Here is a 41,991-nt window from a genome sequence, read left to right on the forward strand (position 1 = left end):
CACAGTCGCAATAGCAGAGCCAACAATCGGAGTGTTGACAGAAGTGTTGGGGTTTCGATATGCCGGGTCCTATCCGTCACTGGAAGGGGATTATCCTGAGCTAATGGTTTATACAACTGGTGAAGGGGGCAGCGGTGCAGAAGTTCATATAGAAACAAGATCTGACTTGCCGAGGGTTCGCTTAGGGCGTGGAGGCGTTCACCATGTGGCTTTCCGTGTTCCGAATGAAAAAGAATACGACCAATGGGCAGAGCGTTTGAAAGAATATAGGTTACCGAATTCAGGCAAAGTAGAACGGTATTACTTCAAAGCATTATATTTTAGGGAACCGAATGGGATTTTATTTGAATTATCAACGGACACACCAGGATTTGCGGTAGATGAACCTATGGAAACAATGGGGCAAAAACTGGCTCTTCCCTCATTTTTGGAACCGAAACGGAGAGAGATTGAAGATAAATTAAGGCCTTTACAATTACCTTAAATCTGGCTTGACCGGAGGAATCTGTTAAAGGGCCTGTGAAGGGTTCAAGTGGAATTATTTTTCGATTGACTAAAATGCTCGTTTAATATATTGTTAATCCGAGATAGTTAAATTCAAGGCATCTAAAGGAGATTTATAACATAATGAATATTCTAGTAGTAAAAGCAAATAACCGTCCTGCTTCAGAAGCAGTATCAACTAAAATGTATGAAACTTTCATGCAGAACCTTGAAGGTGTAAACGTAACAACATATGATGTGTTCGCGGAGGATATGCCATACTTTGGCCAAGATTTATTCAATGCTTTCGGTAAAGCAGAATCTGGCGAAGAAATGACGGATGTAGAACAACGTATTTTAGCTGCCAAACAAAAAGCGATGGATGCATTAAAAGCAGCAGATGTCGTTGTATTCACGTTCCCGTTATGGAACTTAACAATTCCAGCTAAATTACAAACTTTCATCGACTATGTCTATCAAGCTGGCTTCACATTCAAATATGACGAAAATGGACAATTAGTACAATTAATGACTGACAAAAAAGCCGTTATTCTAAGCGCGCGTGGTGGAGTTTACTCAACACCTGAAGCTGCACCAATGGAAATGGCTGCTAACTATATTAAAAATGTTTGTGGCGGCGTATTCGGTATGGAGATCATTCAAGAAGTGATTATTGAAGGTCATGCTGCAATGCCAGACCAGGCTGAAACTATCATTGCTGAAGGTTTGGCAAAAGTAGAAGCTGTAGCAAAAAGTTTATCAGCAGTAACGGTTTAATTATTAAATGCGGTCTAAATCAAAATGGAGTAAAATCTAAATTTAGATTTTACTCCATTTTTTTTGACGGCTGGTATCCCGTCAGTTTTTTCCGTTTTAAATCGCTTTTAGTCTTATTTTGTAGAGTTTTTAGAAATAAGAAATATCATTACATAAAGAAGAGGTCTTTATTCCTATCGTCAAATAGGAGTAAATGACCTTTTTTAATTTTCTGAATAATGTAGGATAAAATAGTAGTACTATTATAATAGTTTAGGAGGAGACGTATGAAGAAGAAGCCATTTTTGAGTGCGGCCTTAGCGGCAGGACTAGCGCTCAGCTCTCTTGGAGCATCTGTTGTTTTTGCAAAACCGGTGGAATCACAGAAAGTAGAGTCATTCCATGTGTTTGACAAAAAGGTGCTTAACAACCTCAATGTCGATAACATTTATAACAACATAGAGTATCTCTCCCGTACTCCGAGGGTAGCCGGAACGGAGGCGGAACAAAACGCCATCCGCTATGTAAAGGAGCAGTTTGAATCGTACGGGTATAAAACGGAGCTTCAGGAATTTGAATTCTATGGGTATAAAGCACCAGATGTTGTTCAGTTATCGGTTAGCGGCTATTCAGGAGACCTCAATCCTTTATCATTTACATACGGGATGGATGGCAATGTCACTGCAGAGCTGGTTTACGCTGGGTTGGGACGAGTCCAGGATTTAGCCGATAAAGACTTAACCGGAAAAATTGCTCTCGTACAGCGGGGTGAAATCTCATTCGCCGATAAAGTTCTCAACGCTGCGGCTAAAGGGGCGGCAGGAGTGATTATTTTTAACAATGCCGCTGGTGTGATCAATGGAACACTTGGTGAACCAAATGATAACTATGTCCCTGTTGTGTCGATTTTACAGGACGCTGGCCAGGCATTGGTTTCTGCCCTTAATAACGGACCTCTCACAGCCACCATCAAAATTGAAGGGGCCGAGGGCGGGCTTCGCACATCTCATAATGTCATTGCCACAAAAGCTCCTACGAATAAAAACAAAGCAACAAACAAAATTGTCGCGCTTGGGGCCCACCATGATTCCGTTGACGGAGCGCCAGGAGCAAATGATGATGCTTCAGGTACAGCGATGACACTTGAACTCGCGCGTGTGATGAAGAATATTCCAACTGAAACTGAACTGAGATTTATCACGTTTGGAGCGGAAGAGCTTGGCCTGATTGGCTCACGCTATTATGCAAGCAAGCTTTCTGAAGACGAAAAGAACCGTTTCATCGGTTACTTTAATATGGACATGGTTGGCAGCCGCGATGCTGGTCATCTGGTCATCAATGTAGCTGATGGCAATCCGAACATTGTCTCTGATACAGCACAGGCTTCGAGTGCCCGTCTTAATGGTGCTCCAACGCCATTGGAGACTGGAGGAAGCAGTGACCACGTATCGTTCACCGAAGTTGGGGTTGCTTCTGCATCGTTCATTCACCGCCCACTGGAGCCTTGGTACCACACTCCGGAAGACACCATCGATAAAATCAGTAAAGAAAAGCTTCAGGACGTGGCCCAGATTGTCGGTACAGCGGTATATGACCTCGTCCGCCCAGAGAACCAAGGACCTAAAGTGGCAAAAGGCAAAGCGAAAAAATTGTCTCACTTGTACCATGAGGAGCAAGTTCAATGACCAAAATAAATCTTAATTGAATAACAATAGAAATGACGTGTGGATTGATCACACGTCATTTTTTCTTGCAAGCTTTAGTTAATGTTCCAACTTTGCATTACATGAATTTATTCTCATCTTTAGGATTGTTCAACATCGTTTTTTCAAGCTCAAGCCTCATTTTCTCTGTCTCAATTACATAGTTTTGGTGTTTGAGTTTTTCCAGTTCCAGTTGGTCTTTCACGATATTGGCTCTAATTGTTGACTGTTTTTGTAAATGGCTTGTAATAATAGCGGTAATTGGGATCCCAAATATCAAAATAGCAGCAATCGTCCCGGTCATGACAGCCCCTCCACTCATTTGGTTTCATGTACTGTTAAGTAAATGATAACAGACTCTTCCGTCAATTTATAATGCTTTTTCAATAATAATCTAGTAAGTCACTCGCCATACGGTGACAAATTCCTAACATAGCGCCTAGAAAAGCAGATGTTCTGCGATTTGCGCCAAAGCCTCAGTTAAAATCGGATTGAATGGCGCGCAATTCCACGATTCGCGCCAAAGCTTCAGTTAAAATCGGGTTGAATGGCGCGCAAGTCTATGATTCGCGCCAAAGCCTCAGTTAAAATCGGATTGAATGGCGCGCAAGTCCGCGATTCGCGCCAAAGCCTCAGTTAAAATTGGATTGAATGGCGCGCAAGTCTGCGATTTGCGCCAAAGCCCAGTTAAAATCGGATTGAATGGCGCGCAAGTCTGCGATTCGCGCCAAAGCCTCAGTTAAAATCGGGTTGAATGGCGCGCAAGTCTGCGATTCGCGCCAAAGCTTCAGTTAAAATCGGGTTGAATGGCGCGCAAGTCTATGATTCGCGCCAAAGCTTCAGTTAAAATCGGGTTGAATGGCGCGCAAGTCTGCGATTCGTGCCAAAGCCTCAGTTAAAATCGGATTGAATGGCGCGCAATTCCACGATTCGCGCCAAAGCCTCAGTTAAAATCGGATTGAATGGCGCGCAAGTCTATGATTCGCGCCAAAGCCTCAGTTAAAATCGGATTGAATGGTGCGCAAGTCTATGATTCGCGCCAAAGCCTCAGTTAAAATCGTGTTGGATGGCGCGCAAGTCTACGATTCGCGCCAAAGCCTCAGTTAAAATCGGGTTGAATGGCGCGCAAGTCTGCGATTCGCGCCAAAGCCTCAGTTAAAATCGGGTTGAATGGCGCGCAAGTCTGCGATTCGCGCCAAAGCCCAGTTAAAATCGGGTTGAATGGCGCGCAAGTCTACGATTCGTGCCAAAGCCTCAGTTAAAACAATAGTAAAATCTATGTAGGCGAGCTAATTTTGAAAGCTTAGTGAAACATGGACCCATTAAGCAACCGCTCTGTGGGGATAAAGTATAATAGGAAAGAGTAATGAAACTGGCTAATAGTGCTGGGCATGAGGGGTACTTAAATATTAACTAAAAATGGAAACGGAATTATAATTTTATTATATTGGAAGCTGCATAATCCAAGCGATTCAGATTTAATAAATGAGAAAGTTGATAAAAAGGGAAGGAAGAGACTTTTGAAAAAACTAACTATTTTTATTTCGCTGATGGTGGTATTGACAGCTTTAGCAGGATGCGTAAAAAATGATAGACAAAGGGGCAACGGTAAAAAGCCAGGAAAAGAAGTTGAATTGACTGTTTCCGCAGCAATCAGCCTGCAAGGTGCTTTAGACGAAATAGCGGCCAATTTTGAAAAAGAGAATAAAAATATAAAAATCAACTATAACTACGGAGCATCCGGTGCGCTGCAACAGCAAATCTCCCAGGGAGCGCCTGTGGACCTGTTCTTCTCGGCCGCTACTGACAAAATGGATGCCCTCGAGAAAGATGGGCTGATTGAAAAGGGGACAAGGGTTGAGCTTGTCGGAAATGAAATTGTCCTTGTTGTACCGAAAAATTCTAAGAAGAATATTAAGACATTCGAAGATTTGGCAAAAGCTGATCGAATTTCAATCGGGACTCCAGAAACGGTGCCAGCGGGTAAATATGCAAAGGAAACGCTAGAAACCTTGGGAATTTGGCAGGCTGTCAAAGAAGTGGTTTATGCCAAGGATGTTCGCCAGGTGCTGACTTATGTGGAGACAGCCAATGTGGATGCGGGGATTGTGTATAAGACGGATGCGATGGGTTCAAAGAAAGTGGGGATTGCCGATACGGCCGCCGAAAATACACACGGACCGATTGTGTATCCAATTGGAGTCATAAAGGATAGCCGTCATCTTAAAGAAGCAAGGGTTTTTTATGATTATTTGATCAGTGATGAGTCGGTTGATGTTTTAGAGAAGCATGGATTCAAAAGCCTTAAATAATAATGCATTGAGAATGAACTCCTTGTTCATTCTCTTTTTTGTCGGTTATTTTTATTTTACGGTATGCTATGGTTAAAGTGGTTTTTGAATGATGGAATGAAGGAACGGGCCTCTTGCTATTCCGAGGATAGGTGTCTGAATGAGGCACTAGAACCGTCCCCGTGCCTCACTGAATGGAGTGTGGATGATGCGAAGGATTCTTGTGGTGGATGATGATCGAAATATTTTGGATTTGGTTGGGATTCATGTGAGCCGGGCGGGGTATCAGGTGCTGAAGGCGGAGGATGGGTTTCGGGCGCTTGAGATTCTTGAGTCGGTGCTGCCGGATTTAGCGATTGTGGATGTGATGATGCCGGGGCTGAATGGGTTTGAGCTGACGGCGAGGATTCGGGACGATTATGATATTCCTGTATTGCTGCTGACTGCGAAGGGGGAGTTGGAGGATAAGGAGCAGGGATTCCAGGCGGGTTCAGATGATTACCTTGTGAAGCCTTTCGAACCGAAAGAACTGTTGTTCAGAATCGCGGCGATTTTACGCCGCTATGATAAGCCGGCAGATTCAATTTTGCAGGTGGGATCAATCACGATTAACCTGAAAAGCTTTGAAGTAACAGCTGGCAAAAGCACCTTGCTCATGCCTCTAAAGGAATTTGAACTGCTTACTTTATTGGCCTCGAAGCCGAATCAAGTATTTCAACGCGCAGCGATTATGGAGAAAATCTGGGGTTATGATTATGAAGGAGACGAGCAGACGCTGAATACGCATATTAAACGGATCCGGGAGCGGCTCGCTAAAATTGCGGACGATGTGGAAATTGCGACAGTGCGCGGAGTGGGCTACAAGCTTGAGGTGCATTCTTAATGAAATCCTTATATGGGAAATTCCTGCTCATGACGATGCTGATCATGGTGTTCAGCTCAGTTGCCGGGTTCCTTGTAGCGAACACGTATTACCACCGGGTCATGAAAGAGCGGAATGATACGAAGAATGTCCAAATTGCCGGAACGATTGTCGGCCATATTGAAAAATCGCCAAAGATGGATTTAACGAATTATCTTGAAACGGTCGGGGATATCGGCTACCAGTTGTATGTAGTGGATGAAGCTGGCGGAGAAACATTTTATGGGGGCCAATACCGCTTAAAAAACCTGGATTCTTCCGTTGTCCAGTCCGTGCTTGGCGGCGAAGTCTATCATGGCATGCGGGAATTCCCGCGGGAGACGTTCATGACCGGTTTTTTTGCCAATGAATTGTCAAATACAATTGGTGTCCCATTTACGTTTGAAAATAAAAAGTATGCCATGTTCATAAGACCGGATATCAAGCATTTATTCAGCGAGGTGCATACCATTTTAGCCTGGCTCATAGTCGTGACGGCTATTTTAAGCTTGTTTGCAATGCTGCTTGTGGCAAAAATGCTGATTGTCCCGATTACGCAATTGACCGCGGCAACGAGGCGAATCGCCAATGAGAATTATGATACCCAGCTGGGCATTGATCGAAGAGATGAAATTGGCCAGCTGGCGGCAAGCTTCAATAAAATGGTCGGACAGCTTCAGGAAAATGATAAAATGCGGAAGGAATTTATCAGCAATGTATCACATGACTTCCAATCCCCGTTACAGAATATTAAGGGCTATGCCGGCTTGCTGAAATCGGCGGACATTACAGTTCAAGAACGCGCCAATTATGCAGGGATCATTGAATCAGAAACGAACCGTTTGTCAAAACTGACCCGGCAGCTTTTGCTGCTCACTTCTTTGGACCAGTCGTCCAGGCTCGTAACGTTCAAGGAGTACCGCCTCGATGAACAGATTAAAGCAACTGCAAATAAATACCGTTGGTGGCTTGAGGAAGAAAATATCAATTTATCTATGATCGTGGAACCGATTATGTACATGGGCGATGAATCGTTAATGGAGAATGTTTGGGTTAATCTGTTATCCAATGCCATTAAATATAACAAACTAGATGGGGAAATTTCGATAGAGCTTGCCCAAACGGATAGCACTGTCGAGGTGGTCATCCGGGATACCGGAATTGGCCTCAATGAAGAAGGGGAGGGAAAGCTGTTCGAACGATTTTACCGGGCGGATGCCTCGAGGACGAAAGAAGGAACCGGCCTCGGTTTATCAATCGTGAAGCAAATCGTTGAGCTTCATAATGGAGAAATCACTGTTCATAGCACTCCGGGCCATGGAACTGCTTTTACAATTAGACTACCTAAATTGTAACTCCGAGTTCATATAGAGTTCATGTTGCCAGATTAACATTAACCCCGTAGACACAAAATCTATGGAGGTTGACATGATGGAAACAAAATGGAGTTTACGATTAATCAGGCTCGCGGCCATTTTTGGTCTGGTCGGAGCCGTATTAGGTTCACATATGGCGGGTTCGGGAGGATATCAGTTCCGCCCGGTTCATGCCCATATTCTTGTAGTAGGCTGGCTGTCCGTTTTTGCATGGGGGATTTTCTACCGTGTTTTTAAAATCAAATCTTCTAAATTAGTCTCAATTCATGGATGGACGACTGTAATTGGTTCAATTGGATTAACAGCGGGCATGTGGCTGAACGCGATGATGGATAGTACGTTCGTCCTCGTTTTTTATATTGCCGGCGGTTCAATCCTGTTGATAAGCTTTGGAATCTTTATTGTCACAACATTCATGATTGATACGAAAGAAGGCAGCTAACATGATGAAAATCCTCAGAGAGAAAAAAAGATGGATTATTATCTTGTTCTACTGGCTTCTTGCTGCAGGAGTGCTTTCGAGCATCGCGCCTGGCGCAAAAGAACAAACTTCGCCGGAAAAGAACTTCGGTTTACCCGAAACGGCCGAATCCATTAAAGCAGAAAAAACCCTCAAGGAATACTTCCCTTCGTCAGAAGGAGTTCCGCTATTCGTTGTCATTCATGGCAAGGACGGCCTGAATGATGAAGATGTTGAAAAAGCCATTAGTAATGTAGAGAAAGTCATGAACGAGACTGAGGAGGACTTGTCGGTTGTGCCGCTTTCGATGATGCCAAAGCCGGCGCGCGCCTCGTTCTTTTCGGAAGACAATACAACATTTTTTATACCCGTCCTGTTTCCTGTAGGGATGGAAAATAAAGCAGTAAAATTGCAGATGGACGAGCTGAAAAAAGAAGTGGCGAAAGATATGCCTTCCAATCTTGAGACCTACTTTACTGGTCCGGCAGGCATTATGGCGGATACGTATGAAATGTTTTCAAAAGCTGACGTTGTTTTAATTTTGGCAACAGTAGGGCTGATTTTTGTCGTTCTGATTTTAATTTACCGCTCGCCACTGCTTGCATTTATCCCGTTGATTGGGGCGGGGATATCGTATTCAGTCGTTGACCGGCTTCTTGGGTTGATGGGCAAATATGACTGGTTCAGAATCGAAAGCCAGTCACTGTCCATCATGATGATTCTTCTGTTCGCGGTCATTACAGACTATTCACTCCTGCTGTTTGCCCGTTTCCGTGAAGAGCTTGAAAAAGGCCTGCCTGTGAATGATGCGATGAAAAATGCGGCCAAATTTGTGACAGAGCCGATCATCTTTAGCGGCGGGACCGTTCTTATGGGTATGCTGACGCTGTTCTTTGCGGTTTATGAGGCTTACCGTAATTTTGCTCCTGTATTTGCCGTGGCAGTCGCAGTTATGCTGCTGACGGGTTTAACTTTGATGCCGGCGCTCTTTGCGATTGCGGGCGAGAAATCTTTTTGGCCGTCGAATCCCCGTAAACGCGCGGTTAAGCGGGCTGGAAAGGAGGGCTTCTGGCATAAGCTTGGACGGTTTGTAACTGAAAAGCCATGGATATCGCTGATTCCGGTTTTGGTCATCTTAGTATTCTTCACGTCTATGGTCAGACAGACGCATTACACCTTTAACCTGCTTGATTCGTTCCCGAAAGAGATGTCATCCATCCAGGGCTACAATAAGCTGAATGATGCCTTCTCGGCAGGGGAAATCGCGCCGACGACCGTTATTGTAAAGGCAAAAAATGATTTGGCGCCGGAACAGGTCGAGGCGCTTGCCAAGGAACTGTATAGCCTTGACGGGATTTCCAAAGCAGAAATCCAGGGTCATCCATTCGCTGAGAACCATCAGAATGTCGCGAAAATCAATTTGGTTTTCAAAAGCAATCCTTACACTGAAAAGGCTTTTGACGAACTGGAAAAGCTTCGCACTCAATCTCCGGAACTATTAAAAGCGAGTAAAATTGCTGATGCAAAACTGTTGTTTGCCGGTGAAACCTCCCAAAAAACCGATATCCGAAATGCCAGCCACGATGATGAGATTCGTATTATCGCCATTGTGACGGTGCTGATCCTGATAATGCTTGCCATCCAGACCCGTTCTTTAGTGGCCCCGCTCTATATGATGGGCACCATTCTTTTGTCCTACGGGGCCGCGCTTGGATTCAGTATATTCTTCTTCCAGGATCTACTCGGTTATCAGGGCATCAGCTACCGGATTCCGCTTTATACGTTCGTATTCCTTGTAGCTCTCGGAGTTGACTACTCCATCATGCTGATTTCCCGCATCCGGGAAGAGAAGAAACACCTTCCAATTAAAGATGCTGTGAGGGAAGGGGTTGGAAAAACAGGCGGGGTCATTTCATCTGCCGGTCTGATTTTAGCTGCAACGTTCGCGGTCCTGATTACTCAGCCGGTAGTAGAGCTTCGCATATTCGGCTTTACTGTGGCAATCGGGGTGCTCGTAGACACATTTATTGTCCGCCCGATTGCGATTCCGGCATTGATTTCCATTCTTGGAAAGTATAGCTTTTGGCCTAAAAAGGTTAATTAAGGGCACTACACACAAAAGGCATCGGAAAATCGATGCCTTTTTGCTATTCTGAAAGCTTCTTCTCAGGCAAAAGCCCGCGCCCGATAAAGTTTGCAGAGACCGGCTTCCTGCCCAGCTCTCTCGCCCAAACGGATAATTGACCTATATGGTGAATCTCGTGGGCTATTACATGGCGCATCACTTCACCCCATGTGTCTGTAAGAATTCGTCCATCAGGCGTTGTTTCCTGATAAAGATTATTCTCTTTACTAGAATCCCAATTTCTGACGAACGCTTCAACTTCTTCATGAAACCTTGCATCAAGCTCCCTGATTTTTTCGAGGGTGCTGTGTTTTTCAAAATCTTCCTGGAAATCCGGCTTTCCTTGAATGAGCCGAATCCAGCTCCATTCCACGTCGATAATATGGAAAAGGGTTTGAAGAATACTGCCTACTCCTCCGGTTCGTTTTGCCAATAGTTCTTCCTGGCTTACTTCCTCGCACCATTGAACCCATTCTTTCCGAACCATCCAGTTATAGCGAAACAATGCTTCCAACTTGCTCCCCTCCTATTAATGCAATCTTACTATGTTTTCTAGGATATCTGCGAATCATTTTGAAAAAAGTCAAACATTTGCTTAGACGAGGAGAGGAATTATAGTATAGTAATGTTATAGGGAAAATAATGGAAAATCATACATACCTACTTTACTTATTAAGGCCAAACGGAGGCAGCCCTAATGGCAAAACAATACAAGTCATTAACTTCATTGAAACGAGCAATCTATTTATGGGTTATTCCTTGTATACTCGTTTCTCTTTTGCTTAACAACTTTTTGCAAAACAATGCAAACGAAGATTTTTTTATCAGTTCAATACTTAATACGGTCCTGATGGCCTGGTTCAGCGTTAGTTGGTTTATGATCTTTATGAACAGTAAGATTCGCTTTATTGAAATTTCAAATTTATTCCTGGTCAGTCTCTATCATATTATTACATTTTATGATGCTGTCTATAGTGTTATTTTAAAGGGCCACGATTCACTTGGCGATTTTATCATTTGGATGCCGATTTTTATGGCCTACATCTTTATCACTTTAAAAAACAGGCAGGGCCTTCTGTTCTCCCTTATGTTAGTTGCGATCACTCTTATTCCAGGAATCCTGAACTTCGGGAAATTTTCAGCTGAACAGATTGATTCTTTTACGCAATTTTATTTGGCCAATATTGTTTATATTGTTGCGCTGTATTTTGCCCGCCATTTGCTGGAGGTCTATTCGGAACTGGCTGTTGCCAAAAGGGATGCTTATATTGATTCACTGACAGGGATTGCAAACCGCCACCAGATCGACAAGTGGCTCGGGCATTATATTGAGAAATCCGAGAGCGGCAAAGGGTCATTTTCAGTTGCTTTTTTCGACATTGATCATTTTAAGACAGTAAATGACCTGCACGGGCATCAAGTAGGAGATGCTGTTCTAAAGGAGCTTGTAAAGCTGATTAAATCTGAGCTCAATCGGGAAGAGTTATTCGGGCGCTGGGGAGGCGAGGAGTTTATTGTTATAATCAAAAAGCCTGAAGAAGCGGCAGTGGAGCTTGCCGAACGATTACGAAAACGGATGGAATCACATCATTTCCCTATTGCCGGCAAAGTAACTTCAAGCTTTGGGGTTGCAGGATTTCAAAAGGGGGATACCATTATTACTCTCCTGGATAGGGCTGACAAAGCGCTCTATCTTTCTAAGCATGCAGGGAGAAACAAGGTTGAAAGGACATAGGCACCGGCTTTTTGGCGGGCGCCTGAAATGAATCACTCAAGGATGGTTTGCGTGACAACAGAACTCTAAAACGCTGTCTGATTGTCACTCAAGAGTAGTTTGCGTGACAACCAAGCTCGGCAACGCTGCCTAGTTGTCACTCAAGGATGGTTTGCGTGACAACCAAACCCGAAAATGCTGTTTAGTTGTCACTTAAGAGCGGTTTGCGTGACAACCAAACCCGAAAATGCTGTTTAGTTGTCACTTAAGAGCGGTTTGCGTGACAACCAAACCCGAAAATGCTGTTTAGTTGTCACTTAAGACCGGTTTGCGTGACAACCAAACCCGAAAATGCTGTTTAGTTGTCACTTAAGAGTGGTTTGCGTGACAACAAAACTCAAAAACTCTGTTTGGTTGTCACTCAAGCGTGGTTTGCGTGACAACCAAACCCGAAACCGCTTTCTGGTTGTCACTCAAGTATGGTTTGCGGTGACAACCAAACCCGAAAATGCTGTTTAGTTGTCACTCAGGAGCGGTTTGAGTGACAACAAAACTCGAAAGCTCTGTTTGGTTGTCACTCAAGTATGGTTTGCGTGACAACCACACACTTTAGGCTCCTGTACGGGCAGGAAGCGGGGGAGCATCTTCGTTTTCCTCCTGCAAATGATGTGTAAAAGTTTTCTTCAGGACATGGTAGGTAACAAGAGTGAGGACACAAAAACCACAAACCGCCAAGATAAACCATACGGGCATTTTTTCAAATAATACCCCGAATAAAATTAATCCGATTGGAACCATACCGCTCGCACCAGCTTCAAGGAGGGCCATGACCCGTCCGCGCAGCTTGTCGGGCGTTTTCTTTTGCAAAAGGACAAAGATCGGCATATTGACGACCATGCCTAGGGAAGAGTTAATCAACACTAGTACAATCAGATAGACGAATATAAGTGAATTTGGGATGCCTGCAACTGCCGGAAGGCTTGGAAAACCGAGAAGAATAAGGATTACTGACATACCGGTCACGCCGCCAAGAATTGCACGTTCCTTATTTTTAATTTCCGGCCTGACCGAAAGAATGAGCGCGATTAGCAAGGTGCCGATCGAAAAGGCGCCTTCAATCACTCCGAGCTGGTAGGCGGGCATCTTCCTTACAATGAGGACAATATACGGCAGCGCAATTGGAGCAGCCGCATACCAGAAGTTCAGCCAGATCGCGAACAGGATAAGATGTTTAATGAAGGTTTCGTTTTTGACATAGACAAATCCCTGCTTCAGGTCCTCGAAGAAACCAGTGCTTTCCGAGTCATCCTTCTGACCTGCATATAAATTGTACCGGATGAATAAGCTGAACACACCGGAAATGGTGAAAGCTACAATATTGATGGCCATGAATGATGATATCGGCATAAACCCGAAAAGGGCGCCACCCAGCATTGGGCCGAGTATATTTGACAGCGATGCTGCTGACTGGTTTAAAGACATGGCCCTCTGTAAGTGATCGGGGCCAACCATGTTATAAACTGTGGAGGTTACCGCCGTGGAGTAGAACGTGTTGAATGTGGTCAAAACCGCCGTCGCTGCATATAAAAGCCAAATTTCCTGTGTAACGGTGGTGAAGAGAAAGAGGATGAATCCAAGCCAAATGGCACAGGCAAAATCCATGACAATAATGATTTTTTTTCGGTCAAACCGATCAGCCACTGTTCCTGCGAGCGGAGAGAGAACGATACGCGGAACACTCCCCATCAGAAGTGTAATTGCAAAATTGAGGCTTGAACCAGTTTGGTTAAGAATATAAAGACCGATGGCAAAACTGTAAATTGAGGAACCAAGGATGGCAATCAATTTGGCTGGGACAAACAGGAACAGGTTTCTTTTGACGGCTTGTTCCAAACGTTACACGTCCTCTCCGGAGGGATGTTTTTTAAACTCGAGTGAAAGCGTATAGGATGACCTGCCTTCTTTATGCGAGACAGTCCTTTTTAGCCATTTTTCCAAAAGGACATCATAATCATCTTCAAATTCTTTGAGCTCCTCTTCTGTAAACTCCAGGCTGATTCCCTTTGTCGTGATTCCTTTCCGCCTAGGGTCAGTTCCCTTTAAATGAAAATGGGTGGCTTTGGAACGGTAATACTTTTCGACAATCCCTTTGTTTTCCCTCGTTTCAGCAAGTTCAAGAATCCCTCCTTTATACAACAGTTGGATATGATAATGAATACTTCCGGCCGTTTTGCCAAGTTCATCCGCAACCTGCTTGGCAGTCATGATCCGCTCACTCAATAAATAAATGATCTTGTCTCTAAGAGGAGTTGAGATGAGTTTTTGTTGCTCAAGATTAATCTCCATTACTTTATAGTCCATTCTTAGCCCGCTTTCTAATTTATTATCTCGATTTAGGTTTATTGTACGTTCTAATAATTTAGAACGCAACAATAAATTTTTAATAATCCGAAAATGGTAGTTATCCGGTTGGATGTGTTGGTACATGTTTTAATTCTGAAACGGTTAATCTAAAAGAGGGACTAGCCGTCTTGGAAATCAACAATAAAGAATGGATTGGCTTCAGTGTGGCAAACGGATTCATTGACAGGAAGAATCCTCAATATTATCATTACTTACATAAAGTAACTAACTGTAGAAGGAGGGATGCCGCCTTGGAAATGAATTTTCATCGTTATCCAAATACATTCATAGGAACCGTCCATATTAAAGTTGAAAATCTTGAACGGTCGGTGGAGTTTTATCAATCGGTTATTGGGTTGCACATTTTAGATAAAGAGGAAAGATCGGCAGTAATGGGGGCAGGGACCCATCCGCTGCTTGTCATTGAAGAGCCGAAAAATGTTATCCCGAAGCAAGGGAGGACTACCGGTCTGTTCCATTTCGCAATTCTTTTGCCAACGAGAGCGGACTTGGGCAAAAAATTACGTCATTTGCTCGAGATTGACTACCCGATCGGCGCTTCAGATCATTTGGTCAGTGAAGCTCTTTATTTGGATGACCCCGATGGGAATGGAATTGAAATCTATGCTGACCGCCCTTCATCAGGCTGGAACTGGGCTAACCAAGAGGTTGAAATGGCAACGAAGCCACTTGATGCCCAAAGCTTGCTTGCCGAAGCTGGCAAGGAGAAGTGGATGGGAATCCCAGAGGGAACCATCATGGGGCATATTCACCTTCACGTTGCCAATTTAAAGGATGCGAAGAATTTTTATGGGGATGGGCTTGGATTTAATTTGGTCAGCCGCTATCCACAGGCTTTATTCATGTCAACCGGGGGCTATCACCATCACCTCGGATTGAATACGTGGAATGGCATCGGCGCTCCTCCGCCGAAGGATAACAGTGTGGGCTTAAAACAGTTCTCGTTAATTTTTGCTGGTGAGAAGGAACGCGGGGATGCAGCAAGCCGTTTAAAGGAAATAGGGGCCGAGGTAACAGAGGATTATAAGGTTAAGGATCCATCCGGAAACTTGATACAATTGAATGTCATATAAAAAAAACCTTTCTCCGCTGTCGGAGAAAGGTTTTCAATGTTTCTTAGTTAGTCTTCTGTATATTCCGATTCGGGTTCCGGTTCTTTGGCCTCCATTTTGGTAATATCTACATAAAGGATTTGGTGCCCATCGAGGTCGATAATCTTAAATGTATAGCCAAAATCAGTCAAAACGTCGCCGATTTTGACATCGTAAGTATGGGAAAGAATCCACCCTCCCAATGTGTCAATATCCTCATCCGATATCTCAATGCCCAGAATATCATTAACATCCTCGATAAGCACTTTGCCGCTCATGATATAATGTCCATCGTTGATTTTTCGTATATCTGCCACTTCATCCGCATCAAATTCATCCCGGATTTCACCGACAATTTCCTCCAGAATGTCTTCAACGGTAACAATTCCTGCTGTCCCTCCATACTCGTCCACAAGAATGGCCATGTGCGTCCGTTCCTTCTGCAGTTTTACAAGCAGTTCATGGATTGGAATAGTTTCTATGACATGTATAATCGGTTTTATGAAATGGCTAAGCGGCTTTTCCGTCAGGACATCAGGCGTTAATGTAGCCGTTAAGATTTCTTTAATGTTTACCATTCCGGCCACATTGTCCTTATCGCCGACGACGACAGGGTAACGGGTGTACTTTTCCCGCCTGATCGTTTCAAAAATCTCCTGCATGCTGTCATCAATGGAGAAGGTGACAATTTCAGTCCGGGGGACCATAATTTCCTTAGCGATCCTGTTATCGAACTCAAAAATGTTGTTCACATATGTTAATTCAGATTGATTGATTTCACCTTTCTCAAAGCTTTCGGAAAGAATAATCCGTAGTTCTTCCTCTGAATGGGCAAGTTCTCCCTCGGACGCCGGCTTTAATCCAAAAAGGCCTACCAGGAACCTGGCTGACCCGTTCAAAGCCCATATGAACGGATACATGACTTTATAGAACATAATAATCGGCTTGGAAAAAAACAAGGCAACTTCTTCAGCTTTTTGAATCGCAAAAGTTTTTGGGGCCAACTCTCCGACAACCACATGCAAAAAGGTGATGAATGAAAATGCAATGATGAAAGATAGGATTCCTGTAACAGATGGATTCAAATTAAAGTTTTTAAACACAGGGTCCAGTAATGCCTTGACTGTTGGTTCGCCGAGCCAACCGAGACCAAGTGCTGTAATGGTAATCCCGAGCTGGCAGGCTGATAAATACTCATCGAGATGGGTGATGACATGCTTAGCCGCCAAAGCCCCTTTTCTGTTTTCTTCTATCAGCTGATCAATCCTGGAACTTCTGACTTTAACGATTGCAAATTCAGTCGCCACAAAAAAGGCGGTTAAAGCAATTAAGACCATAACGAGCAGCAATTTCAGTATTGTCAATGGAACGCCCTGAAGGCCAGGGCTACACCTCCTGTTTTACACAGCATTTTTTGCATAACTGACTGCAGTCACTTGCAGGCAAGCGGACCTGCAAAGGAAAGATTGATTCGTTTTAATAACTTCTTACTATATTATTAACAAAACATTAAGGAGAATGGCAACTATTAGAGATGAGATGATACAAGAAGAATCGGAAGTTGCTTAGTATATGGCGAAAAATAGTGTGAAAAGCTTGTCCCTAACCCTCATATTCCGACAACATCTGCATTCCACTTATTCTATTATTTTAATAGTAAAGTTTTTATAGATGGACATGGTCCGTCTTGAGGCTGGGGCAGTCTTATAAAACTTGAGGAAAGACTATGGAAAAGTTGGGAAAATGACTTTAGGAATTTATTCCTGTAGTTATTTGCAAGGTTTTCCAGTATACTGAAGGAAGTAAAACCCATTGTAAACCTTCTCCAAATTGGGGAATTTATCGGGTAAGTTCGAATTTCACCTAAAAATTCTGCCAAAAATCTGCGGTATTTTGCAGTGAAATCGCTTGCGGGCCAGGAAGGATTTATTAAACCTTTCCGGCTTGTTTTGATAAGGGGGAATCAAGCATGGAGGTTTTTGAAATTACAAAACAAAACGGCCGGGATTGCCCATTCCATGGAACACAGCCAGATAAAATATATATTGAGATAAACTCGGAAAGCGATATTATGTCAGCGAGGCAAGAAGCGCGAGAAGTTTCGAAAACACTTGGTTTCAGCATGTTTAACCAGTCCCGGATTATTACTCTCATTTCGGAACTGGCTCGCAATATTTTTAAATATGCAGGAAAAGGTTATATCGTGATAGAGATAATAAAAAATCAAAATGGCTGCCTGGGCTTGAAAATCCAGGCGATTGATTGCGGCCCAGGCATCATGGATGTCAACCAGGCCCTTAGGCAGGGATATTCCACCTCGGGAAGCCTGGGTGCCGGATTGCCAGCCGTAAAAAGGATGGCTGATGAATTCTCGATCCAGACAGGTAAGGGGAAAGGAACCTGTGTCAATATTACAAAATGGCTTAACTAATCTGCTGATTAACGTTAATAGAACATAGTTTATATACCACATGTTTTTCATCCTTAAACCTTGAGGGTGATTTTTTTTGCAAAAAAACAGCCCCCAACCGATTGAATGGGGACTGTTTTGATTTCAGCAGGGATAGAATTTGCCCGTGAAGTAAGCTAGAGAACAACTGGTTCGCGTTGCTGCACCTCTGCTAAATAATCGGCTGCCTTCGTTTCGTCGAATTGTTTTTCCCATTTCGAGATGACAATGACCGCAAGTGAATTGCCAACGACATTTACCGCTGTCCGTGCCATGTCTAGGATCCGATCAATTCCGGCAATGAAAGCAAGCCCTTCAAGCGGAATGCCGACTGTGCCGAGAGTCGCAAGCAGTACAACGAATGAAACCCCTGGAACACCTGCGATTCCCTTAGATGTCACCATTAAAACGAGCATGAGGGAAAGCTGCTGGCTAAGAGATAGGTCGATTCCATACATCTGGGCAATGAAGATGGCGGCTAGTGCCTGATACAGGGTTGATCCATCCAAGTTGAACGAATATCCTGTCGGGATGACAAATGATGTAATTGCCTTCGAACAGCCGAACTTCTCCATTTTCTCCATCAGCTTTGGCAAAACTGTTTCCGAGCTTGCTGTTGAATAAGCTAAAATAAGTTCATCCTTCAGGATGGAGAATAAATGGAAAATGTTGATGCCAACGATGGCGGCGGTTGAGCCAAGTACAACGATGACAAAGAACAGCATCGTTCCATACGTTGTGAAAACAAGCTTGCTTAATGGAATGAGAGAACTGATTCCAAACTTTGACACAGTTACCCCGATTAACGCAAAAACCCCGAAAGGAGCGAATTTCATAATTTGATTGGTCACGAAAAACATTGCATCCGCTGTTCCTTGGAAAAAAGCCAAAACGGGCTTCCCCTTTTCACCAATTGCCGCCACCCCAAGGCCAAAGAAGACAGAGAAGAAAATAATGGCAAGCATATCTCCTTTTGCGAGTGAGTCAATAATATTCGCAGGGATGATATTGATAAAAGTATCAGCCAAACTGTGGGATTTGACCTCTTCAGTTGTGGAAAGGTAATTCCCTATATCGCCTTTTGTGAGTGCGCCCATATCAATTCCGCTGCCAGGATGGAACAGGTTTGCCGCCACAAGGCCGACAATGATCGCAACCGTAGTGATAATTTCAAAATAGAGAAGCGTCTTGCCGCCAAGCTTCCCGAGTTTTTTTATATCACCGACACCGGCAACTCCAACAATAATGCTTGATATAACAATTGGGACGACAATCATCTTGATCAGTCGGATAAAAATTGTGCCAACAGGCTGCAAGTAGTTCTGTACAGAGGCGTTGCCATAAAAAATAGCCCCAATGGCAATACCTAAAGAAAGGCCAATCAATATTTGCCAAGCTAAACTTATTTTTTTCATAAAACATCTAACTCCTTCAATAGAACACTATAAGATGATAGGACAGAATTGCAGGATTGAAAAAGAGCGGGGATAGTGTCGTTTTTGGAGAGACCAAAAAAGAAAAGACTATTCTACTTTAACAGGTTTTCTCTCTCTTTTTGTGACAAAAAATGCACATTTAGAGTAAAAAAGGTTGCCATTTTTGGCAACCTAACCCTTTTTTCGTTTTACAAGTACATAGGCGACTCCCAGTACAATCGCAAGCCCAAGAGCTGGAAGAACATACGGCTTGGCAACCTCTTTAATATTCGCCCAGTTATCACCAAGGACTACCCCAAGATAGAGGAAAAAAATCGTCCACGGAATAACTGCCGCAACTGTATAAAGTGTAAACTTAGTTGCCGACATTTTTGAAATGCCTGCCGGAATAGAAATCGCATGCCGGATAACCGGAATGAACCTTGCCGAAAAAATAACCCCGGCGCCATATTTTTTGAACCATTGCTCGGAAAGGTCAATATGATGCTGGCTGATAAATACATATTTCCCATACTTCTCTAAGAATGGACGGCCGCCATAGTACCCGGCCCAATAGAGGAACAACTGGGCGAATGTACCACCGATTGTTCCAGCCACGACTGCTAGCGGAAAGTTGATAATTCCCTGTGAAATCATATAGCCGCCATAGCCAAGGACAATCTCACTCGGAATGATTTCAATCATTAGCCCTATGGCAATGCCGAAATAACCTAGTTCAGACAATGTTGTTAAAATATTGAATATAAATTCTTTCATAGTCCACCTGCTCAAAATTAATATCACACTCTAGTTTATCTCAGAATGGTTAGAGAAACAATCGAGGACTTCCTTTCCCTATTCTTGCCAGCTTGAAAGTTTAAGAGTAGTGTAAGGGAAAAAGGAGTCAAGGAGGCGGGAACATGAAAGTTGGGCTCATTGGGCTGGGTGATATCGCACAGAAAGCATATCTCCCCTTAATTAGTAAAATGGAGAATATCGAATGCCATCTCTATACGAGAGATAGAAAGAAACTTGAAGCACTTGGGCAAAAGTACAGATTCCCTGTGTTAGCTTCAAGTCTTGAAGAAATGCTGTCGAGTGGGATTGAAGCGGCATTCGTGCATTCCTCGACCAGTTCGCATGCTGAAATCGTCCGGCAGCTGCTCGAAGCCGGTATCCATGTCTTTGTAGACAAGCCGTTCACAGACAATTTTGCGGAAGCCAGAGGACTGGTTGAACTGGCTGAAAAACAAAACAGGATATTAATGGCGGGGTTCAACCGGCGATATGCGCCTGCCGTCAATAAGCTAATAGAAGTTGTGAATCCGAATCTTGTCCTTGTGCAAAAGAACCGCCATTCACTGCCGGGCGATATTCGTACATTTATTTATGATGATTTTATCCATGTGATTGACACCCTCAGATACCTATTTCCCTATCCGATTGAGGAGCTAATTGTAAATGGGAGAAAGGATGGTCCTACACTTTATCATGTTGTCATCCAGTTTGTTTCGCCTGAAGGGACAGCGATAGGAATAATGAACAGAGACAATGGCGCGACGGAAGAGATTGCGACAATTATGGGACCCGAGGAAAAGAGAACAGCCTATAACCTTTCAAGGCTAATAATTTCGAAAGGCATGGAGGAAACTGAGGTTCGTAGCGGTGATTGGGAGGAGACATTAGTCAAACGCGGGTTTGTTTCAATGACAGAGGATTTTCTGAAAGCTGTTCGAACAGGATCGGCGGTTAAAACTTCAGCTCAGGACGCGCTGGAAACGCACAGAATTTGTGAAGAAGTTATTTCGCAATTAGAGAAATAATCAATCAAACGTTTGATTGAATTCCATGAATGTACAGCCAGGAACAGAGTCCTTCAGTCAAGACGAATTTCTTGACGTCTAACTTATCATTATTTCAAAAACACACTGCCGGATGCATCATGCAACCGGCAGTGTGTTTTGTTTATCTTTTATTAAACGGATTGTTCGGATCGTTTGGATCATGGTTATTCGGATCCGTATACGGATTATTAGGGTTTATGGTTCCCGGCTGGCCGCCATTGTTCATTGGCCTGCCATGCTGTCCTGCTTGATCTCTTAAAAAATCTCCCGTTTGTCCTGGGGGCAGTTTGACAACCGTTGTTTGTTCAATCTTTTGGTCTAGGCGCGCAAGATATTTAGAGGCAAACTCTTTGCCGCCAAGGCCGAAGGAAAGCCCGAATGCCAACGCGAGTCCGCCTAATGTCAGGATGAAAGCTGCATTTACAATTGAAGCCGCAACTCCAAGCTGATCGAGCGCCATAAAGACTGAGATGGCAATGACCGCATATTTTGCCACAGAGGAAAGGAGCCCGAAATGCGGTCCCTGCAGCATACTTGCCAGTAGTTTCTTAATGAAATTGCCAATCCAAAGGCCAACCATCAAGATAATCACCGCAGCCAAAACATTTGGCAGATACGCGATGACACCAGTTGCGAGTGTTACAAGGAAATCCAGGCCTACAAGATTCAGCGCTTCAACTGTAAACAGGAGAACAATGAGAACCTGGGCAATGGTGCCGACAATCTTGGACAGAGAGAGTGTGGCGGCAGTCCCTTTGCCGATTCCGATCCCTTTTAGGAATCCGTTAAAGCCGGCCCGGTCGAGCAGTTCTGTCACGAAACGATTTGCCCAGCGGCCGAGCCAAATACCGACCAAGACCATAACGATGGCGACGACGATGTTAGGAAGCATGGTCAGAACATCGTTAAGCATATTGATGGCGGGTCCGGAAATGCCCTTCAAGTCCAGCCTATCAAGTGCAGCAATCACTGCAGGTATTAGAATTAGGACAAATACGATTGTGCCAATGACGGAAGACAGGCTTGTTCCTTCAAACATTTTTCTGAGGCCGAAGCGTTCAACGAGCCGTTCAAGCCCTAACCCCTGCAAAAGATTCGTTACGATATCTCGAACTATTTTTGCAATGAACCAGCCGACGAGAATAATAAGGGCGGCAGAGAACAGTTTCGGAATGAAAGCGAGGAAACTGCCGAGCATGTCTGAAAACGGCCCTGAGATTCCCTGGATATTAAGGGCTGCCAGCACTCCAGGAAGAAACATGAGTAATACTAGGTAAAAAACAATTTTAGCAATCCGGTCCGCGAGAAGCCCAGGATCTTCACTATCTTTCGTAAGATTCAGCTTTTGCGATAGCTGATGAACCCTTAGTGTCCTGCCGCCTTTCTTAATTAGGTAGCTTAATCCTGTTGCGACAAGCCAGGCAACCGCGAAGATTAGGGCAGCCTTTAACAGGCTTGGGATTGCGGCAGTGATTGCTGTGAGCATGGCAATTAATGGCCCTGTAATCAGGTGAAGGTCAAGGATATTAAAGAATAGGATGAAAACGAAAACCAGCAAAATATAGTAAACGATTTTACTGATGACTTTTTCGGATGAAAATTTCCGATCCTTCACATGGGAGAAGAGACGGTTATCAAAGTTTGACTTTTGCAGTAATTTATAAACTCCCTTTTCGATGGCCTTAGCGATCAACCAGCCTATGAGCAATACAGCGAGTGCCAGTAAAAAATCGGGGATTTTATAAACGAGCCTGTCCCAGCCGCTCCAGAATTGATAATTATTATCCAATGAATGTTCCTCCTTCAACGTTTTCTTTAAACTATTGTTATTGGTGATATACCCATGATAAAAGTCCCTAAACAGCAATTTGCCAAGTGCGATGTTATCTATACAGAACAAGTTGGGTATAGATTGGGGAAAGAGAATTTTTTGAATTTGAGGAGTGACCGCGTAGTGGCCAGGTTTAAACATGCGATATTCATTTACAATGCAAATGCTGGACAAAAAGATATTTCTAGAACACTTAGGATTTGTGTTCCCATTCTAAGTTCGGCCATCGACGAATTGCTTTTGTTGAAAACCGACAGACCTGGCCATGCACAACTGCTTTGCAGTGAATATGGGGAACACACGGATCTGGTTGTGATTCTGGGCGGGGATGGAACTGTACACGAATGCGTAAATGGTCTTGCATCTTTAGCCAAAAGACCCGCCATCGCGATTTTGCCGGGAGGGACATGCAATGACATCAGCAGAACCCTCAATATGCCCCAAGATATTCGGCAGGCAGCAGAAACGGTCGTGTCGGGAAAACTTGTTCCATTGGACGCCATGGATATAAACGGACATTGTGCATTAAACTTTTGGGGGGTAGGACTTGTCACAGAAGTATCGAACAATATAAAGGATTCCGAGAAAGCGCTGTTGGGAAAGGTCAGCTATTACCTCAGTGCAATTCGGACAATGAGGGAAATGGAACCTTTTTCCTACACTGTCCAATGTGATGGGAAGTTGTACGAAGGAGAAGCGGTCATGGTCCTTGCAGCTAACGGACGGTATATAGGGACAAATGAGCTGCCATTCCGAAACATTCACGCCGACGATGGGAAAGCGAATGTTTTTATTATAAAAAATACAAATCTGGCACTTATGAAGGAAGTATTCACCTTGGATATTACATTGGAAGAGGATTCCGCAAGTGAGGTTCTTCATTGCAGTGGAAGTGAAATTGTGATTCAAACTGAAAGCAAAATGGAGGCAGACATGGACGGGGAAGTTTATTTAGAAACACCGGCTCATATTCGGGTCTTGAAGCATCATTTTTTTGCCATTGTGCCAAGTTCTGGGAGTTTAGGTTAGGGAAGAACGTTAAAAAGGGCGGTGGTCCGCCCTTTTTACTTAAGCTGATTTAAAAACAATGTAGCAATACCGAAGTAAGTGATTAATGAAAAAATATCGTTCAAGGTTGTGATGAGTGGTCCTGAAGCCACCGCCGGGTCAATATTAAAATGGTATAGAACGAGAGGAATGACTGTCCCTGCAAGTGTTCCAATGATGAGAGTGAGGAAAAGGGAAGAGCCGACAACAATTCCCAGAATCAAATCTCCCTGCCAAATAAAAGCAATCACCGAAATAAGCAGGGCGCAGGTCAGGCCAATGATCAAGCCGACCCCCAGTTCCCTTGAGACGAGCCGGAAGATTACTTTTTTATCGATATCAGTGGAAATGAGTCCCCTTACAACGACTGCCAGGGACTGTGTACCGGTGTTACCGGTCATCCCGGCAATCATCGGCATGAAAAATGCCAAGGCTACTACCTTTTCGAGCGTTTCTGAATAGGAACTGATAATCTTCCCTGAAACAAGTCCGATAAAGAGGAGAAGAATCAACCACGGGAGCCTCCGATATGCAGCTGTGAAGGCTCTTGTGTCAAAGTCAATCGACTTACCAGCAGCCGAAAGTTTTTCAATATCCTCGTTCGCTTCCTGAATGAAGACGTCAATAATATCATCGACTGTCACGATTCCCATAAGGACATTGTCTTCATTTACAACGGGTATGGCCATGAAGTCATATCGCTCAATCATTCTGGCGACCTCTTCCTGGTCCATCATGTCCGAGACCGCGATAACCCGTTCGAACATAATGTTCTTAATGATTTCATCTGCATCGGCAATCAGCAAATCACGATAGGAGACAACGCCGACAAGCCGTCTCTTTTCATCTATTACATATAAATAATTGATTGTTTCGGCAAAATCAGCAAATGACCTCAATTTTCCGACTGCATCGCGGACGGTATAATAATTCCGAATCCAGACGAATCGATTTGTCATCAGTCTTCCCGCTGTTTCGGGCGGGTAGTTCATAATATCCTGAACGATTTTTGACTCTTCCTTCTTCATTCCGGACAGAAGGGAGGTAATCCTCTCAGGAGAAAGTTCTTCCAAAAGGGAGGCGAGGTCGTCATTATCCATCAGGTCCAGGACTTTTCCTGTTTTTTCAACCCCGAGTTTATTTAGGACCTCCAATTGTTGGTCAGTATCAAGCTCTTCCAGCAAATCAGCGAGGAGATGTGCGTTAAGGAACAAGAGGAAACGGGTCTTGTGCTTGATCGGGAAACTCTCATACAGCTTCGCCACATCATACGGCTGCAACTCATCCACAATGGCTTCGAAATCTTTCTTTCTGTTTTCTATAATGGCTTTAAGTGCCTGTAGAGTAATTTCATCCTCTGTCATATTTTTAATCATGCACTCACGCTCCTTTCCAGCAGCATCACTGCCATGTACCATTATATGAGAAAATGCAGTAATTTGAAATGATAAAGTGAATCTTCCATCAGTGGGGCGCTTTTCCCCACTGATGGTTAGCCGCGCGGAGCCCGATTGGTTCAACTAAGCCGCTGAAGGACACAGCGGCAAGTTTCACTGTAATTCACCAATCGGACCTTAAGGCGCAGTTGCCTCCGGAGAAGGCTTACTGCGCCTTAAGGTGGGGCAAAGTGAATCTTCCATCAGTAGAATGCCTTTCCCTTGCTGATGGTTAGATAAACCATATAGGGACAGTGCCTCCGAGAAGGTATACCCTTAAGCGTTGGGAAAACGCTAAGCGATTGTTCCAATATAAAGATTTCCCTAATTTGAAGCAAATAGGCAAGAGATTCTTTTAGCCAAAGAGAAAGTATGGTTCATTTTAACTGATATATGTGTTCTCGGCGCCTGTTAAAATTGTTTGCTTGGAAGGTATGTTTACATGCGAAAATTTCCCCGGTTTTTGTTATGATGGGTAGGGAACTTTAATATGGAACGGAGGAGTTTGCCTTTGAAAAAGCATAATCGGGACGTACGGGACCTCATCTATGTCCATCTCAACCAGCCAGCTCAATATGTCATGTCCTGCGGTATCGAATTCCGTGAGTTTGCCGCTGCTTTTTCAGAGTTTGCAAATCATCTTCTATTATTGAAACATCAATTCGACGATGGGGATTTTAACCGGCATACTAGGTTTGAATATGTTCCGAGAGAACGGATTGGTAAACTGGCCCGTGAGGATATACATGCGTACGGGGATTTTTGCTGGGTTGATTTTGCGGAGGAAGAAGGCTTGAATGAGCTGAATGGCCAAGAGATTGCTGAACTGCTCTATCTCGGCCATTTGAAACATCATTTAAGGACGCCTTTCTATAATCAGCTTGATAACAGATTTGTTTATCTGGCCCATGATGACGGCTGGTTCAATAAAACATATTACCGCAGCTTCACGGACTTTTTTTCTATGCTTGGCTATGTCATTCCGTTAAAGCTTGGGGATCTAAAACTCGAAAAGACATTGTTCGGAATTAAGAAAAGGCGTTCGTATCCGATTGTAAACAAAGAGCTCCTTATTTCATTGGTTCCGTATATGAAAGAAGGAATCTGCATTTCAATTAAGGATGCGGAGCTGCAAAGGGGCAGGGTTGAAATACCTGTCTGGGTGATAGGTGACTTTGCCAATATGGACGATATGGTTGAGGCATACAGCCAATCTGTCAGAAAGCCTTGCCACGCAAAAATCGTTTTTGACAAAAAAACAAAAGAATGGAAGCTGTTTGTCATATAGGGAAAGACAGATCTCCCAAGCTAGGTTCATTTAAGGCCTAAAATCAATTTACGTAAGATCTGGTTTTGACAGGCGTTGGTTCACATAAAATAATAAATGGAAGACAATGATCGTTCCTTTCTGCTTTTTTGTGGTGGTAAAATAGGAGAGCGAAAGGAAAGGCAAAGCCTGTAACCAGGGAACTGGTTTAGGCTGAAGAAGGCCTGAATGATGGATTAATTAATTGGGAGGTTCAGAGAGATGAAAACAAAACTCGGTTTGTTATATGGTGGAAAATCTGCGGAGCATCAAGTTTCCCTACAGACAGCAATGGCCGTCATCAAGGCGCTTGATGTGAATAAATTTGATATTTATCCGATTTACATAACGGTGGAAGGACAATGGCTAAAAGGGCCGCAGCTTCAAGGGCCGGTGAACTCTGTCAAGGAATTGGCGTTTTCATCTGATCAGGAGGAAGGAGCTTTGGCGCCAGCCATTTTTTCGGGGAAGACCGGGAACGGTGGAATGGATGTTATTTTCCCCCTTTTGCATGGACCGAATGGTGAGGACGGAACCGTCCAAGGCTTGCTCGAATTATTAAATCTCCCTTATGTTGGCAATGGAGTGCTTGCATCTTCGGCTGGGATGGATAAGGTCATCATGAAAAACATTTTTGCCGAAGCGGGCCTGGCCCAGGTTGATTATACTTCCTTTATCCGCAGTGAATGGGAGGCGGATAAAGAGGGAGCCTATGAAAAAGTTGAAAAGCAACTTGGCTACCCGTGCTTTGTGAAGCCGGCGAACTTGGGGTCGAGTGTCGGGATCAGCAAGTGCCGTAACCGTGAAGAGCTTGAGCAGGCATTCAAGGAAGCGTTCCTTTTTGACAGGAAAGTCATTATTGAAGTCGGCGTAAAAGCCAGGGAAATTGAAGTTGGTGTCCTCGGCAATGATGCCCCTGAAGTATCGGTTGCCGGTGAAATTGTCCCGAAAAAAGACTTTTATGATTACAAGGCAAAATATGAAGATGGCAATACGGCCTTGATCATCCCAGCGGATATTGATAAAGAAACTTACACCCGTATCCACGATATGGCAATCAAGGCTTTTAAGGCATTGGATTGCGCTGGTCTAGTCCGTGCGGATTTCTTCTTGACGGAAAACGGAACGGTATTAATTAATGAAATCAATACGATGCCTGGATTTACACCGTTCAGTATGTTCCCGCTCCTTTGGAAGCATACTGGAGTGGAATACCCAGAATTAATTGAAAAACTTGTAAATCTGGCACTTGAAAGGCATACAGAAAAGCAGAGCATTAAACATACTTTTTAGAAAAAGCTGGAAGGACACTGCTAGTGAAGTGTCCTTTTTTGCCATAGGAGGGAATCTGGGTGATTCGGAAAACGGTTAAAGACATTACGGACATGATTGAGGTGCTGAATGACACGGTGTCCATTGCGGACATCTTAATCAGCGGTGTTTCAATTGATTCGCGGAAAATAGAAAAAGGCCAATTGTTCGTGCCTTTTAAAGGTGAGAAAGTGGATGGACATAAGTTCGTCGAAGGAGCGATTAAAAATGGAGCGGCCGCAGCCTTTTGGCAAAAGGATGTCCCAAACCCGCCGGAGGGCCTGCCGTTATTGATTGTCGATGACTGCCTTGTGGCTCTTCAGGAATTGGCTAGGAGCTATCGCAAACAGCTCGGCGTTAAGGTAGTCGGCATCACTGGCAGCAATGGCAAAACAACGACCAAAGATATGGCGGCGAGCTTATTGTCCTTGAAATATAAAGTGCAGAAAACCGAAGGGAACTATAACAACCACATCGGCTTGCCGCTCACTGTGTTGAACCTTGATGAGGATACGGAAGTGGCAGTTCTGGAGATGGGCATGAGCGGCCGGGGAGAGATTTCTTTTCTAACGAAGCTCGCCAGCCCGGATGCGGTCATTATTACAAATATTGGCGAGTCCCATCTTCTTGACCTTGGCTCCAGGGAGGGAATTGCTGAGGCGAAGCTTGAAATTCTTGAAGGTTTGAAGGATGGCGGACTGGCTGTCTTGAACGGAGACGAGCCGTTGCTTATGGAAAGGCTGTCCGGCTTGAGCGAGTCTGTTAGCGTGCACACATTCGGGCGGACTGAATCCAATGACATGTATCCAGTCGGCATTGCACAGTCCGGAAGAGGAAATGAATTCGGCATCAATCTCTCAGAGCAGAGATTCTTTTTGCCGGTACTTGGCACCCATAATATTATGAACGCGTTGGCCGCGATGCTAGTTGCGAGGCATTTCTCCGTTCCATTCGAAGAAATGGCGGAAGGCCTCAAATCAGTCAAGCTCACACAGATGAGGATGGAGCTATCCGAAGGCCGAAATGGCGAAAAAATCATTAACGATGCGTATAATGCCAGCCCTACTTCAGTTAGCGCCGCCATAGAGCTCGTATCCAATCTCGATGGATTTGAGAATAAAATCCTCGTGCTCGGCGATATGCTGGAGCTTGGTCCATTGGAAGATGAATACCATCTCAAGATAGGTGAAAATCTGGAATCTGGCAAAATTAACCTGGTATTCACATACGGCAAGCTAGGTGCCAAAATCGCTGAAGGGGCTAAAAAGACACTTGGCGCTGAACGGGTTTACTCTTTCACTGACAAGGAAATGCTAAGTGAAGAATTAAAAAAACACACAAATGCACAAACATTAGTTTTAGTTAAGGCTTCGAGGGGAATGAAATTGGAAGAAGTAGTTGCATCCCTGGAGAAAGAAAGTAATAAGGGATAACTGTCCGGCTTGGAAGGTGATAGGGAAATGATAGGCTGTTTATGCATCCATGGCTTTACTGGTGCACCTTATGAAGTGCAGCCTCTTGCCGATTATCTGAAAGACAGGCACCCTGATTGGGTTTTCCGTGTGCCAACGCTCCCCGGCCACGGAGAAAGCCTATCCCTTCGGGGAATAAAATATAAACAATGGCTCGCCCATGCAGAACAAGAATATCTTGAACTGTCGAAGCAGTGCGATCAAATTTACGTCATCGGCTTTTCAATGGGCGGTCTGATCGCCAGCCACCTGGCAACTACTTATAAAGTCGATAAGCTTGTATTGCTGAGCGCTGCTGCCTATTATTTAAATCCTCGGCAGATGGCATCTGAATTGAAGGAAATGGCAAAGGATTTAGTTCAGGGAAATTTAGAGGAAAATGAATTATTCCTGCGTTATAAACGGAAAATAACACAAACACCTATTTCCGCCGCTATGCAGTTCCGGAAGCTCGTTGGATTCGTCCGGCCCCAGCTATGCCGGATTCAGACGCCGACTTTGATCGCACAGGGAGAAAGCGATAGCCTTGTCCCCCCGAAAAGTGCGGAGTTCCTTTATGAAACAATTCCGGCAAAACAGAAGCATTTGACCTATATAAAAGAATCGGCCCACCATATTTGCCATTGCCGGGAAAGAATTGCCCTTTTTTCCCAGGTTGACGCCTTTCTTGATGGTATGCACGAAATGCAGGAATCCTGCTAGAAGGCGTATGCTTAATTGCATTATATCGGCAAAAATGGTATGATAAGCACCAACGTGTCTAAAAGGTCGTGATTACAGGGCATACTCCTTGGGGAGAATGTCTTTTTTTTGCTAAAATAGAGGAATGAAAACGGAACAATGCTCTTATGTGAATTCGGGACGTTTTTCTGCACGTATAAAACTATATTTACAGCAACACATGAAGGAGAATGAAAACATTGATTAAGTTTGAAGAGTTAGGCATTAGCCAACCAACCTTGAAAGCCGTTCTCAAAATGGGTTTTGAAGAGGCAACGCCAATCCAGGCGGAAACAATTCCGCTTAGCATGCAAAATAAGGATTTGATTGGACAGGCCCAAACGGGTACAGGAAAAACAGCTGCGTTCGGCATCCCGCTCGTTGAAAAAATTGACCCTTCCATCCACGCCATCCAGGGGATTATCATTGCCCCTACACGTGAACTTGCCATCCAGGTTTCCGAGGAACTTTACAAAATTGGATCCGGCAAGCGCATTCAAGTATTGCCAATCTATGGAGGCCAAGATATCAGCCGCCAAATTCGTTCATTGAAAAAAGGCCCCCAAATTATTGTCGGGACTCCGGGAAGGCTCATTGACCATATCAACAGGAAAACAATGCGCCTAGACTCCGTGCACACCGCCATCCTTGATGAAGCGGATGAAATGCTGAATATGGGCTTCATTGAGGATATTGAAGCGATCCTCGCTCAAATTCCAACTGAGCGCCAGACGTTGTTGTTCTCTGCGACAATGCCCGCACCGATTCAGCGAATGGCTGAAAAGTTCATGAAGAATCCTCAGGTTATCCGTGTGAAGGCTAAGGAAATGACTGTTCCTTCCATCGAGCAGTACTATGTCGAGGTTCAGGAAAAGAATAAATTTGACGTTTTGACAAGGCTCCTAGATATTCAGTCCCCTGAACTGGCAATTATATTTGGGCGGACAAAGCGCCGGGTTGATGAGCTTGCAGAAGCTCTTACTTTACGCGGTTATACTGCCGAAGGAATTCATGGCGACCTGACCCAGGCAAAACGCATTTCCGTTTTGCGCAAGTTTAAAGAAGGTTCCATCGATGTCCTAGTAGCAACAGACGTAGCGGCGCGCGGACTTGATATTTCCGGCGTTACCCATGTCTATAACTTTGATATCCCACAGGATCCAGAATCCTATGTCCACAGAATCGGCCGTACAGGACGCGCCGGAAAAACTGGTGTCGCTTTGACATTTGTAACTCCGCGTGAAAGGTCTTACCTAGGCGTGGTCGAGCGGACTACGAAACGTAAAATGGAAAGAATGACGCCGCCAACCCTTGACGAAGCGTTGGAAGGCCAGCAAAAAGCAGTGGTTGAAAGGATCGAACAAACAATCGAAACCAACAACCTCCAATATTATAAAGCAGCCGCAACTGAGCTTCTTGAAAAACATGATGCTTCAGCAGTTGTTGCCGCTGTGTTGAAAATGCTGACGAAAGAGCCTGATACAACGCCTGTCAAGCTGACTGAAGAATCGCCTCTTCCACAACGAAGGGACCGTGACAGGAAGCCATTCAACAGAGGCGGACGCGGGGATTCCAAGGGCGGATATGACCGCCGCAAAAAGGGCTCCGGCTCCCGCTATGGTGAAAAGCGCCCGTACGAAAAGCGCACAGGCGGCAAGCCGCGTAGCTTTTCGAAATAAGGTAAGGTCCTGAATAATATTTTAAATTTTTACAGCACGGCTCTCCTTGGGGCCGTGTTTTTTTATTTTTGGAAAATGTTATACGTCCGTATTTGTGGTTTAAAATAATTATTTTTGCAAAATGCAACAAAATATTCACAACTTGATGGCGGATTTTTGTAACCGCTTTATACAATGAGGTTATAAGTGATGAAAGGAAGTGGAGTATGATAGTTAAAAGCCGTTCTGAATCATATGAGCTACAAGGTTTACGTTATCTTAACACGCGAATGGATCTTCCCGAAAATACCAAGTACCGCCTGTCGTACCTGGAGAAAGGTTATGAAGGTGAGGTGAAATTCGATGAGCTGACAAAGAACTTAAGTTAAGAAAGGTACATCCTCAATGGTCTGCTTTTAGAATTGAACGGATCGTATTTTCAACTTGATACAGTTATTATTTCAGGAGGTGTGATTCATTTAATTGATACAAAAAATTATAGCGACGATTATTTCTGGGAGAACGGAAAGTTATATTTTCTGTCGACAAAAAAGGAATGCAAAAATCCTGTCGAACAATTGAATAGGGGCCTGCTTCTGTTCAAGCAGCTTCTCCACAGCCTCAAACTGAATTACCTCGTTGAAGCTTTTGCTATCTTCATTCATCCTGAATTCACTTTATATCAAGCCCCCACGGATCTACCAATTATTCATCCAACCCAAGTAAAACGTTTTATAGATGAGTTGGACAAAACAAAATCTGTGCTGAATGATGGTCATAAAAAACTCGCCCAAGCGTTAATCAGCCTAAATCAACCGAAAAATCCCTTTGAAAAATTACCGGAATACAAATATGAGCAATTAAGGAAGGGGATTTTTTCAAAGTGTTGCGAAACTCAACTTTTTGTTGTGAACTTGAACCGTTTTTTATGTTTGAAATGCGGAGAGTCGGAAAAAATTGAAGATGCAATAATAAGAAATGTGAACGAGTATAAGTTTCTATTTCCGGACAGAAAAATAACAACTAGCAGCATACAGGAATGGTGCCAAACCGGGTTGAGTAAAAGGACAATTACAAGGGTATTAAAGAAACATTTTACTGCCTTTGGAAATACTAGTAATACTTTTTATAAATAAGGTTGGCTTTTGCTTCGGAAGTGGTTCTTAGTCCGAAGAGAGCACAAATTCGGACAGTGATTCCCCCAAAAAAGCATTTAGCTGTCCGAAGTAGTTCAATGTTCGGACAGCCACCCAAGTTTTAAGCGGTTCTCAGTCCGAAGAGGTCACAAGTTCGGACAGTGATTCTCCCAAAAAGCCTATAGCTGTCCGAAGTAGTTCAATGTTCGGACAGCCACGAGAGTATTAAGCGGTTCTCAGTCCGAAGAGGGCACAAGTTCGGACAGTGATTCCCCCCAAAAAGCCTTTAGCTGTCCGAAGTAGTTCAATGTTCGGACAGCCACCTGAGCTTTAAGCAGTTCTCTGTCCGAAGTGGGCACAAGTTCGGACAGTGATTCTCCCAAAAGTCCTTTAGCTGTCCGAAGTAGTTCAATATTCGGACAGCCAACCAAGTTTTAAGCGTTTCTCTGTCCGAAGAGGCCACAAGTTCGGACAGTGATTCTCCCAAAAACCCTATAGCAGTCCGAAGATGTACAATGTTCGGACTGCCACCTGAGTTTTAAGCGTTTCTCTGTCCGAAGAGGCCACAAGTTCGGACAGTGATTCTCCCAAAAACCCTATAGCAGTCCGAAGATGTACAATGTTCGGACTACCACCTGAGTTTTAAGCGTTTCTCTGTCCGAAGAGGCCACAAGTTCGGACAGTGATTCTCCCAAAAACCCTATAGCTGTCCGAAGATGTACAATGTTCGGACTGCAACCTGAGTTTTAAGCAGTTCTCAGTCCGAAGTGGCCACGAGTTCGGACAGCACCCCGCGAATTCAGCAGCTCTCGGTCCAAACCATCCTACCGACTTCGGTAAAACATCTCCCGCCCCATAACACCGCCCATCCTTAATCTCATGAAAACCCCAACCTCTACGCATATTAACACCAAACCCATCACAGGAGGTATACACGAGATGACGATTGTACGGCTGGGGTATGTGGCGATGAGCACCACTGTCCCGCACTGCTCTCCGTCCCAGACGATGACTTTTGCCCACTTCCAGAAACTTAAAAACAGGGAGGCCGCCCTTCGAAAGCTGGAACGGATCGCCCTGTCCAATCTGACCAATTGCTTAAGGCTGCTCAGGCATAATTCGGCGCATGACATCCGTTTCTTCCGGTTCAGCTCACGCCTGATTCCGCTTGCGAACCATGAGGAACTGTCGGACTGGGACTATATCAGCCCACTAAAGAAAGGCTTCCAAAAAATCGCTCAATTTATTACCGAAAATCCTACTAGAATCGATTTTCACCCCGATCATTTCGTCGTGCTGAATACGAATAAGCAAGAAATCCTACGAACTTCCATTCAGACGCTTTCGCTTCACTACCGGATGCTGAAAGAGATGGGGATTCCGCCAAAGCACCGATGCGTCATCCATATCGGGGGCGGATACAATGACAAAGAGAAAGCACTGGAAATGTTCATTCATAACTGGGGCTTCCTGAACTCCCGTTTACAAGAAATGATCATGCTCGAGAATGACGACACCACATTCACTTTGAAAGAATGCTTGTATTTGTGTGAAAAGCTAGGTGTTCCATGTGTGTTTGACTACCATCACCATCTGGCTCATCATGCCGGAAAAAGTGACTGGGAAGAAGATTGGGAACGGGTTATTGCTTCATGGGCCCATTCACCGCTCCGGGTAAAAATGCATATTTCGAGTCCGAAATCGGAACGGGAATTCAGGGCGCATGCAGAGTATATTGACCCGAACATGTTTATGGACTTTTTGCAAAAAATAAAAGGCTCTGTTCCGGAAATTGATTGCATGATTGAGGCAAAAGGAAAAGACGCAGCCTTGTTCAAGTTAATGGACGACCTAAAGCTCCAACAAGATAAGGGAATTGAAATGATTGACCAGGCCTCTTTCTTCATCAAGTGAAAAAGCCAGACCAAACACCCAGAATTCCCCGTACCAATTAATAATAATGCGACAGTACTTATCCTCCGCTATACTATAAATATGAATAGAAGGAAAACGGAGGATACATATGATTTCACAGCCTGAGAAAAGAATTTCCAAGAAGGCGCTAAAAGTATGGCGGCTGTCAGGAGCACTTGGCACCCTGTTCATCTCGGTTCCCGCTATTGCCATGATCGCTCTTTCAATCATTTTCAGCTGGCCGCTATGGATTCCTATAGTAGTCCTAATACTGGTGGTGGCCAATACATGGTTTTCAGTATTCTTACTCCCTTCCCTCTGGTGGAAACGCTGGCGCTACGAAGTAAGGGAACAGGAGATTGAAATCCAGAAAGGGCTTTTTGTAATAAAACGGACGTTGGTCCCGATGGTCAGGGTCCAGCATGTTGATACTTCCCAGGGCCCGATTTTGCGGAAATATAAACTGGCGACGGTTTCCGTGTCCACGGCTGCGACAATCCATGAAATTCCGGCCCTGGAAGAAGAGGAAGCCGAAGCGCTTAGAGTGCAAATATCACGGCTTGCAAGGGTGGCGGATGAAGATGTTTGAACCGAAAAGGCTCCACCCCGCAGCGGCAGTTGTGAATACGGTAAAACAATTAAAGGAAATGATCATTCCGCTCGCCACATTTTTACTCATTGGTTCAAGGGGCGGCTGGAACAAGTTTTATTTACTGCTGGCTGTCGCGGGAATCGTGTTCGCGCTTGTAACCGGAATTGTGTCGTGGCTTCGTTTTACATACCGGATCGAAGAAAATGAACTTAGGCTTGAGTACGGAGTGTTGATTAAGAAAAAAAGATACATACCTATTGAAAGAATACAGAGTGTCGACAGGATTGAAGGAATTCTACACAGACCATTGGGGCTAGTCCAAATCAAGATTGAAACGGCGGGTGGCGGGGGCCGCGGTGAAAGTTCCGAAGCGGTACTGGCAGCGATCACGAAGGATGAGGCCGGTATTCTTGAGGAAGCAATCACAGCGGGCAAAACTGGAACGGAAGCAGCATCGGAAAATGATGTCGCGGAACTAGGCGGACAAAACGAGACAGTCTACAAACTATCTCCCGCGTCCCTGTTTCTGATGGCTTCCACATCAGGCGGAGCAGGAGTGGTCATTTCAGCAGTATTGGCGTTCATCTTTCAGTTTGAGGAACTGATCCCTTATAAAAAAGTGTTCAAAGGATTGGAAACGCTCGTTTCAAATGGCGTTATTTTTATCAGTATTCTGTTATTTTTCGCGTTTCTTGCTGCGTGGCTCCTAGCGGTTTTTGGCATGATGCTGAGATATGGGAATTATTCGCTTGAAAAAACGGAGACCGACTTTATCATTTCCCGCGGCCTGCTTGAAAAAAGGAAATTCACGATTCCGTTTCAGCGAATCCAGGCTGTCCAGATTGTCGAGAGTCCTGTCCGGCAAATGCTCGGGTATGCCGAAGTTTTCGTCGACAGTGCGGGTGGTTCGGTAGAGGGGCCAGGCAGTTCCAGAGTACTTCTTTTGCCGATGGTAAAGACCAGCGAGATTGCCGCCATTCTTGGAATCCATCTGCCTGATTATCATTTTCAGCCGGAGATTACGTCAGTCCCACCTAGGGCGCTCAGACGCTATCTGTTCAGGAACCTGGCCATTGCATTGCCGCCATCCGTTGTGGTTGCTATTATGTTTCGCCCGTGGGGATTGGCCGCGCTCGCGATTCCAATAATGGCCGCGGTCTGGGCTTATTCGAAATTCCGGGCCGCGGGATGGGGGCTTGAGGGCGAGCAGTTGTCGCTCCGATACAGAAGAATACCTAAAATAACGGTCCATATGCGCAAAAATAGAATCCAGTCGCTTGACATAGGAGAAAGCTATTTTCAAAGGAAGAACCGCCTTGCGCGGATAGCTGCTTTTGCAAAATCAGGGTCCGGTACAGCGGGCGGAGGCGTCCGGGATTTGGAGTCATCAGACGCGATGGCCATTTATAGCTGGTTTTCCCGCGGTGGCAAAAATGCTCCTCCGGAAAATGAGCAATAATTAACCGGAAAATAGCCACTAAGAAAAATGGGCAATAAAAAAGGGAGCCGGCCAGCGATTCCCCTTTAATCTATCTGCGGCCTGTCGCAGCCCCAAGCAAAAAACCTGCCAATAGCCCGAAAAGGTGGGCAGTGATATTGATATTCGGCTGGAGGAAGGTCATGACGATGCTAATGGCGGCGATGGTTACGATTGTTTGGCTGTCCTGGCGCGACATTGTCCTTTTACGCAATAGCACAATGGAAACATAATAGCCGAACAGTCCGAAAATGGCGCCGCTCGAACCAACATGGCGGTAGGTCAAGGGCTCGAGCAGGTAGGTGGCAAAATTCGCCGCTATTCCTGAGACCAAATAAACAAAGATGAATTTTCCGCGCCCGAGCATCCGTTCGAGACCAGGTCCGAACAATACGAGCGAAAAGCTGTTAAATAGAAGATGGGTAAATCCGCCGTGCAAAAAAATTGGCGTCAAGAGCCGCCAATACTCTCCATGGGTGATATATAAATTAACGCCTGCGAAGTTATCGAAAAACCAATAATTCGGGAAGATAGGCAAAGTGCTTGCCAGATATAAAGCCAGATGAATGGCAATAATGACAGATACAACAGGATAATAACGGATAAATTGGCCTAGGCTTTCGGTTCTTGCGAACATGCGCGGCCTCCTTTCTGGAGATTTTTTAAGGTAAACGTCTATTAGTTGCAAAATGAATCGTTATTCTTTTCATTTCAATCATAGCCGGAAAGTACCGGAAAAATCCATTCATGAAATTCGTATGCGTATAATAACCCGAATAGAAGGAAGATGGATATGATTATAGGGATAGGCTTAGATTTAATCGAAATTGACAGGATCAGCGACCTTTTAAAAAGGCAGGAACGGTTCCCAAACCGAATTTTGACCTTAGCGGAGTTGGAAGTGTTTGAATCGCTTCCTTCCAAAAGACAAGTGGAATTTTTAGCCGGAAGGTTCGCCGCTAAAGAGGCGTATGCCAAGGCGTTGGGGACGGGAATCGGGGAGCTTTTATCCTTTCAGGATATTGAAATTGCGAAAGACGAACTTGGAAAACCCTTTTTTCAAAAGCCTGCTGGACGGCGGACTCATTTATCTATTACCCATACAAAGCAATATGCAGCCGCACAGGTAGTGATTGAAGAATAGGAGAACCGTTTCTCTTTTTTTGGCCAAGGTTGGCATGCCTTATCATAATCACCCAGGTTGTCTCATATATTCGTAATGACATAGAAAAGCGATTGATTTTGAGACAAAAGGGGTTGAAGGAATGAGGAAAAAGATGTTGCTGATCGTTGCCGGGTTGCTAACGGTTTTCGTCCTGTCCGCATGCGGCTCCAAGTCGCAGGAGTCTGTACGGAAAGAGTTAACAGACAAGCTTGAAGATTTATCGGGATATAAAGTGAATGCCAAAATGACACTTGCCATGGGAAAAACCCCGCAAGTATATGATGTTGAAATCTGGCACAAGGATCCATCTTATTATCGAGTGAAACTGAAGAATGCGAACAAGGAACAAAGCCAGATGATCCTCCGAAACGACGATGGGGTATTTGTTTTGACTCCTGCGTTGAACAAAAGCTTCCGTTTTCAAAGCGACTGGCCAAAAAACAGCAGTCAGGCCTATTTGTACGAATCCTTAATCAGAGACATAGTGGAAGATAAAGAAGCGAAATTTTCCGCGTCGAAGGAGTATTATGTGTTTGAAACAAAAACACGCTATCAAAATAATCAAGTGCTCCCCACCCAGGAAATCAAGTTGAACAAAGACTTGTCGCCTGCCTCTGTTAAGGTCATGGACGCTGATAGGAACACGATTGTATCGGTAAAGTTCTCGAAGGTAAAATTTAATGCCAAGTTTGAGACCGATGACTTTGAAACGAAGAAAAACATGACAAGAGCCCAGATTGGCGCACCTGTAATGGCTGAAGCAGACCAGAAGGATACTTCCTTTGCAGTAAAATATCCTGTTGCTGAATTAAAAGGAGTCTCACTTCTTGATCAAAAAGAAATTTCACTCGAAGATGGCAAAAGGGTGGTGCTTACCTATGGAGGAGAAAAATCATTTACACTCATCCAGGAAAAGCGGACTGTCGAGACTGCCTCTGCATCTTATCCTGCTGACGTGAATGGCGAGCCTGCTGACCTTGGATTTACAATCGGGGCACTAACAGACCACTCCATTACCTGGAATCAGGACGGCATTGATTATAGGATTGCTTCGAATCAATTAACAAAGGACGAAATGATTACTCTAGCAAGGTCTGTTCAGGGCGACCTGGTAAAGTGAAATATACCATAAAAAATTGACTGGCAGGCCCGGGGTGACGGGTCTGCCATTTTTAGTGCTATTGAACTTGCTTTGGTCGCCAACCAATTATTGGACTCGGGAATAGAAGGATTTTGCTAATAGACCTAGAAGGATTTATGATAAAATAAAAAAATTAATTGAAACAATGCCAGGGAAGTGAAGTAATTGGAGAAACAAGGTTTTTTTTACAGGGATACATGGGCTGAAGTTGATTTGGATGCGATTTATCAAAACGCCTCAGCCATTAAAAGGCTTTTGCCCGACGATGTCGAGTTGATTGCTGTCGTAAAGGCAAATGGGTATGGCCATGGAGATGTGGAAGTGGCGGAAACAGCCCTCGCTGCGGGAGCCGGGTATCTCGCGGTGGCCTTCATGGATGAAGCCTTGGCATTACGAAAAAAGGGAATTGCGGCTCCTATCCTAGTTCTCGGGGCAACCCGTCCTGAAGATGTACATGTAGCGGCGAGGAATCGGATTACACTGACTGCCATCAACTTCGAATGGTTGGAAAAAGCAGCCAGCGTTCTTGGGGATTCCTCTCTCCGGATTCATATCAAGGTAGATACGGGGATGGCGAGGCTTGGCTTTAAGGGTCTGGATGAATTAAAACAGGCCGAAGCTTTCTTGGAACAGGATTCCCGGTTTTTACTTGAAGGAATCTTCACGCATTTCTCGACAGCTGATGAACTGGAGAGTAGCTATTTTCAACACCAGCTGAAGGAATTCGAAACTCTCCTCGAATCGCTTACTGTCCGGCCTAAATACATTCATGCCAGCAACAGCGCTGCTGGGATGAGATTTGCGGGAGCAAGATTCAATGCCATCAGGCTAGGGATTTCGATGTACGGACTGTCGCCTTCACCGGAAATAAAATCAAGTCTTCCAGTCGAGTTGAATGAGGCGTTTTCTCTTCACTCCCGGCTTGTACAGGTGAAAAAACTGCATAAAGGAGAAAAGGTCAGCTATGGCGCCACGTATGAAGCAAGCAATGAGGAGTGGATAGGCACCATTCCGATTGGGTATGCGGATGGCTGGATCCGAAAACTCCAGGGGCAAGAGGTGCTAGTAAATGGACTCCGGGCACCGATTGTCGGCAGGGTGTGCATGGATCAGTGTATGGTCAGGCTGCAGGAATATGCGCCGGTAGGAACGGAAGTCACGCTAATAGGGAAACAAGGATCTAATTTTGTCAGGATTGATGAAATCGCCAGAAAGCTTGAGACCATCAACTATGAAATTCCGTGCATCATCTCGAATAGAGTTCCGCGCCTGTATAAAAAGGACGGCAAAATTGTCGGGATGCACAATCATGTGTTAGGGAGCTAAACGGTGCTCCTGCGACAGAGCAAACTCGGGGAAGCTTTGTTCAGCTCGTCGCAAAGCTGCGAGGAAGTAACGCATGCAATTGCCGCCTCCGCTTTTCGTGATGTCCAGCTGCGGCGGCTAGGGGCTCGGGGTCTTAAGCCATTTCCTTCCGGAGGGCAGGCCCATCCTGCAGGAACTGTCTTAAGCTGGTCGGGGCTGAACAGCCGCCTCCGCTTTTCGTAATGTCTAGCTGCGGCGGCTAGGGGATCGGGGTCTTAAGCCAATCCGTCAAGAAGGAAAAGACCGCCTTCTGGCCGTCTCGTCTTAATCCTGTCGCCCCTGGGCGAGCCGCCTACGCTTTTCGTGTTTAATTATGTTTTTTTTGGCCAATACTACTTGTTGATTGTGGAATTGGCTTTGCAAGCCATGAGAATCATGTTATTATTAGAACTGGTAGAAAATAAGGCGAGTTCTTGTCCGACAATGAAGTCGTGTGACAGGAGCACCTGTATTTAAATTAAAGAGAAATTGGTTTAACCGCCTTTTGAGGCGAAATAAAATGGTCTGTATAGTGATGGTGGAGGTGTAGCTTGTGTCAGAGACTGGCGCAACAACGGAAATCCTGGTAAAGTTACCGCAACATCTTTTAACCGAGTTGGATGGAATTGTGAAGCTTGAAAATGTGAACCGCAGTGAATTTATTTACCAGGCAACAAAAGCTTATATGCGCGAACGGAAAAAAAGACAAATTCGCGAAGCAATGAGGCGGGGTTACATGGAGATGGCCAAAATTAACTTGACGATTGCGTCAGAGGCATTCCTTGCCGAATATGAGGCGGAACACACTGTTGAACGTCTTGTAAGCGGAGGATAATCCTTTGATTGTTAAACGTGGTGACGTTTATTTCGCAGACCTTTCCCCAGTTGTCGGCTCTGAACAAGGCGGCGTCCGGCCTGTACTTGTCATTCAAAACGACATCGGGAACCGGTTTAGTCCCACAGTAATCATTGCAGCAATCACGGCGCAAATCCAGAAAGCCAAGCTGCCAACCCATGTTGAAATTAATGCGAAGCGCTATGGTTTTGAACGAGATTCAGTCATCCTGCTGGAACAAATCCGGACCATTGATAAACAACGGCTTACGGATAAAATTACCCATCTTGATGACGAAATGATGGGAAAAGTGGACGAAGCATTGCAGGTGAGCCTCGGTCTTATCGAGTTTTAACACATTACGCTCTACTCGGGCGTTTTTTACATAACCACCCTCATATGAATGATTCTGATAAGGCGGGCCCGGATGGGTACGCCTTTTTATTTTTGCGTGCCCAGGCAAGCCGTTAATTGCTAATTGGTGAAAGTCCAATCTGAGTAAGTACCAAGACGCTCATTAGCTGACAGGCAACTGGTGGAGAAATCCTAAGGTTGAAGCCCTGTGACAACGTAA

Annotated in this window: 38 protein-coding genes (1 of these 38 cut by a window edge); 28 read left to right on the forward strand and 10 right to left on the reverse strand. The window is 44.6% G+C overall.

Annotated features, from left to right (window positions below):
- The 3 genes from D1B31_RS19430 to D1B31_RS19440 form a co-directional block, all read left to right on the forward strand.
- A protein-coding gene (locus D1B31_RS19430) for a ring-cleaving dioxygenase (RefSeq protein ID WP_118923535.1) crosses the window boundary here: on the forward strand, window positions 1-484 show its final stretch. 485 nt of this gene lie to the left of the window's left edge; 484 of the gene's 969 nt are visible here — the last part of the coding sequence; its start codon lies beyond the left edge, outside the window; its stop codon occupies window positions 482-484.
- Between the two features lie 143 nt (window positions 485-627).
- Window positions 628-1,260 carry an FMN-dependent NADH-azoreductase gene (locus D1B31_RS19435; RefSeq protein WP_118923536.1) on the forward strand — a complete coding sequence of 211 codons (633 nt, stop codon included), beginning with the start codon at window positions 628-630 and terminating at the stop codon, window positions 1,258-1,260.
- Window positions 1,261-1,526: 266 nt separating this feature from the next.
- Window positions 1,527-2,924 carry a M28 family peptidase gene (locus D1B31_RS19440; RefSeq protein ID WP_118923538.1) on the forward strand — a complete coding sequence of 466 codons (1,398 nt, stop codon included), beginning with the start codon at window positions 1,527-1,529 and terminating at the stop codon, window positions 2,922-2,924.
- A 97-nt stretch (window positions 2,925-3,021) separates the two neighbouring features.
- Here the strand turns inward: D1B31_RS19440 and D1B31_RS19445 are convergent, their stop codons facing one another.
- Window positions 3,022-3,246: a hypothetical protein gene (locus D1B31_RS19445; protein WP_118923540.1), complete on the reverse strand. Its 225-nt coding sequence runs from the start codon at window positions 3,244-3,246 to the stop codon at window positions 3,022-3,024.
- Window positions 3,247-4,492: 1,246 nt separating this feature from the next.
- Here D1B31_RS19445 and modA point away from each other — a divergent pair.
- The 5 genes from modA to D1B31_RS19470 all read left to right on the forward strand — a co-directional run bounded on the left by modA (window position 4,493) and on the right by D1B31_RS19470 (window position 10,074).
- Window positions 4,493-5,254, forward strand: coding sequence for a molybdate ABC transporter substrate-binding protein (gene modA, locus D1B31_RS19450; protein WP_118923606.1), 762 nt, complete (start codon window positions 4,493-4,495; stop codon window positions 5,252-5,254).
- 187 nt (window positions 5,255-5,441) lie between these two features.
- On the forward strand, window positions 5,442-6,116 hold the full coding sequence (locus tag D1B31_RS19455) for a response regulator transcription factor (RefSeq protein WP_118923542.1): 675 nt from the start codon (window positions 5,442-5,444) through the stop codon (window positions 6,114-6,116).
- Window positions 6,116-7,489: a sensor histidine kinase gene (locus tag D1B31_RS19460; RefSeq protein WP_118923544.1), complete on the forward strand. Its 1,374-nt coding sequence runs from the start codon at window positions 6,116-6,118 to the stop codon at window positions 7,487-7,489. The genes D1B31_RS19455 and D1B31_RS19460 overlap by 1 nt, the downstream gene beginning before the upstream one ends.
- Window positions 7,490-7,565: 76 nt before the next feature.
- Window positions 7,566-7,952 (forward strand): hypothetical protein, encoded by a 387-nt coding sequence (locus D1B31_RS19465; protein WP_118923546.1) that lies wholly within the window; start codon window positions 7,566-7,568, stop codon window positions 7,950-7,952.
- Window position 7,953: 1 nt separating this feature from the next.
- A complete protein-coding gene (locus D1B31_RS19470) occupies window positions 7,954-10,074 on the forward strand; it encodes an MMPL family transporter (RefSeq protein ID WP_118923548.1) in 2,121 nt (706 codons plus the stop codon).
- A 43-nt stretch (window positions 10,075-10,117) separates the two neighbouring features.
- On the opposite strand, the gene D1B31_RS19475 is transcribed toward D1B31_RS19470, so the two are convergent.
- On the reverse strand, window positions 10,118-10,609 hold the full coding sequence (locus D1B31_RS19475) for a DinB family protein (RefSeq protein ID WP_118923550.1): 492 nt from the start codon (window positions 10,607-10,609) through the stop codon (window positions 10,118-10,120).
- 183 nt (window positions 10,610-10,792) lie between these two features.
- Here D1B31_RS19475 and D1B31_RS19480 point away from each other — a divergent pair, with 183 nt between their 5' ends.
- Window positions 10,793-11,830 (forward strand): GGDEF domain-containing protein, encoded by a 1,038-nt coding sequence (locus tag D1B31_RS19480; protein WP_118923552.1) that lies wholly within the window; start codon window positions 10,793-10,795, stop codon window positions 11,828-11,830.
- A 588-nt stretch (window positions 11,831-12,418) separates the two neighbouring features.
- On the opposite strand, the gene D1B31_RS19485 is transcribed toward D1B31_RS19480, so the two are convergent.
- Window positions 12,419-13,702, reverse strand: a complete 1,284-nt coding sequence (locus tag D1B31_RS19485) for an MFS transporter (protein WP_118923554.1) — start codon at window positions 13,700-13,702, stop codon at window positions 12,419-12,421.
- A 3-nt stretch (window positions 13,703-13,705) separates the two neighbouring features.
- Entirely contained in the window at window positions 13,706-14,170 is a 465-nt protein-coding gene (locus D1B31_RS19490) for an ArsR/SmtB family transcription factor (protein ID WP_240035354.1), read from the reverse strand.
- A 299-nt stretch (window positions 14,171-14,469) separates the two neighbouring features.
- Between D1B31_RS19490 and D1B31_RS19495 the strand changes: the two genes are divergently transcribed.
- The gene (locus D1B31_RS19495) at window positions 14,470-15,306 is read left to right on the forward strand and encodes a VOC family protein (protein WP_118923610.1); all 837 of its coding nucleotides are present in this window, start codon (window positions 14,470-14,472) and stop codon (window positions 15,304-15,306) included.
- Window positions 15,307-15,353: 47 nt separating this feature from the next.
- Here the strand turns inward: D1B31_RS19495 and D1B31_RS19500 are convergent, their stop codons facing one another.
- Entirely contained in the window at window positions 15,354-16,688 is a 1,335-nt protein-coding gene (locus D1B31_RS19500; RefSeq protein ID WP_118923555.1) for a hemolysin family protein, read from the reverse strand.
- A gap of 707 nt (window positions 16,689-17,395) precedes the next feature.
- On the opposite strand from D1B31_RS19500, the gene D1B31_RS19505 reads away from it, so the two are divergent.
- Entirely contained in the window at window positions 17,396-17,755 is a 360-nt protein-coding gene (locus D1B31_RS19505; RefSeq protein ID WP_240035357.1) for an anti-sigma regulatory factor, read from the forward strand.
- Window positions 17,756-17,910: 155 nt separating this feature from the next.
- On the opposite strand, the gene D1B31_RS19510 is transcribed toward D1B31_RS19505, so the two are convergent.
- Both D1B31_RS19510 and uptA read right to left on the reverse strand, forming a co-directional pair.
- Window positions 17,911-19,188 (reverse strand): cation:dicarboxylate symporter family transporter, encoded by a 1,278-nt coding sequence (locus tag D1B31_RS19510; RefSeq protein WP_118923560.1) that lies wholly within the window; start codon window positions 19,186-19,188, stop codon window positions 17,911-17,913.
- Between the two features lie 192 nt (window positions 19,189-19,380).
- Window positions 19,381-19,965 carry an undecaprenyl phosphate transporter UptA gene (gene uptA / locus D1B31_RS19515; RefSeq protein WP_118923562.1) on the reverse strand — a complete coding sequence of 195 codons (585 nt, stop codon included), beginning with the start codon at window positions 19,963-19,965 and terminating at the stop codon, window positions 19,381-19,383.
- Between the two features lie 143 nt (window positions 19,966-20,108).
- On the opposite strand from uptA, the gene D1B31_RS19520 reads away from it, so the two are divergent.
- A complete protein-coding gene (locus D1B31_RS19520) occupies window positions 20,109-21,011 on the forward strand; it encodes a Gfo/Idh/MocA family protein (RefSeq protein WP_118923564.1) in 903 nt (300 codons plus the stop codon).
- Window positions 21,012-21,153: 142 nt separating this feature from the next.
- Here D1B31_RS19520 and D1B31_RS19525 read toward each other — a convergent pair whose 3' ends face one another.
- Window positions 21,154-22,821, reverse strand: coding sequence for a mechanosensitive ion channel (locus D1B31_RS19525; protein WP_240035355.1), 1,668 nt, complete (start codon window positions 22,819-22,821; stop codon window positions 21,154-21,156).
- 165 nt (window positions 22,822-22,986) lie between these two features.
- On the opposite strand from D1B31_RS19525, the gene D1B31_RS19530 reads away from it, so the two are divergent.
- A complete protein-coding gene (locus tag D1B31_RS19530; RefSeq protein WP_192894808.1) occupies window positions 22,987-23,892 on the forward strand; it encodes a diacylglycerol/lipid kinase family protein in 906 nt (301 codons plus the stop codon).
- Window positions 23,893-23,927: 35 nt separating this feature from the next.
- Here D1B31_RS19530 and mgtE read toward each other — a convergent pair whose 3' ends face one another.
- The gene (gene mgtE, locus D1B31_RS19535) at window positions 23,928-25,286 is read right to left on the reverse strand and encodes a magnesium transporter (protein WP_118923570.1); all 1,359 of its coding nucleotides are present in this window, start codon (window positions 25,284-25,286) and stop codon (window positions 23,928-23,930) included.
- A 571-nt stretch (window positions 25,287-25,857) separates the two neighbouring features.
- Between mgtE and D1B31_RS19540 the strand changes: the two genes are divergently transcribed.
- From D1B31_RS19540 to D1B31_RS19580, 9 genes are all read left to right on the forward strand, one after another.
- Window positions 25,858-26,634: a hypothetical protein gene (locus D1B31_RS19540; RefSeq protein ID WP_118923572.1), complete on the forward strand. Its 777-nt coding sequence runs from the start codon at window positions 25,858-25,860 to the stop codon at window positions 26,632-26,634.
- Window positions 26,635-26,874: 240 nt separating this feature from the next.
- Window positions 26,875-27,945, forward strand: coding sequence for a D-alanine--D-alanine ligase (locus D1B31_RS19545; RefSeq protein WP_118923574.1), 1,071 nt, complete (start codon window positions 26,875-26,877; stop codon window positions 27,943-27,945).
- A gap of 59 nt (window positions 27,946-28,004) precedes the next feature.
- Complete coding sequence (locus tag D1B31_RS19550; protein ID WP_118923576.1) at window positions 28,005-29,396, forward strand: UDP-N-acetylmuramoyl-tripeptide--D-alanyl-D-alanine ligase; 1,392 nt, start codon at window positions 28,005-28,007, stop codon at window positions 29,394-29,396.
- A 27-nt stretch (window positions 29,397-29,423) separates the two neighbouring features.
- Complete coding sequence (locus D1B31_RS19555) at window positions 29,424-30,137, forward strand: alpha/beta hydrolase (RefSeq protein ID WP_118923578.1); 714 nt, start codon at window positions 29,424-29,426, stop codon at window positions 30,135-30,137.
- A 275-nt stretch (window positions 30,138-30,412) separates the two neighbouring features.
- Complete coding sequence (cshA, locus tag D1B31_RS19560; RefSeq protein WP_420846134.1) at window positions 30,413-31,834, forward strand: degradosome RNA helicase CshA; 1,422 nt, start codon at window positions 30,413-30,415, stop codon at window positions 31,832-31,834.
- Between the two features lie 377 nt (window positions 31,835-32,211).
- Window positions 32,212-32,949 carry a nuclease-related domain-containing protein gene (locus D1B31_RS19565; protein WP_338036495.1) on the forward strand — a complete coding sequence of 246 codons (738 nt, stop codon included), beginning with the start codon at window positions 32,212-32,214 and terminating at the stop codon, window positions 32,947-32,949.
- A 939-nt stretch (window positions 32,950-33,888) separates the two neighbouring features.
- Window positions 33,889-34,863, forward strand: a complete 975-nt coding sequence (uvsE, locus tag D1B31_RS19570) for a UV DNA damage repair endonuclease UvsE (RefSeq protein ID WP_118923582.1) — start codon at window positions 33,889-33,891, stop codon at window positions 34,861-34,863.
- Between the two features lie 109 nt (window positions 34,864-34,972).
- On the forward strand, window positions 34,973-35,452 hold the full coding sequence (locus tag D1B31_RS19575) for a PH domain-containing protein (RefSeq protein ID WP_118923584.1): 480 nt from the start codon (window positions 34,973-34,975) through the stop codon (window positions 35,450-35,452).
- Window positions 35,445-36,914: a PH domain-containing protein gene (locus D1B31_RS19580; RefSeq protein WP_118923586.1), complete on the forward strand. Its 1,470-nt coding sequence runs from the start codon at window positions 35,445-35,447 to the stop codon at window positions 36,912-36,914. The genes D1B31_RS19575 and D1B31_RS19580 overlap by 8 nt, the downstream gene beginning before the upstream one ends.
- A 70-nt stretch (window positions 36,915-36,984) precedes the next feature.
- Here D1B31_RS19580 and D1B31_RS19585 read toward each other — a convergent pair whose 3' ends face one another.
- Window positions 36,985-37,569: a rhomboid family intramembrane serine protease gene (locus D1B31_RS19585; RefSeq protein WP_118923588.1), complete on the reverse strand. Its 585-nt coding sequence runs from the start codon at window positions 37,567-37,569 to the stop codon at window positions 36,985-36,987.
- A 156-nt stretch (window positions 37,570-37,725) separates the two neighbouring features.
- Between D1B31_RS19585 and acpS the strand changes: the two genes are divergently transcribed.
- From acpS to D1B31_RS19615, 6 genes are all read left to right on the forward strand, one after another.
- Window positions 37,726-38,076, forward strand: a complete 351-nt coding sequence (acpS, locus tag D1B31_RS19590; protein WP_118923590.1) for a holo-ACP synthase — start codon at window positions 37,726-37,728, stop codon at window positions 38,074-38,076.
- A 121-nt stretch (window positions 38,077-38,197) separates the two neighbouring features.
- Window positions 38,198-39,217: a LolA family protein gene (locus tag D1B31_RS19595; RefSeq protein WP_118923592.1), complete on the forward strand. Its 1,020-nt coding sequence runs from the start codon at window positions 38,198-38,200 to the stop codon at window positions 39,215-39,217.
- Window positions 39,218-39,403: 186 nt separating this feature from the next.
- Entirely contained in the window at window positions 39,404-40,564 is a 1,161-nt protein-coding gene (gene alr, locus D1B31_RS19600) for an alanine racemase (RefSeq protein WP_118923594.1), read from the forward strand.
- A gap of 3 nt (window positions 40,565-40,567) precedes the next feature.
- A complete protein-coding gene (locus D1B31_RS19605) occupies window positions 40,568-40,786 on the forward strand; it encodes a hypothetical protein (RefSeq protein ID WP_118923596.1) in 219 nt (72 codons plus the stop codon).
- Window positions 40,787-41,135: 349 nt separating this feature from the next.
- Complete coding sequence (locus tag D1B31_RS19610) at window positions 41,136-41,417, forward strand: CopG family ribbon-helix-helix protein (protein ID WP_066197417.1); 282 nt, start codon at window positions 41,136-41,138, stop codon at window positions 41,415-41,417.
- A gap of 4 nt (window positions 41,418-41,421) precedes the next feature.
- On the forward strand, window positions 41,422-41,772 hold the full coding sequence (locus D1B31_RS19615) for a type II toxin-antitoxin system PemK/MazF family toxin (protein ID WP_118923598.1): 351 nt from the start codon (window positions 41,422-41,424) through the stop codon (window positions 41,770-41,772).
- Window positions 41,773-41,991 lie beyond the last annotated feature (219 nt).

It is taken from the genome of Neobacillus notoginsengisoli (genome assembly GCF_003515685.1).
Classification (GTDB): Bacteria; Bacillota; Bacilli; order Bacillales; family Cytobacillaceae; genus Bacillus_D; species Bacillus_D notoginsengisoli.

Coding starts and splice junctions, on each gene's coding strand:
- D1B31_RS19470 (WP_118923548.1), top strand. CDS start 7,954: ATGATGAAAATCCTCAGAGAGAAAAAAAGATGGATTATTATCTTGTTC.
- modA (WP_118923606.1), top strand. CDS start 4,493: ATGGTGGTATTGACAGCTTTAGCAGGATGCGTAAAAAATGATAGACAA.
- cshA (WP_420846134.1), top strand. CDS start 30,413: ATGGGTTTTGAAGAGGCAACGCCAATCCAGGCGGAAACAATTCCGCTT.
- D1B31_RS19580 (WP_118923586.1), top strand. CDS start 35,445: ATGTTTGAACCGAAAAGGCTCCACCCCGCAGCGGCAGTTGTGAATACG.
- D1B31_RS19455 (WP_118923542.1), top strand. CDS start 5,442: ATGCGAAGGATTCTTGTGGTGGATGATGATCGAAATATTTTGGATTTG.
- D1B31_RS19585 (WP_118923588.1), bottom strand. CDS start 37,569: ATGTTCGCAAGAACCGAAAGCCTAGGCCAATTTATCCGTTATTATCCT.
- D1B31_RS19440 (WP_118923538.1), top strand. CDS start 1,527: ATGAAGAAGAAGCCATTTTTGAGTGCGGCCTTAGCGGCAGGACTAGCG.
- D1B31_RS19460 (WP_118923544.1), top strand. CDS start 6,116: ATGAAATCCTTATATGGGAAATTCCTGCTCATGACGATGCTGATCATG.
- D1B31_RS19595 (WP_118923592.1), top strand. CDS start 38,198: ATGAGGAAAAAGATGTTGCTGATCGTTGCCGGGTTGCTAACGGTTTTC.
- D1B31_RS19480 (WP_118923552.1), top strand. CDS start 10,793: ATGGCAAAACAATACAAGTCATTAACTTCATTGAAACGAGCAATCTAT.
- uptA (WP_118923562.1), bottom strand. CDS start 19,965: ATGAAAGAATTTATATTCAATATTTTAACAACATTGTCTGAACTAGGT.
- D1B31_RS19505 (WP_240035357.1), top strand. CDS start 17,396: ATGTCAGCGAGGCAAGAAGCGCGAGAAGTTTCGAAAACACTTGGTTTC.
- D1B31_RS19545 (WP_118923574.1), top strand. CDS start 26,875: ATGAAAACAAAACTCGGTTTGTTATATGGTGGAAAATCTGCGGAGCAT.
- uvsE (WP_118923582.1), top strand. CDS start 33,889: ATGACGATTGTACGGCTGGGGTATGTGGCGATGAGCACCACTGTCCCG.
- acpS (WP_118923590.1), top strand. CDS start 37,726: ATGATTATAGGGATAGGCTTAGATTTAATCGAAATTGACAGGATCAGC.
- mgtE (WP_118923570.1), bottom strand. CDS start 25,286: ATGATTAAAAATATGACAGAGGATGAAATTACTCTACAGGCACTTAAA.
- D1B31_RS19435 (WP_118923536.1), top strand. CDS start 628: ATGAATATTCTAGTAGTAAAAGCAAATAACCGTCCTGCTTCAGAAGCA.
- D1B31_RS19490 (WP_240035354.1), bottom strand. CDS start 14,170: ATGGACTATAAAGTAATGGAGATTAATCTTGAGCAACAAAAACTCATC.
- D1B31_RS19465 (WP_118923546.1), top strand. CDS start 7,566: ATGGAAACAAAATGGAGTTTACGATTAATCAGGCTCGCGGCCATTTTT.
- D1B31_RS19445 (WP_118923540.1), bottom strand. CDS start 3,246: ATGACCGGGACGATTGCTGCTATTTTGATATTTGGGATCCCAATTACC.
- D1B31_RS19575 (WP_118923584.1), top strand. CDS start 34,973: ATGATTTCACAGCCTGAGAAAAGAATTTCCAAGAAGGCGCTAAAAGTA.
- D1B31_RS19520 (WP_118923564.1), top strand. CDS start 20,109: ATGAAAGTTGGGCTCATTGGGCTGGGTGATATCGCACAGAAAGCATAT.
- D1B31_RS19495 (WP_118923610.1), top strand. CDS start 14,470: ATGAATTTTCATCGTTATCCAAATACATTCATAGGAACCGTCCATATT.
- D1B31_RS19555 (WP_118923578.1), top strand. CDS start 29,424: ATGATAGGCTGTTTATGCATCCATGGCTTTACTGGTGCACCTTATGAA.
- D1B31_RS19510 (WP_118923560.1), bottom strand. CDS start 19,188: ATGAAAAAAATAAGTTTAGCTTGGCAAATATTGATTGGCCTTTCTTTA.